Genomic DNA, 55,702 nt, shown 5'->3' on the forward strand with positions numbered 1-55,702 from the left:
GGTGCGAGTCCCGTCCAATTCTTCGCGAGACAGCAGCCTTGACTCAACCTCGAATAGCTTGGGATCGCGAGCCGAAATCTACGCGGGACGTAACACGGATCAGCCCGGCCTGCGCGCGCGTGGACGGTTCCGCCGAGCGATGCTCCATCAGCTCGGCAAAGCCGCGGATGCTCGTCAACGGCGTACGAAGCTCGTGGGAGATGGCGGCCAGGAACTCGGTCTTGGCCCGGTTCGCGGCCTCGGCGGCTTCGAGCGCTCGCGCCAACTCAGACGTCCGGGCGGCGACCTCGAACTCGAGCCGGCCGCGATGCAGGCTCATGCGATGGTCCCGCGCCGATATCAGCAGCGTCAGGAAGAGCAGCGCCAGCGTGGCGCCCGCGATCAGGGCGGCCAGCCCGTCGCCGCGCAGGCCGTCGACGCTGCGGCAGACACTGTCGGCCGGAACCTCTGCCGCGGCCATGCCGGTGTAATGCATGCCGGCGATCCCGCAGGCCATGACCAGCGCCGCGCCGGCCTGCCACCAGAACCCATGCCTGCCGGTGGCGTTGCGGATGCGGAAGAAGATCAGCAGGGCCAGCGCCGAGGCCACCACCGCTATGGCCGCCGACAGCGCCACGAGCCCGCCCGACCAGCGTATCGGCGGGTCCATGGACATGGCCAGCATGCCGATGTAGTGCATCGCGCAGATGCCCGCACCCATCGCCAGGGCCCCGCCGATCAGGCGCAGCCCGCCCAGCCTCTCGCCGGCCGCCAGGCCCAGCGCGATGGCCGACACGCCGACGGCAGCCAGCCAGGAGACCAGCGTGGCACCGTAGTCGTAGCCCAGTGGCACCGGCAGCGAATAGGCCAGCATGCCGACGAAGTGCATGGACCAGATGCCCGTTCCCATGGCCATGGCACCGGCCAGCCACCAGCCCAGGGCCGCCATGCGATCGGGCGTGCGAACCCGCCGGGTCAGGTCCAGCGCGGTGTAGGAGGCGACGGCGGCGATCAGGAAGGACAGCCCGACCAACCAGAGGTTGTAGGAAGCGATCATCGACAGGGAGCCCGCGCGGCGCGGTGCCGGCGATTATTCCCGAGCAATTCGGTGCCAGCCCGGTTCGCACGCGGGGCGCCCACAGGCTACGCGCAGGCCTGTGCCCGGCATGGCGCGCCACCGCGCCATGCCGGCATCAAGTCACGACGGCCAGGGGCCTCAGCGATCGTCGCTGCCCGCCCGCCAGACGAGGACCGGCAGCTCGGCGTGGGCCAGCACCCGCTGGGTCTCGCTGCCCAGCAGCAGGCCTGTCAGTCCGCGCCGGCCATGCGAGGCCATCACGATCAGGTCGCATTGCAGGCGCTTCGCGGCCTGGCAGATCGCGTCGTGCGGATGGTCGCTGCTCTCCATCAGGGTCTCGCAGGGGACCCGGGCCTCGGCAGCGGTCGTACGGACGAAGGCCAGGTAGCGCTCCGCGTGCGCCAGCACCTCGGCGGCGAACTGCTCCCGGGACTCCGAAAGCTCGGCCACCCGATAGCTGAGGACATGGAATTCGGGCGCCGCATGGATGCCCGTCACCTTGGCGCCGAACTGGCGCGCCATTTCGATGCCGCAGAAGACGGCGCGTTCCGAAAAACTCGATCCGTCGGTGGGAAGCAGGATGTGCTTGAACATGATGCACCTCCATGGTGGCCGGGTGCGCAGGCGGCACGGCTCAATCGGGCCCGTCCGAGCGGCCCGACCGGACCCGGCTCACAGGCGGGTCGCTTCGACGGAAATGCTACGCCGCTGCGAACCGGATAGAAAGCGGCGGCCCTGCCCTGTCGGCCGCCGCGGGCAGCGGCCGGGCAGGGTCTTGACCTGCATCAACCGCCGCTGGCCGCCCAGCCGCCGCCCAGCGCCTTCACGAGCTGGGCCGTGGCGGCCCATTGCGCGCCATGCAGCTGGGCCAGGGCCCGCTCCGTCGCCAGCGGCGTGCGCTCGGCCTCGGTCACGTCGAGGTAGCTGACCGCGCCCTTGTCGTAGCGGCTGCGGGCCACGGCCAGGGCCTGGCTGCTGGAGGCCAGCGTGCGGTTCTGGGCATCGACGACGGCGGCGCGGCCCTGCAGTTCGGCCAGCGCATCGTCCACCTCGCGCAGCGCCTGCAGCATGCGGCCGCGGAAGGTGGCGAGGGACTCGTCGACCTGGGCCTTGGCACCGGCCAGGTTGGCCTTGTTGCGGCCACCTTCGAAGACGGGCAGCGAGATGCTGGGGCCGACGCTGTACAGGCGCGCCGGCGCCGACATGAGGTCGCCGAGCGCCTTGCTCTGGTAGCCGAAGCTGCCGGTCAGGTGGATGGACGGGTAGAAGGCCGCCTCAGCGATGCCGACCTGGGCGGTGGCCGCGTGCAACTGCGCGAGGCTCTGGGCCAGGTCGGGGCGGCGCTGCAGCAGTTCGGACGGCAGGCCGGCGCGGATCTGCGGCGGCGTGGCCAGCGCCGCGGGCGCCTGCAGCTGCAGCTCGGCGGCGGCCTGGCCGGTCAGTGCGGCGATCTGATTGGTGACCAGTGCCTGGCGGCGCGGCAGGTCGGCCACGTCGGCGTCGGCCGAGGCGAGTTCGGCCCGCACGCGCTCCAGGTCCTGCATGGTCGACGAGCCGGCGTCGAAGCGGGTCTGCGCGACCTGGAAGGCCTTGGCGCGGCTGTCGCGCAGGCGCTGCAGGGCCGTGGCCTCGTCGGCCAGCGCGCGCCACTGCCAGTAGGCGGCGGCGACATCGGCGGTCAGCGCGACGCGCGCGGCGGCGGCGTCCAGCGTCGAGGCGTCGAGCTGGGCCTGGGCGCCCTCGGCCTCGCGCTTCACGCGGCCCCAGAGGTCGATCTCCCAGCCCAGCGACGCCTGCAGGCCGGCCTGCCAGCCTTCGAAGGTGATGGCCTTGCCGCCTAGCACGGGCGTCGTGACGGACTTGGCCGAGGTGCGCAGCCCGGTCTCGCTGGCACCGACCTCGACGCGCGGCAGTTCGTCGGCCTGCGTGGCGCCGAACACGGCGCGTGCTCTCCCGATGCGCGCGGCCGCGGCGGCCAGCGTGGGGCTGGCCTGCAGGGCCTGGGCTTCGAGCGCGTTGAGCTGCGCATCGCCAAACATCAGCCACCAGTCACGCTGCAGCTCGGCGCCGGCCACCGGCGCGGCGGCACGGTAGGCCGCGGGCGCGTTGGCGGCGGGGGCCTGGTAGTTGGGGCCCAGCGTCGTGCAGGCGGCGAGAGCGGCGGTGGCGACGAGGGTGAGGACGGTCTTGAGTTGGATCATGGTTGATCTCCCGGATTCAGTGGGCGGCTTCTGCGGCGGCAGCGCCACCCAGAACCTTCTTGCCGAGCCAGACGATGCCGATGCAGGCGCACAGCGAGATGCCCAGGACCAGGAAGGCGTCGTTGTAGGCCATCACGAAGCTGTCGCGGCGCACGACGCTGTCCAGCGCCCGCATGGCCATGTCCTGGGCTGCGGCGAGGTCCACGCCCTTGGACGCGAAGTTCTGCGCGAGCGCGTCCAGACGCGCTTGGGTGCTGGGATCGTAGAGGCTGATGGCCTCGCCGACGCGGTTGCTGTGCAGGTGCTCGCGGTTGGTCAGCAGCGTGGCCAGCGTGGCGATGCCGACCGAGCCGCCGAGGTTGCGCATCATGTTGAACATGCCCGAGGCGCTGGGCAGCAGCTGCGGCGGGATGCCGTTCACCGCGAAATTGGTCAGCGTGATCATGATCAGCGGCTGGCCCAGGGCGCGCACGATCTGCGCGGCGATCAGCTCGGGGCCGGCCGTGTCCGCGCTCATGTGGGTGTTCATGAAGCAGGAGGTCGCGAACAGCGCCAGGCCCAGACTCATCATGATGCGGTTGTCCAGCTTGGTGGACAGCTTGGCCGCGAAGGGCATGATGAAGAGCTGCGGCAGGCCCATCCACATGATCACCAGGCCGATCTGCATCGGCGTGTAGTTGGCGATCTGGCCGAGGTAGAGCGGCAGGATGAAGGCCGAGCCGTAGAGGCCCATGCCGGTCGTGAACGCGATGAAGCCGGCGATCAGGAAGCTCGGGCGGCCGAGGATGTGCAGGTCGATGAAGGTGTTCCTGCGCGTCAGGCCGCGCCAGGCCCAGCCATAGATGCCGCCGATGGCGAGCACGGCCGCCGCGACGATGAAATGGCTCTGGAACCAGTCCTTGGCATTGCCCTCCTCCAGCATCGCGGTCAGCGAGCCCAGGCCCACGGCCATGAACAGGATGCCCCACCAGTCCACGTCGCGCAGCAGCTTGAGGTTCATCGGCTCCTTGTCCAGACCGGCGCTGACGCCCAGCATCAGCAGCACGCCCGGCACCCAGTTGATGTAGAAGATGCTGGGCCAGCCGTAGAGCTCGGTCAGGTAGCCGCCCACCGTGGGGCCCAGGGTCGGCGCCAGCGTGGCGGTCATGCCGAACAGGGCCAGGCCGATGGGGCGCTTCTTCAGCGGCAGCTTGCGCGTGACCAGGGTCATCGCCATCGGGATCATCACGCCGCCCGTGAAGCCCTGGGCCGCGCGGAAGGCGATCATGCTCTCCAGGCTCCACGCCATGCCGCACAGCGTGCTGAAGACGAGGAAGAGCGCGACGTTGACGACCAGGTAGCGGCGCGTGGAGAACACCATCGCCAGGAAGCCGGCGAGCGGGATGACGACGATCTCGGCGACGAGGTAGGCGCTGGAGATCCAGGAGCCCTCTTCCTGCGTGGCCGACAGCGCGCCGAGGATGTCCTTCAACGAGGCGTTGGTGATGGCGATGTCCAGCACCGCCATGAAGGCGCCCAGCAGGCTGGACAGCACGGCCAGCCAGGTCCGCATCGGCACCTTGCTGCCGGGCGGCGGCGGGAGATAGTTTTCGTTGCCCATGTCAGTGGTCCGTCGAGCCGCGGTTCATGAATTTGCGGGCCGAGTGCCGGGCCGCTCCCAAGCCGGCCCGCGTTGGGCGATGTGCTTGCCGGTCGATACGGCAAGCATCGCCGTCCCCGCGGGGGACCGGCCAAGGTAATCCTTGGACGAGGGGCTCCATCTCACTCGCCCAGTTCGACTTCCACCTGCACCGACAGGCCCGGCACGATGCGCGCGGCCTGCTCGCCCAGGCCCTTCAGGCTGTCGGCGTCGAACACCAGCTTGACCGGCACGCGCTGCACGATCTTCGTGAAGTTGCCGGTCGCGTTGTCCGGCGGCAGCAGCGCGAAGCTGGCGCCCGAGGCGGGCGAGAAGCTGTCCACCTTGGCCAGCAGGTCCTGGCCGGGAAAGGCGTCGACCTTGACGTGCACCTTCTGGCCCGGCTTCATGCGGGCAAGCTGGGTTTCCTTGAAGTTGGCGACGATCCAGGTCTCGGGCTCGACGATGGCGGCGAGCTGCTGGCCCGGCTGCACGCGCTGGCCCACCTCGACCGTGCGCTTGCCGATGCGGCCGTCGGCCGCGGCGCGCACCTCGACATAGCCGAGCTGGTTCTGCGCATCCTTCAGCTGGGCCTGCGTGGCGCTCTTCTGCGCGTTGGCGGACTGGCGGGCGCTCTCGGCGGCGGCCACGGCCTCCCTGGCGGCATTGGCGCTGGCCTTGCGGGCGGCCAGGTCGGCACGGGCCACGTCGCGGGCGGCGAGCGCGGCGTCCAGCTCCTGCTTGGACGTGGCGCGCAGCTCGGCACCGAACAGCGCCTGGCTGCGCTTGGCGTCCAGCTCGGTGCGGGCCAGCACGGCCTCGGCCTGGGCCACCTGCGAGCCCGTAGCGGCGGCCTGCGCCTTGGCTTGGGCGATCTGCGCGGCGCTGGTCGCAATAGAAGCGTCGGCCTGGGCGATCTGGGCCTTCAGGCGCTCGACCTGCACGGCCGCGTCGGCCGGGTCCAGGCGCAGCAGCACGTCGCCGGCCTTCACGAGGACGTTGTCCTGCATGCGCATCTCGGTGACGACGCCGGCCACGCGCGTCGCGACCGGGTGCAGGCGGCCGGCGACAAAGGCGTTGTCCGTCTCGACCAGATGCTGGCTGCGCCACCACATGCGGCCGCCGAGGCCGAGGCCGCCAGCCAGCAGCAGAGCGCCGATGACCAGCAGCGGCACGGGCGGGCCGCTCTTTTTGTCGGCCTGGGCGGCAACGGGCGGCTTCAGCGCGGCGATGTCTTGCGGTGCGTTCATTTCGAGTTCCTTGTCGTCAAACGTGTGTGTGTTGCCGGGGGCAGAGGCGGCCCATGCCGCCGGACTGGAAGCGCTGCAGTGCCGCCACGACCTGGCCTTCGTCGCTCATGACGAAGGGGCCGTGGCGCACGATGGATTCGTACAGGGGACGGCCGGAAAAGCAGGCCAGGCGCAACGGCTCGTCCGCCGTCAACACGGCCCGACCGCCCAGCGGCAGGCACAGGGCGCGGCCGGCGGACAGCGGCAGCTCGCCGGCTTGCCCTCTGCCATGGATGACGACGGCGAAGCCCCGCTCGCCATCCGCCAGCGTGAAGTCGAAACTGGCCCCGGCCTTCACATCCACGATGGCCAGCGCCGTGGGCCAGGGCAGCGCCAGCTCCGCCGTGCCGCCGAAGACCTGCACGGCCTGCCAGCCGGGGCCCACGCGGCGCGGCATCTGCTCGGCAGCCAGGCGCATCACCGTCGGGGCGCGCAGCTTCTGCTCGGCCGGCAGGTTGACGAAGATCTGCAGGCCATGGGCCTCGCAGCCGGCCTCGGCCGGGAATTCGTCGTGCATGACGCCGCGGCCGGCCAGCGTCCAGTGCAGGCCGCCGGGCAGGATCTCGTGCTCGCCGCCCAGGGAATCGCGGCTGACCAGCCCGGTGGCCGAGTCGTCGAAGAGATAAGTCACCGCCGAGAAGCCGGCATGCGGATGCGGCGCGAAGGCCGCCTCGCTCATCCGGAAGTGGTCGACCAGGATGAAGGGGTCGAGCAGCGCCAACGGCTCGCGCCAGCCCTCGGCGTGAAAGCCAGCGCCGACGCGATGCGGCTGGGGCGGGAGCAGGCGAGGCGTTGACATGATGGCCGCGACTGTAGAGAGTTCCATTTACGGCGAATAGGCACAAAATTCAAACGCATCGTTCCAGAAACGAAACGAAATAAATCGAGATCATTCCCGCCATGAAGATCGATGACCTGCTGTTGCTGGCCCAGGTGCACAAGGCGGGGTCACTTTCGGCGGCCTCACGGCTGCTCGACTGCCCCAAGGCCACACTGAGCCGGCGCCTCACGGCGCTGGAGACATCGGTGGGCGCCCGCCTATTCGTGCCGGGCGCCAGCCGCCTGACCTTGACCGAGCTGGGCGAGCAGCTGGCCGAGCGCGCGGCGCGGCATGACGAGGACATCGCCGAGACGCGCCAGTGGCTGGCCTCGCGCGAAGCCACGCCGCAGGGCCGGCTACGCGTGTCGGTGCCGGCCGAATTCGCGATGCTGGTACTGGCCGAGAGCTTCTCGCGCTTCGTGCGCCGCTACCCCAAGGTGGAGCTGGAGATCGACACGTCGCCGCGCCGTGTCGATCTCTTCAACGAACCCTATGACGTGGCCGTGCGCATGGGCCCAGTGGACGAGCCCGAGCTGATCGCCCGCCAGTACATGCTGCTGGAGCGCGGCCTCTACGCCAGCCCCGTCTACTTGCAGGCCCGGCCCGCACCGCAGACGCCGGCCGACCTCGCCGAGCATGATTTCGTCGTGCTGAGCCAGGCCAGGGACGCCAGCAAGCGCAGGCTGCAGAACGGCGCACTGACCGCCGAGATCGACCTGCGCGGGCCGCTGGAGGCCAACTCCATCGGCGTGGTGCTGTCGCTGACGCGGGCGGGCGGCGGCATCGGCAGTTTTCCCTTCGGCATGGTGGCCTCCGATGTCGAGGCCGGCATGCTGGTGCCGGTGCTGCCGGGCTGGAGCTACGAGCCGCTGCCGGTCTATCTGCTGACGGCCAGCCGGCGCCTGATGCCGGCCAAGACCCGCGCCTTCATCGACCACCTGTTCGAGACCGTGCCCGAATGGGCCAGGACGGCCCTGCTCAGCCTGCCAGCAAAGTCCGCAGCCCCGCCTCGTCGAGCACCGTGACGCCCAGCGTGCGCGCCTTCTCGAGCTTGCTGCCGGCCTCCTCGCCGGCGACGACATAGCTCGTCTTCTTGGACACCGAGCCGCTGACCTTGCCGCCGGCCATTTCGATCAGAGCCTGGGCCTCGTCGCGGGACAGCGTGGGCAGCGTGCCGGTCAGCACCAGGGTCTTGCCCAGCAGCGGGCGCGGGCGGTCGTCGGCCTCGCCGGCGCTCTCCTTCGGCGCCACGCCGGCCGCCAGCAGTTGCTCGACGACCTCGACGTTGTGCGGCTGGGCGAAGAAGGTGTGGATGCTGGCCGCGACGATGGGGCCGACGTCGGCCACCTCCAGCAGCTGCTCGACGCTGGCGTGCATCAGCTTGTCCAGCGTGCCGAAGTGGCGCGCCAGCTCCTTGGCCGTGGTCTCGCCGACCTGGCGGATACCCAGCGAGAACAGGAAGCGGGCCAGCGTCGGCGCCTTGCTCTTCTCCAGCGCGTCGACGATGTTCTGAGCGCTCTTTTCGGCCATGCGGTCCAGCGCGGCCAGCCTGGCCACGCCGAGCTTGTAGAGGCCCGGCAGGCTTTGCACGATGCCGGCGTCGACGAGCTGCTCGACGAGCTTGTCGCCCAGGCCCTCGATGTCCATCGCGCGGCGGCCGGCGAAATGCAGCAGGGCCTGCCTGCGCTGGGCCGGGCAGAAGACGCCGCCGGTGCAGCGGTATTCGATGCTGCCCTTCTCGCGCTCGGCCGCGCTGCGGCAGACCGGGCATTCACGCGGCATGTGGAAGTTGGGCACATAGCCGGGCCGCTCGCCAGGCACGCGGCCGACGACCTCGGGGATCACGTCGCCGGCGCGGCGGATGATGACCTTGTCGCCGACGCGCACGCCCTTGCGGCGCATCTCGAACACGTTGTGCAGCGTCGCATTGCTGACCGTCGTGCCGCCGACAAAGACCGGCTCCAGGCGCGCCACCGGCGTCAGCTTGCCGGTGCGACCGACCTGCACGTCGATGGCCTGCAGCGTCGTCACCTGCTCCTGCGCCGGGTATTTGTGGGCCACGGCCCAGCGCGGTTCTCGGGTCTTGAAGCCGAGCTTGAGCTGCAGCTCGCGCGAGTTGACCTTGTAGACGACGCCGTCGATGTCAAAGGGCAAGGCATCGCGCCGGGCCGCCATCGCGCGGTGGAAATCGACCAGGCCACCGGGCCCCTGCGTGACGACGCGGTCGGCGTTGACCGGCAGGCCGAAGGCGGCCAACGCGTCCAGCAGGCCGGCATGGGTGGCCGGCTGCTCCCAGCCCTGCACCTCGCCCAGGCCATAGGCATAGAAGCACAGCGGGCGCTGGCGCACCAGCGCCGGGTCGAGCTGGCGGATGGCGCCGGCCGCCGTGTTGCGCGGGTTCACGAAGGTCTTCTCGCCGCGCTCGCGCTGGCGCTCGTTGAGGCGCTCGAAGTCGTCGCGGCGCATATAGACCTCGCCCCGCACCTCGAGCACGGCAGGTGCATCGCCGTGCAGCCGCAGCGGGATCTGGCCGATGGTGCGCACGTTCTGCGTGACGTCCTCGCCCGTCTCGCCGTCACCGCGCGTGGCCGCCTGCACCAGCACGCCGGCCTCGTAGCGCAGATTCATGGCCAGGCCGTCGAACTTCAGCTCGGCGGCGTATTCCACCGGGGGGTCGGCCTCGGTCAGCGCAAGCTCGCGGCGCACGCGCGCGTCGAAGGCGATGGCACCGCCCTCGGTCGTGTCGGTCTCGGTCGTGATGGACAGCATGGGCACGACATGGCGCACCGGCGCCAGGCCGTCCAGCACGGCGCCGATGACGCGCTGGGTGGGCGAGTCCGGCGCCAGCAGCTCGGGGTTGGCGGCCTCGATGGCCTGCAGCTCGGTGAAGAGCTTGTCGTACTCGGCGTCCGGCAGCTCGGGCGCGTCGAGCACGTAGTAGAGGTGGGCGTGGTGGTTGAGCTGGGCACGCAGCTCGGCGGCGCGCTGCTGCACTGCGGATTCATGGGCGGCGGTCATGGCGGCATTGTCGCGGGCACACAATGCCGCGCATGAGTTCGAAGATCGCCCTGCATGCCGGCCCCGCCGTCGGTTTCGACCAGCCCTTCGAGATGCTGGCCGCCTGCCACGAGCGCGTGCGCCGCAGTCTGGACCTGCTGCAACGCCTGCAGGCCCATGTAGCCCGGCATGGCGTGGACGGGCAGGCACGCAGCGCGGCGGCCGACGTGCTGCGCTATTTCGACCTGGCCGGCCCGGCCCATCACGAGGACGAGGAGCGCCATGTGCTGCCGCGGCTGCGCCGCGCCGGCCTGGCGGACCTTGCCGAGCGCCTGCAGACCCAGCACGACGAGATGGGCCGGCTCTGGGCCCTGCTGCGCCAGCCTCTGCAGGCCTGGGCGGCCGGCGAGCCTGCGGATTTACCGGATGAGCTGTTGCATAGCTACATAGATCTGTACGCAGTGCATATGCCACTTGAGGAAGGGCAGGCCTTCCCCGCCGCCGCGGCGAATCTGGAGGAGCCCGCCCTGGAATCCATGGGCAAGGAAATGGCCGAGCGCCGTCAAGGCGGCCAGCGCTGACACGCACTGAAACATCTTTCCCCATCTCAATCCAGGGGCGCCGCCCGCTGATTGGTAGTTTTACTACATATACATTGCCGAAAATTGCCTAGAGTCTGGCCACTTTCCCGGACCGGGAAAGGCGGCCGGGTCCTGCAGTCGATCGGCCGAAGCAGCCGCCCCACGACGAGGGCGGCGTCGAACCCAACGGAGACCGACCCATGCACAAGCTGCCGCCGAGCCGCCGGCTCTTCCACGCCCTGACGCTGGCCTCCAGCGTCGCCCTGGCCGCCTTCGCGCCCCCCGCCCTGGCCCTGAACCCGAACTCCGCCTCCGTGCAGATGTTCGAGTGGGCCTGGCCCGACATCGCCACCGAATGCACGCAATGGCTGGGTCCCAAGGGCTTCGGCGGCGTGCAGATCTCGCCCCCCGGCGCATCCAAGAACGCCAACGGCTGGTGGGGCGTCTACCAGCCCGTCAACTACGTGAACCTGAACAGCCGCATGGGCACGCCCGTGCAGCTGCAGAGCATGATCGGCAGCTGTCACGCGGCCGGCGTGCGTGTCTATGCGGACGTCGTCGTCAACCAGATGGCCGATGGCAGCGGCACCGCCACCGACGGCTCGACCTGGGATGCCGCCTCGCTGAGCTACCCCTACTTCAGCGCCAACGACTTCCATGCCAACTGCAGCATCGCCGACAGCGACTACAACTCGCCCGCCGGCCGCAGCAATGTGCAGAACTGCCGCCTCGGCGGCCTGCCCGACCTGGCCACCGAGAGCAGCTATGTGCAGGGCCAGATCGCCAACTATTTAAAGGCCCTGCTGGCCCTGGGCGTGGATGGCTTTCGCATCGACGCGGCCAAGCACATGCCGGCGAGCGCCTGGACCTCGATCATGAGCGCCGTCAAGGCCGCCTACCCGACGACGCTACAGGGCGAGCCCATCTGGGTCACGCAGGAGATCATCAACGACGGTGAGGTGGACCGGCCGAGCTATTTCCCGGTCGGCACGCTCAACGAATTCCAGTTCACGTCGGCCATGCGCGACGTCTTCCGCGGCAACAACGGCCTGAGCCTGTCCAGCATCCCCGGCGTCATGGGTACCTGGGGCAACTGGGGCGGCAGCTGGGGCTTCATCCAGCCCCAGAACGCGACCGTCTTCATCACCAACTGGGACACCGAGCGCAACGGCGGCTCGCTGAACATCAACAACGCCCTCAGCAACGACGCGGCCAATATGCGCTACACGCTGGCCAACATCTTCATGCTGGCCCAGGGCTATGGCGAAGCCCAGCTCTACTCGGGCTACAAGTTCAGCGACACCGGCGCCGACCGGCCCACCACCAGCCCCTACAGCGGCGGCATGGCGCAGATCAACGTCGTCTGGGACTTCGCCCACCGCTGGACGCCGCTGGCCAATATGGTGGCCTTCCGCAATGCCAGCATCGGCCAGGCCCAGCAGAACTGGATCGTCGGCGACAACGCCAACCAGGTGGCCTTCAGCCGCGGCAACGTCGGTTTCGCCGCGCTGAACAACAGCGGCAGCCCCTGGACGCGCACCTTCTCGACAGGGCTGCCGGCCGGCACCTATTGCAATGTCATCAACGGCACGAAGAACGCTACCGGCACCGGCTGCACGGCCGACTCGGTCACGGTGGACGCCAGCGGCAATGCCAGCTTCACGGTGCCGGCCAACAGCAGCGGCAGCACGCCGGCCGTGGCCTTCTACACCGGCCAGGTCGTGGGCGGTAACGGAGGTGGTGGCACCACCTGCGCCGTGAGCTTCACGATCGCCAACGCGAACACCAGCTACGGCCAGAACCTGCGCGTCGTCGGCAATGTCAGCGGCCTGGGTGCCTGGGCACCCGGCTCGGGCTTCGCCTTGACCATCCAGGGTTCAGGCGCCAACGTGCCGTGGACGGGCACCGTCAGCCTTCCTGCCGGCACCGCCATCCAGTACAAGTACGTAAAGTGGGACGGTTCGACCGCGGTCTGGGAAAGCAACCAGTCCACCGCCAGCGGCAACCGCGAGTTCACGAGTTGCACCGGCGGCGGCACGCAGTCGCGCAACGACGGCAACTTCAAGTTTTGAGCAGCGGTGCCGATGGCCCTGCCGGTGCGCCGGGCCTCGCTCAGCCGCGGTCGGCGAAGCGTTCGCGGATGAGCCGGCGCGCTTCGTCGTCGGCCAGCAGTGCGTCGACGCAGGGGCCGTCGATCAGGCCGCGCTCGACCTGGGCGCGAAGGCGGCGCGTTGGGTCGAGTCGAAGAACAGGAAGGCCGACAACTCGTCGCCGCGGAAGACGGGCAGCGTGTAGCTGCTGCGGTACTGCCGGGACTTGAGCCAGTCGCTGTGCGCGCTGGCGGCCTGGAAGCGCTCTTCGATGTCGTCCACGACCCGCGGCTGGCGGGTTTCGCGCAGCGCGCCCAGCGAGGGGACGTTGGCGAGCAGGGCCTCGTAGCGCACCAGTGTGGGCCCGCCCTGGTTGCTGCTGGTGAAGGTCTTCAGCAAGTCGGTCGCGGGGTCGTAGAGAGCCCGCGCGATCCGGTCGATGAAGGGGAAGCGCGCCAGCAGGATGCTGTGCAGGCTCTTCAGGCGCAGGCCCAGCCCCTACCGCTCGATCTCGACTTGGGTCAGGACATGTTCGGAGGAACTCATTGAGTGGGCAACGGCGGCGGGCCGCGGCATGTCATGCCCGTGCGGGGGCTGCATGCGCAGTTTCAGCTCGATACACGGGCAGTGCGGCATTTTTCCCCACCCCCGGCGTGTCGACCGGGGCGCCTCTTGACTGCGGTCAAGAAAGCGCGCCGGCCGCGCCCCTGGCCGGGGTGATCATCACCTGGTCCACCCGGTGGCTGTCGACGTCGACGACCTCGAAGCGCCAGCCTTCCCATTCGACGACATCGGTGCGCCGCGGGATGCGGCGCAGCATCACCATCAGGAAGCCGGCCAGCGTGTCGTAGGTGCCGGCATGCGGCCAGCCCTCGATGCCCAGCGCCCTCTCCACATCGGGGATGGGCGTGATGCCGTCGGCCAGGAAGGAGCCGTCCTCGCGGCGCACGATCTGCTCCTCGTCGTGCGGCGCCACCAGCGCACCCATCACCGTGCTCATCACGTCGTTGAGCGTGACGACGCCGACGACGCGGCTGTATTCGTTGACGACGACGGCGAAGTCCTCGTGGGCCTCGCGGAACTGGGTCAGCATCTCCGACAGCGTCAGGCGGTCCGGCACGATGAGCACCTTCTTGACGAGGCCGGCGGCCTCGTCGCGCAGGGCCAGGGGCTCCTCGCGCAGCACGCGCTGGAACAGGTCGGTCGCGTCCACATAGCCCACGACCTGGTCGACGTCGCCGTCGCAGACCAGGTAGGTGGAATGCGGCGCATCGGCGATGCGGTTGCGGATCAGCACGTCGTCGTCGTCGCGCGAGAAGAAGACGATGCGCTCGCGGGCCGTCATCACCGTCTCGACGGTGCGCGTGTCCAGCTCGAAGATGTTCTCGATGACCTGCTGCTCCTCGTCGGCGACGACGCCGGCCTGGTAGCCCGCCTCGGTCAGCGCCAGGATGTCGCGGTAGCTGATGGTCTCGTCGCGCTTGGCCGGCAGGCCCAGCACGCGGATCAGGCCCTCGGTGATGCTGCTGAAGAACCAGGCCAGCGGCCGCAGTAGCCGGCACAGCAGCAGCATGGGACCGACCAGGGTCATGGCCACGCGCTCGGGCTCGTTCATCGACAGGCGCTTGGGCACCAGGTCGGCCATCACAATGAAGAGGGCCGTGATGCTGGCGAAGGAGGCCGCGAAGCCCAGCGTGGCCGCCGGCTCGGGCGCGAAGGCCAGGCGCAGGGCCGCCTCGAAATGCGGCGTGAACGCGCCCTCGCCGACAATGCCGGCCAGGATGGCGACCGTGTTGACGCCGATCTGCACGACGGTGAAATAGTCGCCCGGGCGCTCCTGCACGGCCAGCACACGAGCGGCGCGGGCGTCGCCGGCATCGGCACGCTGCTGCAGGTTGAGCCGGCGCGACGCCGCCAGCGACAGCTCGGCCATCGAGAAGAACGCGCTGCCGAGGATCAGCAGGCCGATCAGCAGCAGCGACGGGGTCATCAGGAAAACAGCCTGCGTGCGGCCGGCGAACCCGCGGCCAGGTCGCGCCCAGCCAGCGCCTCGTAGAGCTTCTTCAGCTCCACGTCGATGGAGGCGAAGGCGTGCAGGCCCAGCACCTGGCCGCGGTCATCGCAGACCTCGGCCTCTAGGTCGCGGGCCAGCGCGCGGGCAGCCTCCTGCCAGGCGGCGAAGGGCTCGGCCTCGGCCGGCGTCTGCGGCACGTCCAGGGCCAGCGTCAGCTCGCGCAGGGACAGGGCCTCGGGGTCCTCGGCCAGCGCGGCCTGGGCGTCGAACTGCAGGGTCAACACCGGCGGCGCGCCCTCCTCGCCGGACGGCAGCACGAGGCGCCCCGGCAGCGCGCCGGCGACGAAACCGTGGCGGCCGGCGGACTGCTGAACGAAGCCCGGCGTCCAGGCGGCAGCCTTGGCGCGCAGCAGCAGCGCGAGCTGGGCATCGTGGCTGGCGGCGAACTGGTCCAGCTCACGGGCGCGGGCGACGACATCCAGCATGTCGGGAAACTGCACGAAGCCGCCGATGCCATCGGCAAAGGCCTGGATCTTCTGCACGAACTCGGAGTACTCGATCTCGTTGAGCGCCCCGCTGCGGCTGGCCATCTTCAACCCGGCCTGGAACTCGCCGTAGCGCTGGCCCGGCGCGGGCAGTTCCCAGTCACCGCTCGCGGCGTTCAGGCCTTCGATCTGCAGGGGCTTGGTGCCGGCGCGGCGGCTGCCGGGCTGGTGCTGCAGGGCCAGCTCACCGGAGACGGGCTGCTCGACGGTGATGGTGGCGATGGCGTCGATCAGCGCATCGATGCGCGCCGAGGGGCGGCGCAGCGGCCGGGCGATGGCAGGCAGGCCCACGTCGAGCGGCTCGGCCTCGGCCACTGCCTCGTCCGGGCCGGGCGGCAACTCGAAATGCGGCTCCTCCATCGGCGGCGGCGCCGCCCGCCGCGGGCCGGCCTTGCGCGCCGCCCAGGCGCCGTGGGCGACGACGCCGGCCAGTACCAGGCCGCCGGCCATTGCGAGAAGTTGAGTCAGGGTCACGCTCATTTACTTATCCATTTTGCATTCGGCCGAGCGCCGGACCGCTCCCAAGCCGCCCCTCGGGGGACCGCCCAAGGCAGTCCCTGGACGAAGGGCTCACATCTCGGCCATGGCCAGGGCCTTGTCCATGTCGACCGCGACGATGCGGGACACGCCCTGCTCCTGCATCGTCACGCCGATCAGCTGTTCCGCCATTTCCATCGCGATCTTGTTGTGCGAGATGAAGAGGAATTGCGTCACGCGGCTCATCTGCGACACCAGCTTGGCATAGCGCTCGGTGTTGGCGTCGTCCAGCGGCGCGTCCACCTCGTCCAGCAGGCAGAAGGGCGCGGGGTTGAGCTGGAAGATCGCGAACACGAGCGCGATGGCGGTGAGCGCCTTCTCGCCCCCCGACAGCAGGTGGATGGTGCTGTTCTTCTTGCCCGGCGGCTGGGCCATCACCTGCACGCCGGCATCGAGGATCTCGTCGCCCGTCATCACGAGCTTGGCCTGGCCGCCACCGAACAGCTCCGGGAACATGCGGCCGAAATGCTCGTTGACCTGGTTGAAGGTCGAGCCCAGCAGGTCACGCGTCTCCAGGTCGATCTTGTGGATCGCGTCTTCCAGTGTCTTGATGGCCGCATTCAGGTCGGCGCACTGCGAGTCGAGGAAGGTCTTGCGCTCGCGGGCGGCAGTCAGCTCGTCCAGGGCCGCGAGGTTGACGGCGCCCAGGGCGGCGATCTCCCGGTTGATGCGGTCGATCTCGCCCTGCAGGCCGTAGAGCTTGACGCCACCTTCTTCGACGGACTTGGCCAGCGCTTCGAGGTCGATGGCCGTCGCTTCGAGCTGCTCGCGGTACTGCGCACCGCCGAGCTGGGCGGCCTGTTCTTCCAGCTGCAGCTTGGTGATGGCCTCGCGCAGCGGGTCCAGGCTGCGCTCGAAGGTCAGGCGCTGCTCGTCGGCCTTGCGCAGGCGCAAGCTGAGGTCGTCATAGTTGGCGCGCACGGCGGAAAGCGCCTGTTCGCGCTCGACCTTCAGCGCCAGCGCGTCCTGCAGGCCGGCCTGGGCCGCGGCGTCGTTGAAGCCGTCCAGCTCGGTCTGCAGGCTGGTGGCGGAACTCGCAACGGTGGCGATCTGGGCCTGGGCCGTCTCGATGCCGCGCTGCAGTTCGCCGCGGCGGGCGGCCAGCGTCTGCGTGGCAAAGCGGGCTTCCTGCGCACGGCGCTCCAGCGTGCGCAGCTGCTCGCGGGCGTCGGCCAGCCTGCGTTCGGCGGCGATGACACCGTCGTCCAGCTCGGCATGGCGCTGCTGGGCATCGCCGAGCTGGATGTCCAGTTCCTCGAAGCGCGCCTCGCCGACCGCACGGCGCTCCTGCAGCGCCTCCTGCTGGGCGGCGATCTCGGCCAGCTCGGCGTCCAGCGCGCTGCGGCGCTGCTGGCTGGCCTCGGCTTGGCTGCTCAGGCGCAGCAGTTCGACATGGATCTGGTGGGCGCGGATCTGGGCCTCGCTGGCCTCGCGGCGCAATGCCGTCAGCCGCCCGTTCGCGTCGTTGAACTGATGCTCGACGCGGCTCAGGCCGAGGCGGGCCTCGTCGGCGATCAGGTTCTGGGCGCGCAGGGCCGTCGTCAGCTGCTCGATCTCCTGGGCGCGGGCCAGCAGGCCGGCCTGCTCGGAATCGGGAGCATAGAAGGTCACGGAGAACTGGCCCACCGCATGGCCGGCCGGCGTCAGGATCAGCTCGCCGTGCGTGAGCCTGCCGCGCGCGGCGAGTGCGGCATCGAGGTCGGGCGCCGTGTAGACGCCTTCCAGCCAGTCGTTGAGCAGCGCGACGAGGCCGGCATCGTCCAGCTTCAGCAGCGCGCTCAGCTTGGGCAGGGTCTCGTGGGTGTTCGCGATCGCAGCGGCCGGCGTCGAATAGAAGGCCAGGCGCGCCGGCGGCGCGTCGGCCTCGAAGGCGCGCACCGTGTCCAGCCGGCCCACGCTGAGCGCGCCCATGCGCTCGCGCAGCGCGGCTTCGAGCGCGTTCTCCCAACCTTGGCTGATGTGCAGGCGCGTCCACAGGCCCTGCAGGCCATCCAGGCCATGTCTGGCCAGCCAGGGCTTGAGCTTGCCTTCGGTCTGCACCTTTTCCTGCAAGGCCTTCAGCGCCTCCAGCCGCGCCGTCAGCTCGGACTGCTTGGCCAACTGGGCGTTGGCATCCTGCTGCGCGTTGCGGCGCTGCTCTTCGAAACGCGGCAGTTGCTCGGCCAGCTCGTGCAGGCGGGCGTCCGACAGGTCGCGCGCCTCGTCGGCCTCGGCGCTGCGGGCCTTCAGCGCTTCGAGCGCCTCGTGGTCGGGGGCGCCCAGCGCGCGTGACTCGGCCGTCAGCCGGTCCTCACGTTGGCGCAACGCCCTAGCCTGCTCGTCCACGCTGCGGCTCTCGGCGGCCAGCACCTGGATCTGCTGCTGCACCTGGGCGACCAGGCCGCGCTGCTCGTTGGCGCGGACCTGGGCGCTGCGCAGCGCCTCCTCGCTGTTCGGCAACTGGGCCTGTTGTTCCTCGGCCTGGGCGGCGAGGATCTCGCTCTGCTCGTCGGCGCCGGCGATCTGCTCGGCAATCCCTTCCAGCTCGGCCTCGGACTGCGTGACCCGTTCACGCCACTGGCTGTCCTGGGCATGCAGCTCGGCCAGCCGCTGCTGGGCCCGGTTGCGGCTCTCGACGACGAAGCGGATGCGTTCCTCCAGCCGGCTCACTTCCAGCTGGGCTTCGGCATAGCGGCCCTGCGAGGCATGCAACTCGTCGCCAGCGGCGTAGTGCTGCTGGCGCACCTCCTCGAGCGTGGCCTCTACGGCGCGCAGCTCGGCAGTGCGCGACTCCAGCGCGTTGACTGCTTCGGCATGCGCCAGCTTCACGCGCGTGGCCTCGTTGCCGGCGTCGCGCGCCTTCAGCCACCACAGCTGGTGCAGCTTCAACGTGCCGGCGTCCTGCAGGCTGCGATAGCTGGCCGCCACCTCGGCCTGGCGCTCCAGCTTTTCGAGATTGCTGTTGAGCTCGCGCAGGATGTCGTCGACGCGTGTCAGGTTCTCGCGCGTGTCCTTGAGCCGGTTCTCGGTCTCGCGGCGGCGCTCCTTGTACTTGGACACGCCGGCCGCTTCCTCCAGGAAGAGGCGCAGTTCCTCGGGCTTGCTCTCGATGATGCGCGAGATGGTGCCCTGGCCGATGATGGCGTAGGCGCGCGGCCCCAGGCCCGTGCCGAGGAAGACGTCCTGCACGTCGCGGCGGCGCACCGGCTGGTTGTTGATGAAGTAGCTGCTCGTGCCGTCGCGCGTCAGCACGCGCTTCACGGCGATCTCGGTGAACTGGTTCCAGGGCCCGCCGGCACGCGCCGATTGGTTGTCGAACACCAGCTCCACGCTGGAGCGCCCGGCCGGCTTGCGGTTGCCGCTGCCATTGAAGATGACGTCCTGCATGGACTCGCCACGCAGCTCGCTGGCCTTGCTCTCGCCCAGCACCCAGCGCACGGCATCCATGATGTTGGACTTGCCGCAACCATTGGGGCCGACGACACCCACCAGCTGCCCGGGCAGCTGGAAGGTGGTGGGTTCGGCAAAGGATTTGAAGCCGGCCAGCTTGATCGAGTTCAGCCGCATGTAGCTTGGACGTAAGCCCTTGATTTGGCTAAAGAAAAGCGCCTTCAACGGGCGCTTTGACGGGGCCGGATGATACCATTCGCACCCTCTCAGAAAGACCCAACGCCTAGACCGCCATGGCCACCAAGAAGTCCGCCACCGCCCCCGCCAAAAAGAGCAAGCCCAAGATGCGCGAGGTGCCGCCGAACCCGCCGAGCAAGCCCAGCAAGGACATCCTGGTCTTCCCGAACCCGAACCCGGAGCGCGACTACGTCATCCAGTTCCAGGTGCCCGAGTTCACCTGCCACTGCCCGCTGACCGGCCAGCCCGACTTCGCCCACTTCACGATCGACATGATCGCGGACGAGCTCTGCGTGGAGCTCAAGAGCCTGAAGATGTACTTCTGGAGCTACCGCAACGAGGGCGCCTTCCACGAGAAGGTCACGAACAAGATCCTGGACGACATCGTCAAGGTCACCGACCCGCGCTTCATCCGCATCACGGCCAAGTGGTATGTGCGCGGCGGCATCTACACCAATGTCGTCGCCGAACACCGCAAGCCGGGCTGGCTGCCCGCGCCGCGCGTGGAACTGCCGGCCCACGGCTTTGAGAGCGGGATGCTGGGCGCATGAATCCCTTGCTTGACCGGCTGCAGCCCTACCCCTTCGAGCGCCTGCGGGCGCTGACCGCCGGTATCACGCCCAACCCGGCGCTGGCTCCGATCTCGCTGGGCATCGGCGAACCCCGCCATGCCGCGCCGGCGCTGATCGAAGAGGCCATCAAGGGTGCGATGAAGGGCCTCTCCGGCTACCCGGCCACCGCCGGCACGCCGGCGTTGCGCGAGGCCATCACGGGCTGGATCGCGCGCCGCTACGGGTTGAGCCTGGACCCGGCGACGCAGATCCTGCCCGTCAACGGCTCGCGCGAGGCGCTGTTCGCGATCGCGCAGACGGTGGTCGATGCCAGTCGCGCGGGCGCCACGGTGGTCTGCCCCAACCCCTTCTACCAAATCTACGAAGGCGCCGCGCTGCTGGCCGGTGCCGACGTCGCCTTCGCCAACTCCGACCCGGCGCGCAATTTCGCGGTGGACTGGCGCCAGATCGATGAGGCGACCTGGGCGCGCACCCAGCTGATCTACGTCTGCTCGCCGGGCAACCCGAGCGGCGCGGTCATGCCGCTATCAGAATGGCAGGCCCTGTTCGAGCTGAGCGATCGCCACGGCTTCGTCATCGCGTCGGACGAGTGCTATTCGGAGATCTACTTCCGTGATGAAGCCCCGCTCGGCGGCCTGGAGGCTGCGGCCCGGCTGGGCCGCAGCGACTTCAAGAATCTGATCGCGTTCACATCGCTGTCCAAGCGCTCCAATGTGCCCGGCCTGCGCTCGGGTTTCGTCGCCGGCGACGCGGCGCTGCTGAAAAAGTTTCTGCTCTACCGCACCTACCATGGCAGCGCGATGAGCCCCCTCGTGCAGGCCGCCAGCCTCGCCGCCTGGGGCGACGAGGCCCATGTCGTCGAGAACCGTGCCCGCTACCGCCGCAAGTTCGCCGAGGTCACGCCGCTGCTGGCTTCAGCGCTGGACCTGGCCCTGCCCGACGCCGGCTTCTACCTTTGGGCCGGCGTACCGGGCGGCGACGACGTCGCCTTCGCTAAAGGCTTGCTCGCTCAATACAATCTCGCCGTCCTGCCGGGCAGCCTGCTGGCCCGGAGCGCCCACGGCGTCAACCCGGGTGCCGGGCGCATCCGGCTGGCCCTGGTAGCCGAAGAGGCCGAATGCCTCGAAGCCGCCCGCCGCATCGTCTCCTTCACGAAATCTCTCGCATGAACATCGTTGAACTGCAAAGCCTGATCGACCTCGCCTGGGACAACCGCGCCTCCCTGGACCCGACCAATGCGCCCGAGCTGCGCCAGGCTGTCGAGCATGTCATCGCCGAGCTGGATGCCGGCCGCCTGCGCGTGGCCAGCCGCGAGGGCGTGGGCCAGTGGACCGTGCACCAGTGGATCAAGAAGGCTGTGCTGCTGTCGTTCCGGCTGAACGACAACCGCGTGATGGGCGACAAGGACCTGACCTTCTTCGACAAGGTGCCGACCAAGTTCGCTGGTCTTAGCGAAGCCGAGCTGCGCGCCAGCGGCGTGCGCGTCGTGCCGCCGGCCGTCGCGCGCCGCGGCAGCTTCCAGGCCAAGAACGTCGTGCTGATGCCCAGCTACGTGAACATCGGCGCCTATGTGGACGAAGGCGCCATGGTCGACACCTGGGCCACCGTCGGCTCCTGCGCACAGATCGGCAAGAACGTGCACCTGAGCGGCGGCGTCGGCATCGGTGGCGTGCTGGAGCCACTGCAGGCCAACCCGACCATCATCGAGGACAACTGCTTCATCGGCGCCCGCTCCGAGGTCGTCGAGGGCGTCATCGTCGAGGAGAACTCGGTCATCTCGATGGGCGTCTACATCGGCCAGAGCACACCGATCTACGACCGCGCGACGGACACCGTCAGCTATGGCCGCATCCCGGCCGGCTCCGTCGTCATCTCGGGCTCGCTGCCCAAGGACGGCGGCCGCTACAGCCTGTATGCCGCCATCATCGTGAAGCGGGTGGACGCGCAAACACGCTCGAAGACGAGCATCAACGAACTGCTGCGCGCCTGATCATGGCGAGCAGCGGCAACATGGAGCGCATCCTGCGGCTGATGGCCGACAAGGGTGCTTCGGACTGCTATCTATCGGCCAATATGCCGGTGCTGATCCGCATCAACGGGCAGACTGTGCAGCTCTCCGACCAGCTCCTGACGCCGCCGCAGCCGCGCCAGCTGATCGCCGAGGTCATCGACCCGGCGTCGCTGGCCGAGCTGGACAACAGCGGTGAGCTGAACCTGGCGGTGGGCGTGTCCGGCGTCGGCAGCTTCCGGCTGTCGGGCTTTCGCCAGCGCGGCTCGATTGCCGGCGTGTTCCGCCACATCCCGCACGACATCCCGACGCTGGAGAGCCTGCAGCTCCCGCCCATCCTTGGCCAGATGGTCAAGGAAAAGCGCGGCCTCATCCTGATGGTGGGCGCCACCGGCACCGGCAAGAGCACGACGCTGGCGTCCATGCTGGAGCTGCGCAACCAGACCATGACCGGGCACATCCTCACCATCGAGGACCCGATCGAATACCTGTTCAGCAACAAGCGCTCGGTGGTCAACCAGCGCGAGATCGGCCGCGACACCGCCTCGCTGCAGATCGCGCTGAAGAACGCGCTGCGCCAGGCGCCGGACTGCATCCTGATCGGCGAGATCCGCGATCGCGACACGATGACGGCCGCCATCAGCTATGCGCTGTCGGGCCACCTCGTGCTGGCCACGCTGCACGGCAACAACACCTACCACGCGCTGAACCGCATCCTGTCCTTCTACACGCCGGAGTCCCGCCCGGCGCTGCTGAACGACCTGGCGGCCGGCCTCAAGGCCATCGTGTCGCAGCGCCTGGTGCGCGCGACGGCCGGCGGGCGCGTGCCGGTCATCGAGATCCTGATGAACACCAAGCTGACCGCCGAGCTTATCGAGCAGGGCGACTTCGCCGGTGTGAAGGAGGCGATGGAGAAATCCATCGCCGAGGGCTCGCAGACCTACGAAGAGCATTTCGCCAAGCTCATCACCGACGGCACCATCACCCGCGAGGAAGGCCTGGCCTTCGCCGACTCGCCGACCAACCTGCTGTGGCGCCTGCAGAACGAGGCCCCCGGCGCGCGCCTGACCAACGCGCCGCGCAAGGAAGAAAAGGCCGGCGACGAAGCCAGCTTCACCGAAATCACGCTCGACGTGCGCAACCCTTGAAACTGATCGCCTGCATCGAATCCCAAGCCGCCCGCCTTGCCCAGGCGGGTTTGTTTTTTGGCCATGGCACGACCAACGCCTTCGACGAGGCCATGTGGCTGGCGCTGTGGCGCCTGGGCCTGCCGCTGGATGCGCTGGACGAGCACGAGGACCGCGAGCTGACCCCGGCCGAGGAGGCCGCCATCGCGGCCCTGATGGACGAGCGCATCGCCACGCGCAAGCCCGCCGCCTACCTGGCCGGCGAGGCCTGGCTGCAGGGCGTGCCGTTCACGATCGACGAGCGCGCCATCGTGCCGCGCAGCTTCATCGCCGAGCTGATTGCCGATGCCAGCATCGACCCCTGGCTGAACCCGGCGAGCCGCCGCGTACTGGACCTGTGCACCGGCAACGGCAGCCTGGCCGTGCTGGCCGCGATGGCCTGGCCGGATGTCGAGGTCGACGCGCTGGACATCGACGTCAACGCGCTGGCGGTGGCCAAGCTGAATGTCGAACGCCACAACCTGGCGCTGCGCGTGCAGCTGCTGCAGGGCGACGGGTTGGCGGGTTGCAACCCGCCCTACGACCTGATCCTCTGCAACCCGCCCTACGTGAACAGCGCCAGCATGGCAGCCCTGCCCGCCGAATACCGCGCCGAGCCCGAACTGGCCCTGGCGGGCGGCAGCGACGGCATGGACTTCATCCGCGAGCTGCTGCGCGCCGCACCCGCTGCGCTGGCCGACGACGGCGTGCTGGTGCTGGAGATCGGCAACGAGCGCGAGCATTTCGAGGCGGCCTTCCCGACGCTGGAAGTCGTCTGGATGGAAACCTCCTCAGGCGCTGATCAAGTCCTCCTCGTCACGAAGGAGGCCCTGCTGTGATCACGATCCGCGACATCACGCTGCGCCGCGGCGTCAAGGTGGTGCTGGACGGCGCGTCTGCGACGCTTCAGCCCGGCGAGAAGATCGGCCTCGTCGGCCGCAACGGCGCCGGCAAGTCCAGCCTGTTCGCGCTGCTGACGAACCGCCTGTCCAACGACCGCGGTGAGGTCGAGGTGCCCAGGCACTGGCGCCGCTCCGAGGTGGCCCAGAACATGCCCGAGACCGACGACGGCGCGACCGACTTCGTGCTGCAGGGTGACCTGCCGCTGGTGGCGGCCCGCATCGCGCTGGCCGAGGCCGAAGCCGCCGAGGACGGCCATGCGATGGCCGACGCCCATGCCGCGCTGGCCGACGCCGGCGCCTTCGACGCGCGCTCGCGCGCCCAGGCGCTGCTGATGGGCCTGGGCTTCAAGACCGAGCAGCTCGACGCCCCCGTCAACAGCTTCTCCGGCGGCTGGCGCATGCGCCTGCAGCTGGCCCGCGCGCTGATGTGCCCGGCCGAGCTGATGCTGCTGGACGAGCCCACCAACCACCTGGACCTGGACGCCCTGGTCTGGCTGGAAGCCTGGCTGCAGCGCTACGACGGCACGCTGATCATCATCAGCCACGACCGCGAGTTCCTCGACGCGATCACCAAGGTCACGCTGCATCTGGACGAGGGCAAGCTGGTGCGCTACGGCGGCAACTACACCAGCTTCGAGAGCCAGCGCGCCGAGCGCATGGTGCTGCAGCAGGCGTCCTACGAGCGCCAGCAGGAGAAGGTCGCCCATCTGCAGAAATTCATCGACCGCTTCAAGGCCAAGGCCAGCAAGGCCAAGCAGGCGCAGAGCCGCGTGAAGGCGCTGGAGCGCATGGAGAAGCTGGCGCCGGTGCTGGCCTCGGCGGACTTCAACTTCGAGTTCCGCGAGCCGCTGAATCTGCCCAACCCGATGCTGATGTTCGACGATCTGTCGGCCGGCTATCGAACGGACGAGGGCGACAGGATCATCGTGCGCGGCGTGGACCGTTCCGTGCTCGCCGGCCAGCGCATCGGCATCCTGGGCGCCAACGGCCAGGGCAAGTCCACGCTGGTCAAGACCATCGCCCGCGCCCAGGCGCCGATGGGCGGCAAGCTGACCGAAGGCAAGGGGCTGTCCATCGGCTACTTCGCCCAGCAGGAGCTGGACGTGCTGCGCCTGGACGAAGGCCCGCTGGAGCACATGGTGCGCCTGGCCCGCGAGGTCGGCCCGCCCGGCCGGGAGCAGGAGCTGCGCGACTTTCTGGGCCAGTTCCGCTTCACCGGCGACATGGTCAACCAGCAGGTCGGCAGCCTGTCCGGCGGCGAGAAGGCGCGCCTGGTGCTGGCCATGCTGGTCTGGCAGCGCCCCAACCTGCTGCTGCTGGACGAGCCGACCAACCACCTGGACCTGAACACCCGCGAAGCGCTGTCGCTGGCGCTGAACGAGTTCGAGGGCACGGTCATGCTGGTCAGCCACGACCGCGCACTGCTGCGCGAGGTCTGCGACGAGTTCTGGCTGGTCGCGGACGGCGCCGTCAAGCCCTTCGACGGCGACCTGGACGACTACCAGCGCTGGCTGCTCGACCAGAGCAAGGAAGCCGCCCGTGCTGCCAAGAAACAGCCTGCCGCGGCGCCTGTGCCGGTGGCGGTGTCAGCGCCCGCCCCCGCACCGCGCGAGGACCGCAAGGCCTCCGGCCAGGCCCGCGCCAAGCTCGCCGAGCAGACCCGCCCGCTGCGCAAAGAGATGGAGGCCATCGACAAGCGCCTGCACACCCTGGCCGCCGAGCGCGGCGAGATCGAGGCCCAGCTCGCCGAAGGCGCCGCTGCCTCGGCCATCGCCGAGATGGGCCGACGGCTGAAGGCCATCGCCGACCAACTCGAAGCCGACGAGATGCGCTGGCTGGAGCTGGGCGAGCAGATCGAAGCACTATCCGCCTAGACGGCCAGTACGGCCGCCAGCGCCACGGCGCCCGGCAGCGCTTGCACGAACAGGATCTTGCGGGACGCCGTGGCCGCGCCGAACAGGCCGGCCACGACGACGCAGCCCAGAAAGAACACCAGCCAGGGCTTGCCAGCGCCCGCGGCGCCCAGCGCCAGCCCGTAGCCGAGACCGGCGACCAGGAAGCCGTTGTAGAGGCCCTGGTTGGCCGCGAGCGCCTTGCTCTGCTCGGCGAAGTCGGCCTTCAGCCCGAAGGCCTTGCGGCCCAGCGGCTTGGTCCAGAAGAACATCTCCAGCACCAAGAAGTACAGGTGCAGCAGCGCCACCAGCGCCGCCAGCGCGATTGCGACCATCTCCATCGTCTTTCTCCTCATTCCCTCGTGAATCGGGGTGGCGCATCGTCTCAGATCGACTCGGCTTGCTGTGTCGCCTGAAAGACCATTTCAATTGTGCGCAATTAAATTGCCAACTACATTAACAGCTATGGCACGCAGCAAGACACCCACCCCCAGCGCCGATCCCCGCGCGCAGTGGCTGCAGCTCGACCGCCAGCTCTGCTTCGCGCTCTACAGCAGCTCGCTGGCCATGACCAAGCTCTACAAGCCTCTGCTGCTGCCGCTGGGTCTGACCTATCCGCAATACCTCGTCATGCTGGTGCTGTGGGAAGCCGACGGCCTCAGCGTCGGCCAGCTCGGCCGGCGCCTGCTGCTGGACTCCGGTACGCTGACGCCCCTGCTGAAGCGGCTTGAGCAGCAGGGTCTCGTCGAACGGCGTCGCGCCGGCGACGACGAGCGCCGCGTCGACCTCTTCCTCACGCCGGCCGGCCGCAGGTTGCGCGCCCAGGCCCTGGACATTCCCGAGAAGCTCGCCTGCGCCAGCGCCTGCGAGCTGGACGAACTCGCGTCCCTCACGCAGCGCCTGCACGCGCTGCGCACCCGCCTCGCTGCGGCAAGCAGCGATTGAACCTCCCCCACCACCGACCGCCCTAAAAGGAGCCCACCATGGCCATCGAGAAAGCCCTCTACACCGCCACCGCCACCGCCACCGGCGGCCGCACCGGCACCGCCAAGTCGTCCGACGGCGTGCTGGACCTGGCCCTGTCCACGCCCAAGGAACTCGGCGGCGCCGGCGGCCCCGGCACCAACCCCGAGCAGCTGTTCGCGGCCGGCTATTCGGCCTGTTTCATCGGCGCGATGAAGGCCGTCTCGGCCCGCCAGAAGGTCGCCCTGCCCGCCGAGGTCTCGATCACCAGCGAGGTCGGCATCGGCCCCCACGCCAACAAGCCGGGCGCCTTCGGCATCCAGGTCGCGATGAAGATCTCGGTGCCCGGCATGGACCGCGCCCAGTTGGAAGCCCTGGTGGCCACGGCCCACGAGGTCTGCCCCTATTCCAACGCGACCCGCGGCAACATCGACGTGACGCTAACCATCGTCTGAATCCCGTTGGCCCGAGGGTGAATCAGCCCTCGGCCAGCAGGGCCAGGATCAGCTCGATCCTGGCCTTGACCGGGCTCAGCGCTCCCGCGCTGGGCAGCAGGCCCGGCAGGTCCATGACGGGCCCGGCATCGCAGCGCGTGCTGCGCCAGACCTTCACGCCGCCCGCGGCGGCATCGCGCAGCGCGGCATCCAGGCCAAGGCTCAGCGTGCCATTGCCCGTGCCGGCGGCGACCAGGCCGTCGATGCCGCCGCCCCAGAGCGCACGCACCAGGGCGCCATCCGAGCCCGCGTGGTTCATGACGACTTCCACGCGCGGCCAGCGCTGCACCGGTGCCGCGATGCGCGCCAGGCCCAGCGCCTCACCGGCCGGCCAGCGGCCGAGCAGGCGCACGACACCCTCCTCCACGCGCGCCACCAGCGCGCCATCGACCGACTCGAAGGCATCGACTCGATAGCTGTGGGTCTTGCGCACCTGGGTCGCGTCATGCACCCGCCCCGCAAACGCGACGACCACGCCCGAAGCGCCGTCAGAAGCCGCGACCCGCACGGCATCGAACAGGTTCTGCGGCCCGTCGGGCGCCAGCGCCGTTGCGGGGCGCATCGCCGCGGTCAGCACCACCGGCTTGGCAGGGGCCAGCACGCGGTGCAGGAAATAGGCCGTCTCCTCCAGCGTGTCCGTGCCGTGCGTGATGACCACGCCCGCGACCTCGGGCCGGGCGAGATGCTCGTCGACGGCAGTCGCCAGCCGCTGCCAGGTCGAAAAATCCATGTCCTTGCTGTCGAGCTGGGCGACCTGATGCGCCTCCAGCCGCTGCCCGGCCAGCGCCGGCACGGCGGCCAGCAGATCTTCGACGCTCAATTGCGCGGCGGTATAGCCCACGCCGTCGCTGGCGGTTTTGGCGGTACCGGCGATGGTGCCGCCGGTACCCAGAATGACGATCAACCGGTCGAGGGTTTGCAATTTGCTGGTTTCCTGGATGAAAATACAGTTGCTGGACAGATTTCCAGCTCCGCGATAAAGGCCGCCCCGTGCAAGACCGACCCAAGCTTACCGCCCGCCAGCAGCAGATCTTCGACCTGGTCCGCAACGCGATCGAAAGCACCGGCGCCCCGCCGACCCGCGCCGAGATCGCCGCCGAGCTGGGTTTCAAATCCGCCAACGCGGCCGAGGAACACCTGCAGGCATTGGCCCGCAAGGGCATGCTGGAACTCGTCGGCGGCACCTCGCGCGGCATCCGCCTCAAATCCGATGCATTGAGCGCCGTCAACCGCGCGCGCCAGTTCAGCCTGCCGATTCCCAATCTGGCCCAGCTCACGCTGCCGCTGATCGGCCGCGTCGCCGCCGGCGCACCCATCCTGGCTCAGGAGCATGTCGAGCAGACCTACAGCGTCGAGCCCGGCCTGTTCGCCAAGAAGCCCGACTATCTGCTCAAGGTCAAGGGCATGAGCATGAAGGACATCGGCATCCTCGATGGCGACCTGCTGGCCGTGCAGTCGGCGAAGGAAGCCCGCAATGGCCAGATCGTCGTCGCCCGCGTCGGCGACGAGGTGACGGTGAAGCGTTTCAGGCGCGGGCCCGAGGGCATCGAACTGCTGCCCGAGAACCCTGATTTCGAGCCCATCCGCATCGCGCCGGGCGGCGAGGATTTCAGCATCGAAGGCCTCGCCGTCGGCCTGATCCGCGGACAGGGCTTCAATTGACCCCGGCTCGATTGAAATGAAAAAGCCCGATCCGTCTGGATCGGGCTTTTGTTTTGGATGGTGGAGCCGGGGGGAATTGAACCCCCGTCCGCAAGCCATCACCGGGCAGATCTACATGCTTAGCCGGCTGATTTGAATCTCACGGTCAACTCGCGCAGTGGCACGCTAGTTTTCCCGCCAGTCACTAAATCTCGCGCCGTGCCGAGTGACCCGGTACGACGCCAGCCGATGTGAGTGACTTCTCAGCCTTGCCCCTTGCGGAACTCAGCCCGGCCCATCGGCCTGCCGTTGAGAAGCTCATCCGCAATTAAGCGGCGAGTGCGAACGTAGAGTCGTTTGCAGTTACTTTGTTTCCAGTGGTTTTACGAGCGGACTGGTGCTCGGCATGCCCTACTCCGGATCCGCACCCACGTCGAAACCAGGTCGGCCCCAGAACCTGCCATTTTAGGCCAGACCGAGATGTTTCAAGAGCACACCGGGAACGGCCAGTTCCAGGTCGGCCTGCCAATGCCTGAATTCGCCCTGCTGCCCCAGATAGCCCCAGGCGGCGACGGCGGTCGCCATGCCTGCGGCGCGGCCGGCCAGGATGTCGCGCTCGTCGTCACCGACATAGAGGCAGGCCGCTGGCGCCACGCCCAGGCGCCGTGCGGCCTCCAGCAACGGCGCGGGATGGGGCTTGGTGTGGGCGGTCGTGTCGCCGCCGACGACCGCGGCCGCCCGCAGCCCCAGCGCCGCGACCAACGGAAGCGCAAAGCGCTCGGCCTTGTTGGTAACGACGCCCCAGGCCAGGCCGGCTTCGGCAAGGGCGCCAAGCTCGGCCTCGATGCCATCGAAGAGGCGCGTGCTGTCGTGCATCAGCAATTCGTAGCGGTCGAGAAATTCCCGCCTGAGTTCGTCATACGTCGCATGCCCGGGGGCAACGCCGAAGGCCTGGGACAGCATGCCGCGCGCGCCCGAACCGCCGTGGGGCCGGTACTGGGTCAAGGGCAGCGCTTGCAGGCCGCGGTCCGCGCGCATCGCATTGGCCGCGGCGGCAAGGTCGGCGGCGCTGTCGATCAGCGTGCCGTCGAGATCGAAAAGAACAGCCTGCAGATGAGCCCAGCGACCGGAGAGTTTCACGGCGCGCGGCGGCAGGCCAGCAGGTAGTTCACGCCCGTGTCCGACCCGATGCTGTAGCGCTGCGTCAACGGGTTGTAGCCCAGGCCACGGCTCGATTGCAACTCCAGGCCGGCATCACGGCAGAACTGGGCCAGCTCGGAAGGTTTCAGGAAGCGTGCGTACTCGTGCGTCCCCTTGGGCAGCATCTTCAGTACATATTCGGCACCGACGATGGCCAGCAGGAAGGACTTGGCATTGCGGTTCAGCGTCGACAGGAAAACCCAGCCACCCGGCTTGACCAGCGTCGCGCAGGCACGCACGACCGACGCCGGGTCGGGCACATGCTCGAGCATCTCCATGCAGGTGACGACATCGAACCCCGCCGGTTGTTCAGCAGCCAGGTCTTCGACGGCGACCTCGCGGTATTCCACGCCTTCGGTGCCGGCTTCCATCGCATGCAGCTCTGCGACGCGCAGGGGCTTGGTGGACAGGTCGATGCCCAGCACCTGGGCGCCGGCGCGCGCCATCGAATCGCTCAGGATGCCGCCGCCACAGCCGACATCGACGACGCGCTTGCCCGCGAGCGGGCAGAGTTGCTGGATCCAGCCCAGACGCAGCGGGTTGATCTGGTGCAGGGGCTTGAAGTCGCTCTCGGGGTCCCACCAGCGATGGGCCAACTCGCCGAACTTGGCGAGCTCTTGTGGGTCGGCATTGATCGTCATGACGTCCTGAAAATGAAAAAGCCCCGACGGCGAGCCGGCGGGGCTTTGCGCAAAACGCCCGAGGGCGCTGTGCTTACTTGTTGCGCGTACCGACGACTTCGATCTCGGTGCGGCGGTTCTTGGCGCGGCCTTCCTTCGTCTTGTTGTCGGCGATGGGCTGCTTCTCGCCCTTGCCTTCGGTGTAGACGCGGTTCGGCTCGACGCCCTTGCTCACCAGATAGGCCTTGACGGCTTCCGAGCGGCGGATCGACAGCTTCTGGTTGTAAGCATCGCTACCGACCGAGTCGGTGTGACCGACGGCAATGATGACTTCCAGGTTGATGCTCTTGGTCTTGCTGACCAGATCATCCAGCTTGGCCTTGGCCTCGGGCTTCAGGGTCGACTTGTCGAAGTCGAAGAAGGCGTCAGCCGCGAAGGTCACCTTCTCGCTGACCGGAGCCGGGGGAGGCGTCACGGGCTTCGGAGGAACCGGAGCGGGAGCCGGGGGCGGGGGAGCGACCGGCTTCGGAGCCTCGACCTTGGGTGCCGGCTTGATTTCGCCGTCGCAGCCCTTGGCGGCGGTGGCGGGCGTCCAGAAGTTGTCGCGCCAGCAGTATTCGTTGGTGCCGTTCTTCCAGACGGTGCCGTCGGTGGCGCGCCAGTTGTCAACAGATTGGGCCAGCGCGGCCGACGAAGCCGCAGCGGCGACCGCAGCCACCGCAAACAGCGACGCCACGCGATTCAGTTTCTTCATGATTCTCCTCTCAAGGAATGCCGCAGTTGCCCTGCGAGAGTCAGTACTCAACCTCTAACCTTAGGAAAGACCGAGGGTTTTTCCTAGGGACTCGACGATTGTGCCATGGGGGCACCGGGACGAACGCATTGTGGCGGCCTACGTTCGTAGGCACGGTGACGATGTTGCGCTGCTGCTACAGGGGCGCGGCCGCTTAGAATCCGCGCCTTTCGCCACCCATCCGTCGCGCCCATGTAGCGCACGCGAGAGCCAGCCCGCATGACCCAGTTCGCCAAGGAAACCCTGCCGATCAGCCTCGAGGAGGAGATGCGTCGCTCCTACCTCGATTACGCGATGAGCGTGATCGTGGGGCGCGCCCTGCCCGATGCCCGCGATGGCTTGAAGCCCGTGCATCGCCGCGTGCTGTACGCGATGAACGAGATGGGCAACACCTACAACGCCAAGTACCGCAAGAGTGCTCAGGCCGTGGGTGAAACCATGGGTAAATATCACCCGCACGGCGACTCGGCCATTTACGACACCATCGTGCGCATGGCCCAGCCCTTCAGCCTGCGCCACATGCTGATCGACGGCCAGGGCAACTTCGGCTCCATCGATGGCGATAACGCCGCGGCGATGCGATACACCGAGATTCGTCTCGACAAAATCGCTCACGAAATGCTGGCCGACATCGACAAGGAAACCGTCGATTTCGGACCCAACTACGACGGCAGCCACAAGGAACCGCTGGTACTGCCCACCCGATTGCCGAATCTGCTGGTGAACGGCTCGGCGGGTATTGCCGTCGGCATGGCTACGAATATCCCGCCGCACAACCTCAACGAGGTCATCGATGCCTGCCTGCTGGCGCTGCGCAACCCCGAGGTCACCGTCGACGATCTGATGGAGATCATCCCGGCGCCGGACTTCCCCACCGCGGGCATCATCTACGGCTTGGCCGGTGTGCGCGACGGCTATCGCACCGGCCGCGGCCGCGTCGTGATGCGCGCCAAGGTGCACTTCGAGGACATCGACAAGGGCAACCGCCAGGCGATCATCGTTGACGAGATCCCCTATCAGGTCAACAAGAAGACCCTGCTCGAGCGCATCGCCGAGCTGGTGCAGGAAAAGAAGATCGAGGGCATCAGCCACATTCAGGACGAGTCCGACAAGTCGGGCATGCGGGTCGTCATCGAGCTCAAGCGCGGCGAAGTCCCCGAGGTGGTGCTGAACAACCTCTACAAGCAGACCCAGCTGCAGGACAGCTTCGGCATGAACATGGTCGCCCTCGTCGACGGCCAGCCCAAGCTCTGCAATCTGCGCGACATGATCGTCGTGTTTCTGGAGCACCGCCGCGAGGTGGTGACCCGCCGCACGATCTACGAACTGCGCAAGGCGCGCGAGCGTGGCCATGTGCTGGAAGGCCTGGCCGTCGCCCTGGCCAACATCGACGAGTTCATCGAGACCATCAAGACCTCGCCGACGCCGCCCGTCGCCAAGGCCGCGCTGATGTCCAAGAGCTGGGACTCGTCGCTGGTGCGCGAGATGCTGGCGCGCGCCGAGGGTGGCGGCCAGTCCTACCGCCCTGAGGGCCTGGAGGCCCAGTTCGGCATGCAGGCCGACGGCCTCTACCGCCTGTCCGAAGCGCAGGCCGGCGAGATCCTGCAGATGCGCCTGCAGCGCCTGACCGGCCTGGAGCAGGACAAGATCGTCGGCGAATACAAGGACGTGATGGCTGAGATCGCCGACCTGCTCGACATCCTGGCCACGCCCTCGCGCGTGACGACCATCATCGGCGACGAGCTGGTGCAGCTGAAGACCGAATTCGGCCAGACCAAGCTGGGCGCGCGCCGCAGCGTCATCGAGCACAACGCGCAGGAGCTGGGCACCGAGGACCTGATCACGCCGACCGACATGGTCGTGACGCTCTCGCACACCGGCTACATCAAGAGCCAGGCACTGAGCGAATACCGCGCCCAGCGCCGCGGCGGCCGCGGCAAGCAGGCCACGGCGACCAAGGATGACGACTGGATCGACCAGCTCTTCATCGCCAACACCCACGACTGGATCCTGTGCTTCTCTGACCGCGGCCGCGTCTACTGGCTCAAGGTCTGGGAGGTGCCGCAGGGCTCGCGCAACTCGCGCGGCAAGCCCATCGTCAACATGTTCCCGCTGCAGGCCGGCGAGAAGATCACCGTCGTGCTGCCGCTGACCGGCGAGTTCCGCAGCTTCCCTGAAGATCACTTCATCTTCATGTCCACGGCCATGGGCACGGTCAAGAAGACCTCGCTGAAGGACTTCAGCAACCCGCGCAAGGCCGGCATCATCGCCGTCGACCTCGACGAGGGCGACCACCTGATCGGCGCCGCGCTGACCGACGGCCACCACGACGTGATGCTGTTCAGCGATGGCGGCAAGGCCGTGCGCTTCGACGAGGACGATGTGCGCCCGATGGGCCGCACCGCCCGCGGCGTGCGCGGCATGATGCTCGAGCCCGACCAGCGCCTGATCGCGATGCTGGTCGCCGAGGACGAGAACCAGTCCGTGCTGACCGCCACCGAGAACGGCTATGGCAAGCGCACCGCCATCACCGAGTACACCCGCCACGGCCGCGGCACCAAGGGCATGATCGCCATCCAGCAGAGCGAGCGCAACGGCCGCGTCGTCGCGGCGACGCTGGTGCGCCCCGAGGACGAGATCATGCTAATCACCGACAAGGGCGTGCTGGTGCGCACCCGCGTCGCCGAGATCCGCGAGCTCGGCCGCGCCACCCAGGGCGTCACGCTGATCGCGCTGGACGACGGCGCCAAGCTGTCGGGCCTGCAACGCATCGTCGAGAACGACGCCAACGAGGCGGATGCCTCCGCCGAGCCTGAAGAATCCGGCGACAACCCCGAAGCCCCCAAGGACTGACATGATGTCTCGCAAGCTGGGCCTGGCCCTGGCGGTGTCCCTAGCACTGGCCGCGGGCACCGCGCTGGCCGAACCCTCGCCCGCCAAGAAGGCCCTGATCGACAAGCTGGTGCAGCTGCAGCAGCCGCAGGCCGAACTGCTGGCTCGCAACATCGTGCAGCAGCCCATCGGCCCGCTGATGCAGAGCGCCGGCCAGGCCCTGCAACAGGTCCCCGCCGAGAAGCGCGAGGCCACGGCCAAGGCGATGGAGGCCGAGATCAAGAAATTCGTCGACGACAACGTGGCCTATGTGAAGGACAAGGCCGCCCGGATGGCGCCGACCACCACGGCCGCCTTCCTCGACGAGCGCTTCACCGAAGACGAACTCAAGCAGGTCCTGGCCTGGTTCGAGTCGCCGGTCAGCAAGAAGTTCGGCCAGACCCAGATGGAGCTGAACAAGGCGCTGCTCGACAAGGTCCTCGGCGAGGCCGGCCCCACGCTGCAGGATCGCTTCAAGGCCCTGCACGCCTCGCTGGCCAAGCAGCTGGGCATCCCCGCGCCCACCGCCTCGGCCCCCAAGCCCGCCGCGCCCGCTCCCACAAAGAAGTAAACCCGCCCCTCGATGACCTCGCCCCGCCCGTTCAACTTCTCCGCCGGCCCTGCCACCCTGCCCGAACCCGTGCTGCACCAGGTGGCAGCCGAGATGCTGGACTGGCAAGGCAGCGGCATGAGCGTCATGGAGATGAGCCACCGCGGCAAGGAGTTCATCTCGATCTACGAGCGGGCCGAGGCCGACCTGCGCGAGCTGCTCGCCGTGCCGGCCAACTTCCGCATCCTCTTCATGCAGGGTGGCGGCCTGGGCGAGAACGCCTTCCTGCCAATGAACCTGAGCCGTGGCGGCAAGGTCGACGTCGTCGTGACCGGCTCCTGGTCGCGCAAGAGTGCCGCCGAGGCACGCCGCTATGCCGACGTGCAGATTGCCGCCGAGGGCAATGGCCGCGAGATTCCGCGCGACTGGCGGCTGCGCGATGACGCCGCCTATGTGCATGTCTGCACCAACGAAACCATCGACGGCGTCGAGTTCCACGAACTACCGCAGCTGACCCACGGCGTGCCGCTGGTCATCGACTGTTCCTCGCACCTGCTTTCCCGCCCCATAGCCTGGGACCGTGTCGGCCTGGCCTTCGGCGGCGCACAGAAGAACATCGGTCCGGCCGGCCTGACCCTGGTCTTCGTCCGCGACGATCTGCTCGGCCACGCCCTCGACATCTGCCCCTCGGCCTTCAACTACCAGACCGTGGCCGCCGCCCAGTCCATGTACAACACGCCGCCGACCTTCGCGATCTACGTCGCCGGCCTCGTGTTCCAGTGGGTCAAGGGTTTCGAATACGCCGGCAAGCAAGGTCTTGCCGCCATCGAGCAGCGCAACATCGACAAGGCTGCTCTGCTCTATTCGGCGTTCGACGCCTCCGGCCTCTACGAGAACCGGGTCGACGCCTCCTGCCGCTCGCGCATGAACGTGCCGTTCTTCCTGCGCGACGAAAAACTCAACGATGCCTTCCTCGCCGCGGCCAAAGCCGCCGGCCTGCTGCAGCTCAAGGGCCACAAGTCCGTCGGCGGCATGCGCGCGTCCATCTACAACGCCATGCCCTTGGAGGGTGTCAAAACCCTGGTCGACTTCCTGAAGGACTTCGAGGCCCGATATGGCTGAGCCCGTTTCCACCCCCGCCCTGCTGGCCCTGCGCGACCAGATCGATGGCCTGGACAAGCAACTGCTGGAGCTGCTGAACCAGCGCGCCCGCGTCGCCGAGCAGGTCGGCGAGATCAAGCGCGCCGAGGGCACGCCCTTCTTCCGCCCGGATCGCGTGGCCCAGGTCATCGACAAGATCCGCGCCGCCAACCCCGGCCCGCTGAAGGCCGAGCATGTGGCCGCCATCTGGCGCGAGATCATGTCCGCCTGCCTGGCGCTCGAATCGCCGCAGCGCGTGGCCGTGCTTGGCCCCGTCGGCACCTTCTGCGAACAGGCCGCCATCGAATACTTCGGCGGCGCCGCCGACATGATCTATTGCGCCAGCTTCGACGAGGTCTTCCACGCGACGGCCTCCGGCAGTGCGCAGTTCGGCGTCGTCGGTGTCGAGAACATGACCGAGGGCGTCGTCACGCGCTCGCTGGACCTCTTCCTGCACACGCCCTGCCATGTGGTCGGCGAGGTCAGCCTGCTGATCCGGCACCACCTGATGCGCAAGGAACCGTCCATGCACGGCATCGAGGCGGTGCTGGCCCACCCCCAGGCCCTGGCCCAGTGCCAGAACTGGCTGAACAAGCACCTGCCCGACGTCGAGCGCCGGGCGGTGTCCAGCAATGCCGAGGGCTCGCGGCTGGCCGCCACCAACCCGGCCTGGGCAGCGCTGGGCAGCGAGCGCGCCTCCACGCTGTTCGGCCTGCACATCACGGCCCACGCCATCCAGGACGAGGCCTACAACCGCACCCGCTTCGCCGTCATCTGCCTGCCGCAGACCATGGCCGCGCCGCCCGCCACCAGCCGCGACTGCACCAGCCTCGTCGTCTCCGTGCCCAACCGCCCTGGCGCGATGCACGACCTGCTCGTGCCGCTGAAGAAGCACGGCGTGTCCATGACCCGCCTGGAGTCCCGCCCGGCTCGCACCGGCCAGTGGGAGTACTACTTCTACATCGACCTCGACGGCCATCCCAGCCAGCCCCATGTCGCCGCGGCGCTGGCGGAGTTGCGCGAGCTCTGCGCCTTCTTCAAGATGTTGGGTGCCTACCCGGTAAAGGCCTGAGACGATGTTCAACCAGCTTGGCGTGATCGGCTGCGGCCTGATGGGCGGCAGCTTTGCGCTGGCGATGAAGCGCGCCGGCCTGGTCAAGCGCGTCATCGGCTACAGCAAGTCGCCCTCCACCACCGAGCAGGCCAAGAAGCTCGGCGTCATCGACGTCGCTGCCGAATCGGCCCTGCTGGCCGTGTCGGGCTCGGACATCGTGCTGATCGCCGTGCCGGTGTCGGCCACCGAAATCACGCTGAAGGCCATCCGCCATCTCGTGAACCCGGGCGTACTCTTCATGGACGTGGGCTCGACCAAGTGCGACGTCATCGAGTCGGCCCGCCGCGCGCTGGGCGACCGCGCCGCCAGCTTCGTGCCCTGCCACCCCATCGCCGGCAAGGAGTCAGGCGGCGTGCAACACGCCGAGGCGACGCTCTACGAAGGCCGCCAGGTCATCCTGACGCCCCAGCCCTTCACCAACCCGCAACTGGTGCAGAAGGCGACCGACGTCTGGTCGGCCCTGGGCTCGACGGTGCTGAAGATGCGGCCCCACAACCACGACGCCGCCTTCGCCGCCGTCAGCCACCTGCCGCACCTGCTGGCCTTCGCTTTCTTCCAGGCCATCGCCGAGCAGCCCGCCGCGCGCGACTACCTCAGCCTCGCCGGCCCCGGCTTCCGCGACTTCACGCGCATTGCCGCGGGCGAGCCGGCCGTCTGGCGCGACATCTTCCTGGCCAACAAGCATGAAGTGCTGGCGCAGTCCAAGCGTTTCCGCACCATGCTGGACCAGCTCGAAGCCCTGATCGAAGCCGGCGACGCGGCCGCGCTGGAAGCGGCGCTGCGCCCCATCTCCGAAGGCCGCTCGGCCTGGAGCCTTCCCACGATCCCTCCCGGCCGCCCTGCGGCTAAGTGATGTTCAAGATCCCCTTCCTCGACCTGCCGCCGCTGCGCGGCGCCGCGGGCACGGTGCGCCTGCCCGGCTCAAAGAGCATCTCCAACCGCGTGCTGCTGCTGGCCGCGCTTAGCGAAGGCCGCACGGTCGTGCGCGACCTGCTGGCCTCCGACGACACCGCCGTCATGCTGGACGCGCTGCGCGCTCTAGGCTGCGGTGTGGCGCAGGACGACGACACCGTCAGCATCGTCGGCCTCGGCGGCAAGCTGCTGGCCAAGCACGCCAAGCTCTTCCTCGGCAATGCCGGCACGGCCATGCGCCCCCTGACCGCGGCCCTCGCGCTGTTGGCCGCGACCCAGGGCGGCAGCTTCGAGGTCTCGGGCGTCGCGCGCATGCACGAGCGGCCCATCGGCGACCTCGTCGACGCGCTGCGCGGCCTGGGCTGCGCCATCGACGACCTCGGCAACCCCGGCTACCCGCCGCTGCGCTTGAACGGGCCGACCGCACTCGCGCTGGCTACCCCGGTACGCGTGCGCGGCGACGTGTCCAGCCAGTTCCTGACCGCGCTGCTGCTGGCGCTGCCGCTGGTGGCCGAACGAGACATCCGCATCGAGGTCATCGGCGAGCTGATCTCCAAGCCCTATATCGAGATCACGCTTGCTCTGCTGGCGCGCTTCGGCATCGATGTGCGGCGCGAGGGCTGGCAGGCCTTCGTCATTCCGGCCGGCAGCCGCTACCGTTCGCCGGGCGAGGTCTTCGTCGAGGGTGATGCGTCGTCGGCGTCCTACTTCGTCGGCCTGGGCGCCATCGCCGCGACGGACACACCCATCCGCATCGAAGGCGTCGGCAGCGAGTCCCTGCAGGGCGACGTGCGCTTCATCGAGGCCGCCGCCGCGATGGGCGCGGACGTCAAGGCCGGCCCGAACTGGCTGGAAGTACGCCGCGGTGCCTGGCCGCTGAAGGGCCTGACGCTGGACTGCAACCACATCCCCGACGCGGCGATGACGCTGGCCGTCATGGCGCTGTATGCCGACGGCCCGACGACGCTAACCAACATCGCCAGCTGGCGCGTCAAGGAGACCGACCGCATCGCCGCGATGGCGACCGAGCTGCGCAAGCTCGGCGCGACTGTCGACGAAGGCCCGGACTGGATCCGGGTGCAGCCACTGCAGGACTGGAAGGCCGCCGCCATCCACACCTATGACGACCACCGCGTCGCGATGTGCTTCTCGCTGGCGGCCTTCAACGGCCTCGTGACCGACGCCGCCGTGCCGGTGCGCATCCTCGAGCCGCAGTGCGTCGCCAAGACCTTCCCGGACTATTTCGAGACGCTGTTCGGCGTGGTCACCGCCAACGCCGCCGACATCCCCGTCATCACCATCGACGGCCCCACCGCCTCCGGCAAGGGCACGCTGGCAGACGAAGTGGGCAAGGCCCTGGGATTCGGCGTGCTGGACTCGGGGGCGCTCTACCGCGTGACCGGCCTGGCCGCGCGCCGTGCCGGCCTGGACCTGGACGACGGTGCGGCCGTCGCGGCCATCGTGCCTTCGCTGAGACTGCGCTTCAGCGAAGGCCATGTCTTCCTTGGCACCGAGGACGTCAGCGCCCGGCTGCGCGCCGAGGCGACCGGCCTGCTGGCCTCCCAGGTGGCCGTGCATCCCCAGGTGCGGGCCGCCCTGCATCAGCTGCAGCTGGACTTCCGTCGCCTGCCCGGCCTCGTCGCCGACGGCCGCGACATGGGCACCGCCCTCTTCCCCGCCGCACCGCTCAAGGTCTTCCTGACCGCCAGCGCCGCCACGCGCGCCGAGCGCCGGTATAAGCAATTGATTTCCAAAGGAATTTCCGCTAATATCGAAAGCTTGCGCGAAGATCTAGAGGCTCGGGACGAGAGGGACAAGAACCGCTCGGCCTCGCCGCTGGAGCCCGCGCAAGACGCGCTGCTGCTGGACAACTCGGCGCTGGGTATCGAGGAATCGGTCACCCAGGTGCTGGGCTGGTGGCAACGGCGCCGGCCGTTCTGACCTCCGTCGGGGCGGCCCAGGCCTGAGAAGCCACGGCCCGCCGCACTCCCCTCCCGAGCGTCAGCTCACCGGGTGCGGCGATGTCAACAACTTAACCCGCAGCTCGTCTGCAAGCAGCGCCGGGGCTCCCTGGTGCTATCCAAGGTCAATCAACATGTCCCAAACCCAAACCGCCCAAGCCTCCGGCATGGAATCCTTTGCCGCGATGTTCGAGGAGTCGCTGCAGCGCTCCGACATGCGCGCCGGTGAAGTGATCTCGGCCGAAGTCGTTCGTGTCGAACACAACTTCGTCGTCGTCAACGCCGGCCTCAAGTCCGAAGCGTATGTGCCCATCGACGAATTCAAGAACGACCAGGGCGAACTGGAAGTCCAGGTCGGCGACTTCGTCTCCGTCGCCATCGACGCCATCGAGAACGGCTACGGCGACACCATCCTGTCGCGCGACAAGGCCAAGCGCCTGGCCTCGTGGCTGAGCCTGGAAACGGCCCTGGAGTCCGGCGACTTCGTGACCGGCACCGTCTCCGGCAAGGTCAAGGGCGGCCTGACCGTCCTGGTCAACGGCATCCGCGCCTTCCTGCCCGGCTCGCTGCTGGACACCCGCCCGGTGAAGGACATGAGCCCCTTCGAGGGCAAGACCATGGAATTCAAGGTCATCAAGCTCGACCGCAAGCGCAACAACGTTGTGCTGTCGCGTCGCGCGGTGGTCGAGGCCTCCATGGGTGAAGAGCGCGCCAAGCTGCTCGAGACGCTGTCCGAAGGCGCCATCGTCAACGGCGTGGTCAAGAACATCACCGAATACGGTGCGTTCGTGGACCTGGGCGGCATCGATGGCCTGCTGCACATCACCGACATGGCCTGGCGCCGTGTCCGTCACCCGAGCGAAGTGGTGACTGTCGGCCAGGAACTGACCGCCAAGGTCCTGAAGTTCGACGCCGAGAAGAACCGCGTCTCGCTGGGTATCAAGCAGCTGGGCGACGACCCCTGGTTCGGCGTGGCCCGCCGCTACCCGACCGGCACGCGCCTGTTCGGCAAGGTCACGAACATCGCCGACTACGGCGCGTTCGTCGAGATCGAGCCGGGCATCGAAGGCCTGGTGCACGTCTCCGAAATGGACTGGACCAACAAGAACATCGCCCCCAGCAAGCTGGTCTCGCTGGGCGACGAAGTCGAAGTCATGGTCCTGGAAATCGACGAAGACAAGCGCCGCATCAGCCTGGGCATGAAGCAGTGCAAGGCCAACCCGTGGGAAGAGTTCGCCGAGAACGTCAAGCGCGGCGACAAGGTCAAGGGTCCGGTCAAGTCCATCACCGACTTCGGCGTGTTCGTGGGCCTGGCCCAGGGCATCGACGGCCTGGTGCACTTGTCCGACCTGTCCTGGGACGAGTCCGGCGAGACCGCCGTTCGCAACTTCAAGAAGGGCCAGGAAGTCGAAGCCGTCGTGCTGGCCGTGGACGTCGAGCGCGAGCGCATCTCCCTGGGCATCAAGCAGCTGGACAGCGACCCCTTCACCGCCTACACCACGATCAACGACCGTGGCGCCTCGGTGACCGGCAAGGTCAAGACCGTCGACCCGCGCGGCGCTGAAGTCGAGCTGGCCGATGGCGTGATGGCCTATCTGCGCGCTTCGGAAATCTCCCGCGATCGCGTGGAAGACGCCCGCAACGTGCTGAAGGAAGGCGACGAAGTCACCGCCGTCATCGTCAACATCGACCGCAAGACCCGCAACATCCAGCTGTCGATCAAGGCCAAGGACAACGCCGACCAGCAGGAAGCCATGCAGCGCATCAGCCAGTCGAACGAGCGTGAGAACGCCGGCACGACCAGCCTGGGCGCCCTGCTGCGCGCCAAGCTGGACAACCAGGGCAACTAAGCCCTCGTTGACCGCCCGGCCTGCTTGCAGGCCGGGTATGCTCCCCACAGGCTCGCCGGCCTCGCCAGCGGGCCTGTTTCAATTCCGAATTCAGCAAAACTTCGTCATGACCCGCTCCGACCTCGTCGCCGTGCTCGCCGAACGATTTGGCCAATTGACCCAGCGCGACACCGAGTTCGCGGTCAAGACCATCCTCGACGCGATGAGCGATGCGCTGGCGCGTGGCCACCGCATCGAGATCCGCGGCTTCGGCAGCTTCTCCATCAGCCGCCGCCCACCCCGCGTGGGCCGCAACCCGCGCAGCGGCGAGCAGGTCATGATCCCCGAGAAGCTGGCGCCTCATTTCAAGCCCGGCAAGGCGTTGCGCGAGGCCGTCGACGAGCATCTGCCGGTCACCGACTGACGCAAAATCCGGGGCCATGCGCACCCTCGTCTGGCTCCTGCGAGCCCTGCTCTTCTTCACGCTGTTCGCCTTCGCGCTGAACAACAGCCACGAGGCCGTCGTGCGCTGGTTCTTCGGCCACGAATGGCGCGCGCCCCAGGTCATCATCGTGCTCCTGGCCTTCGGCCTGGGCGCCGCCTTCGGCGTGCTGGCCATGGTGCCGGCCTGGTGGCGCCACCGCCGCGCCGCCCAGCGCATCGAGCCCCAGCCCGCCGCCGCCCCCACTCCCGCGCCCGAGGCGCCTGCCGTTCCCTACGCCGCCCACCAAGATGGAGTTTGATCCGCGCTGGCTGCTCTTCGTCCTGCCCGTCGTCTTCGTTCTCGGATGGCTGGCCTCCAAGCTCGATTCGCGGCAATGGAAGCTCGAACAGCGTGAATCGCCCAAGGCCTATTTCAAAGGGCTCAACCTGCTGCTGAACGAGCAGCAGGACAAGGCCATCGACGCTTTCATCGAGGCCGTCCAGAACGACCCCGACACCTCTGAGCTGCACTTCGCACTGGGCAGCCTGTTCCGCCGCCGTGGCGAGACCGAGCGCGCCGTGCGCGTGCACGAGCACCTGCTGCGCCGCGGCGACCTGCCCAAGGCCGACCGCGACCGCGCCCAGCACGAGCTGGCCCAGGACTTCTTCAAGGCCGGCCTGTTCGACCGTGCCGAGGACGCCTACGCCGAGCTGCGCGGCACCGCCTTCGAGCGCGAGGCCCGCCTGGCCCTGCTGTCGCTGTACGAGCGTTCACGCGACTGGGCCAAGGCTGCCGAGGTCGCCGCGGAGCTGGAGGCCGCGGGGACCGGCTCCTTCTCCAACCGCATTGCGCACTACCTCTGCGAACAGGCGCTGGTGGCTCAGGCCCAGGGCCATGCCGATCTGGCCCAGGAACTCCTCGGCCAGGCCCAGCGTCGCGCCCCCGAAGCCGCGCGCGCCTATGTGCTGCAGGGCCAGATGCTGCTGAAGGCCGGCCAGCCCGAAGCCGCACTGGCCGCCTTCACGCAGCTGCTCGCCGCCAACCCGCCGGCCTTCAACCTCGTCGCCGCCGACTGCGCCGCGGCGGCCAAGGCCCTGGGCCAGCCCGAGCGCGCCGTCGCGCTGCTGGAGGAGCAATACCAGCGCAGCCCCAGCATGTCCCTGCTGCGTGCGCTGGCCGGCCTGCAGCCCGGCCCCGACGCCAGCATCCAACGCGAGCGCCTCGCCGCCCATCTGCGCGAACAGCCGGTGCTGTCCGCCGCCACCGACCTGCTCAAGCTCAACGCGCAGTCCCTGCCCGCTGACGAAGCCGGCCCCATGATCCAGGCGCTGGAGAAGGCCGCCAAGCCGCTGCAGCGCTACCGCTGCGCCGCCTGCGGCTTCGAGGCCGCCCACTATTTCTGGCAATGTCCTGGCTGCCTGAACTGGGACAGCTACCCGCCACAATCCATCGAGGAACTCGCGTGATGAACGCAGCCGAAGACCGCTTCGTCATCTGCATGAAGTGGGGCAGCAAATACGGCCCCGAATACGTCAACCGCCTCTACGGCATGACGGCCCGCCATCTGCGCGGACCCTTCCGTTTCGTCTGCTTCACCGACGACAGCCAGGGCATCCGTCCCGAGGTCGAATGCCTGCCCCTGCCCGAGACGCACGCCGCCCAGGGCAAGCGCGACGGCGGCTGGAAGAAGCTCGGCACCTACCAGGCCGACCTGTTCGGGCTGAAGGGCACGGCCCTCTTCCTGGACCTGGACGTCGTCATCGTCGGCGACATGACCGAGTTCTTCGAGCGGCCCGGCGAATTCCTCATCATCAAGGACTGGAAGCGCCCCTGGCGCGTGACCGGCAACTCCTCGGTCTACCGCTTCCGCATCGGCGCCCACGCCGACGTGCTGGCGCACTTCATCGCCCACCAGGACGAGGTGCGCGCCAAATACCGCAACGAGCAGGAATACCTCAGCCACTTCCTGGCCGACCAGGGCAAGCTCGGCTACTGGCCCAGGGACTGGTGTGCCAGCTACAAATACCACTGCCTGCCGCTGTGGCCCACCAGCTTCTGGCGCGACCCCTTCATCCCCCAGGGCGCCCGCGTGCTCGTCTTCCACGGCGTGATGAACCCGCCGGACGCGCTGGTCGGCCGCTCCGAGGGCAACTGGCGCCACGCCCGTCCTGCAAGCTGGATCGCCGACCATTGGCGGGAGTGAACATGAATGACCGCATCGTCACCGTCGATAGCCGCGACTGGGCCAGGCCCATCGCCGGCCTCGTGCCCGAACTCGAAGCCGGCAAGCTGCTGCGCGCCGACGTGCGCGACGAGAAATCCCGCAACATCAGCCTGCGCAACGACGGCGTGCTCGCCGGCGCGGCCGTGCAGGGCGAGGAGAAGGAGCGCCTGGCCGCGATGATCGGGCGCTTCCGCACCCAGGCCTGCGCCCTCATCGACGCCATCGCGCCGGCCTACAAGCCCGCGCTGCGCCTGGCGCCGACCAGCTACCGCCCCACCCAGGTCGAGTCGCGCAGGCAGTCCTGGCGCGCCGACGACCGCCGCCTGCATGTCGATGCCTTCCCGTCGCGCCCCAACCGCGGCGAGCGCATCCTGCGCGTGTTCACCAATCTGAACCCCAATGGCGAGCCGCGCGTCTGGCGCGTTGGCGAAGCCTTCGAGGACATCGCCCGCCGCTTCGTGCCGCGCGCCAAGCCCTACTCCGCCTGGCAGGCCAAGGTCTTGCGCGCCCTGCACGTCACCAAGTCGCTGCGCACCGAGTACGACCACCTGATGCTGCAGCTGCACGACGGCATGAAGGGTGACCTCGACTATCAGCGCGACTGCCCCCAGGTCACGATGCCCTTCCCGCCCGGCTCGACCTGGGTCTGCTACTCCGACCAAACCGCCCACGCCGTCATGTCGGGCCAGTTCATGATGGAGCAGACCCTGCACCTCGCGGCCGAGGCCCAGACCGTCCCCGAGGCCAGCCCCTTGGGCATCCTGCGCCGCGTCACCGGCCGGCCGCTGCTCTGATAATTCGCCGCTCGCCAAGGCCCGGTATGAGTTCCCTGTTTCTACGCAATCTCGACGAACACCTGCAGCTGATGCAGATCCTGGGCGCCCTCGACCCGCAAGTGCAGAAGGCGGGCCAGCGCCTCGCCGCCGTGCTGGCGGCGGGCGGCAAGATCATGTTCTGCGGCAATGGCGGCTCGGCGGCCGACTGCCAGCACCTGGCCTCCGAACTGACCGGCCGCTTCATCAAGGACCGCCGGCCGCTCGCCGGCTTGGCACTGACGACCGACAGCTCGGCGCTGACCTGCATCGGCAACGACTACAGCTTCGACGACGTCTTCACGCGTCAGGTCCAGGGCCTGGGCCGCGCCGGCGACGCGCTGATCGGCATCTCGACCTCGGGCAACTCGGCCAATGTGCTGCGCGCCGTCGAAGCCGCCAAGACCATGGGCATCTACACGCTGGGCCTGCTGGGCCGCGATGGCGGCAGGCTGGGCGCGCTGTGCGACGACGGCATCGTCGTGCCGCATGGCGTGACCGCGCGCATCCAGGAAGCCCACCTGCTGATCGGCCACACACTGTGCGGCCTGATCGAGGCCGAAATGGGGCTGGGTCAATGACCACGCTGCCAAGCCGCGAACGGCTTGCCGCGCAGCGCGTGCTCGTCGTCGGCGACGTGATGCTGGACCGCTACTGGCACGGCGCCGTCGAGCGCATCTCACCCGAGGCGCCGGTGCCCGTCGTGCGCATCGAACGCGAGGAGGAGCGCCTGGGCGGCGCGGCCAATGTGGCGCTCAATGTGCGCACGCTGGGTGCACGCGTCACGCTGCTGACCGTCGTCGGCAATGACGAGCCCGCGCGCCGCCTGCGCGAGCTGCTGCATGAGCGCGACATCGCGACCGCGCTGCGCGAGGACAAGCAGCTCTACACCATCGTGAAGCTGCGCGTCATCGGCCGGGCCCAGCAACTGCTGCGCGTCGACTTCGAGAACGAACCCGATCACGAGGCCCTGGGCGAGATGCTGGACGACTTCGCCGCCCAGCTGCCGCAGCACGACGTCGTGCTGTTCTCCGACTACGGCAAGGGTGGCCTCACCCATATTCCGCGCATGATCGAGCTGGCCCGCGCCGCGGGCAAGCCGGTGCTGGTCGACCCCAAGGGCAGCGACTACCAGCGCTATGCCGGCGCCAGCATCATCACGCCCAACCGCGGCGAGCTGGCCCAGGTGGCCGGCGCCTGGAAGGGCGAGGCCGAGCTGCTGAAGAAGGTCGACGCGCTGCGTGCCGACATAGCCGTCGGCGCCGTGCTACTGACGCGCTCCGAGGAAGGCATGACCCTGTTCGACGCCAGCGGCGTCACGCACGAGCCGGCGCGCGCCCGCGAAGTGTTCGACGTGACCGGGGCGGGCGACACCGTCATCGCCACGCTGGCCGTGCTGACCGGCGCCGGCATGCCGCTGCCCGAGGCCATGCGCCTGGCCAACAAGGCCGGCGGCATCGTCGTCGGCAAGTTCGGCACGGCCACGGTCAGCTACGACGAGCTGGCGGCATGAGCGCCGCGCCGGGCCGCCCCAAGCAAGCTCGCTCCCGCCTGGCGGGACAGGCCGCAGGCCGAAGGGTGCACCAATGAATTCGCTGGAAGACAAGCTCATCGACGCAGCAGCGCTGGACGACGCGGCGCTGGCCGCACGCCTGGCCACGCTGGGCCGGCCCATGGTGTTCACGAATGGCGTGTTCGACGTGCTGCACCGCGGCCACGTCGCCTATCTGCATGCGGCGCGCGCGCATGGCGCCAGCCTCGTCGTGGCCGTCAACTCCGACGCGTCCGCCCGCGGCCTCGGCAAGGGGCCTGACCGGCCGCTGAACCGCGACGTCGACCGCGCGTTGGTACTGGCCGGGCTGGCATCCGTCGACGCCGTGCTGTTCTTCGACGAAGCCACGCCCTGCGAGCTGCTGAAGCGCGTGCGCCCGCAGCTCTATGTGAAGGGCGGCGACTACGACATGGAAAAGCTGGAGGAGACCCGCCTGGTGCGCTCCTGGGGCGGCGACGCACTGGCCATTCCCTTCGTCGACGGTTATTCGACGACCGCGCTGGTCAGGCGCATCCGCGCGACCCCATGAAGACCCTGTTGTTCTGCACCAGCTACGTTGGCGACCAGGCGGCCTGGACCAGCCGCTATGCGCGCTGGGTCGACTTCTATCTGCGCCACGACATGGGCGCCGAGCAGTTGTTCCTGATCGACGACGCATCGCCGCAAGTTGCTCAGGCCTCGGGCCTGCCCTGCCTGAACGCGCAAACAGAGCTGGCCCAGGCCCGCCACCGCGTGCAGGTGCTGCGCTTCCAGGATCGGCTGGGGCGTTCTGCGAGAGCCGTCTACCCCGGCTGGTGGCGCAGTTTCACGCACGCGGCCAAGCTGGCTCGCACCTTGGGCGCAGGCAAGCTCATCCATGTGGAGTCGGATGCCTTCATCCTCTCTCCCCGGCTGCGCGACCGGCTCCAGTCCCTGGAAGAGGGATGGAGCGTCCTGTGGAGTGCCCACCATCAGATGCCCGAGACGGCCATCCAGGTGATCTGCGAAGACCAATTCGAAGCGCTCGCCGCATTCGGCGATGGCCGCTGGGCCGCCCACGACGGTCGCCTTGCCGAGCATGTGCTGCCATTCACGCAGGTCTTGAAGGAATTCCGAGGCGACAGGTATTCCGAGATGAAACGGCACCGGGGCATCTTCCGTTCCAAGAAGTTCGACAGGGTGCCGATGTTCCAAAGGAACTTCTTCTGGCAGCCCATCCCCACCGATGCCGACTTCGTGACCCAGACGGTCGAGCGGCAATGGCAGCGCTGCGAAACCCTGCAGTCATGTTTCCGAGCCTGAACGCCACGCCCGGCGCCAGACGGAAGGCGGCCTTCCTCGACCGAGACGGTGTCATCAACATCGACCACGGCTATGTCTACCGCTGGGAAGACTTCGCCTACGTGCCCGGTGTCGTGCAGGCGCTGCTGCGGCTGCAGGCGGCGGGCTATGCACTGGTCATCGTGACCAATCAGTCCGGCATCGCGCGCGGCTACTACGACGAGGCCGCACTGCAAAGCCTGCACGACGCGCTGCGCACCGACCTCGTCCAGCAGGGCGTGACGCTGGACGCCATCGAGTATTGCCCTCACCTGCCCGATGGCTCGGTGGCCCGCTACGCCGTCGACTGCGACTGCCGCAAGCCGGCACCCGGCATGCTGCTGCGCAGCGCCAAGGCGCTGGGCATAGCCCTGGCCGATTCACTGATGTTCGGCGACAAGTTCTCCGACATCGAGGCCGGCCGGGCTGCCGGCGTGGGCCGCTGCCTGCGGCTTGCGAAGAACGGCGAGCCGGGCAGGTCAGGCGTGGATCACCCGGACTTGCCACAGGCGCTGGACGCGCTGGGAATCCCATGAGCCACCCGCCCGTCTTCGCCATCGAAGCCACCAACCTGACCGACGAGACCAGCACCGGCATCGGCCGCTACACGCGCCAGCTCATCGAAGCCCTGTCCGCACTGGATGTGCCGCCGGAGCAGGAATTCGGGCTGCTGCAGATGTGCAAGCGCTCGCGCTGGAAGCTGCGCGCGCGCCTCGCCCATGGCCCGCGCCTGTCGAGCGGCTGCTGGTTCGGCTCGCTCTGGCCGCTGCCACGGCCGGCCTGCACACTGCTGCATGTACCGGATCATCGCCAGCCACCCTGGCGCGTCCCGGTCGTGGCCACCGTGCACGACCTCTACGCCGCGCTGAACATCAACTACACCGACCCAAAAAAGCGCCAACGCACGCTGCGGCACTACGAACATCTGCGCGACAGCTGCGCACGCCTGGTCTGCGTCAGCGAGAACACGCGGCAGGACTTCCTGCGCCTGGTCGGCGGGGACCCGGCGCGGCTCAAGGTCGTCCACCTGGGCGTGTCGCCGGAGTTCCGCCCGCACGAGCCGGCCGAGGTCGACGCCGTGCGCGCGCGCCACGGGCTGGGCGGGCCCTATCTGATGTTCGTCGGCTCCACGCCCAACAAGAACCTCACGCGCACGGTCGAGGCCTTCGCCGCGGGTGGCTTCGGCAAGGACTACACGCTGCTAGTCTGCGGCGAACGCGCGCGCGCGCAGGGCGAGACGCTGGCCTCCCGCCTCGCCGAGCTGGGCATCACGTCGCGCGTGCGCTTCGCCGGCTATGTCAGCGACGCCGACCTGCCCCTGCTGTATGCCGGTGCGGCGGCCTATCTGTTCCCGTCGCTGTACGAGGGCTATGGCCTGCCCATCCTGGAGGCCATGGCCTGCGGCACGCCGGTGCTGACCAGCAACCGCGGCAGCTGCCCCGAGGCTGCGGCGGGCCATGCCGTCATCGCCGATCCCGAGGATGTCGATGCGCTGTCCGCCGGCATCGGTGCGGCACTGAGCATGACCGGGGCGCAGCGCGCGGCTGCACTGGCCTACGCCCGCACGCGCACCTGGGAAGCCACCGCACGCGGCACGCTGGCCGTCTGGCGGGAAGTGCTAGCCGAGCAGGGCTAGTACGCTGGCCTCGACATCGGCCGCACTGATGTCCACCAACCGCGCGGCCTGGAGCATGTGCACATGCTCGGGGTCGTGTTCCAGCGGCGGGCGCGGGCCCAGTACGACGAAGGCACGCGTGCCCACCGCGGCCGCGAACTGCACGGCGCCGGTGTCGTTGCCGATGCAGCTCCGCGCCAGCGACACGGCCGCGATGCTGTCGGCCACGCTGCCGTCGGTCAGCGTCGCGACGCGCTCGCGCAGCGCCGGCTCGATGCGCGCGAGGATGTCCTGCGCCAGCGCCTTCTCGGCCGGCCCGCCCAGCAGCAGCACGCCGTGGCCACGCGCGACCAGCCGGCTGGCCAGCTCGACGAAATTGCCCTCGCCCCATTGCTTGTAGGGCTCGGATGCGCCGATGGCCAGCGCGTGCAGCGGCCGCGGCAGCGTGGCCAGGCGCTGCTGCATGCGGGCCAGCGCGTCGGGGCGCACGCTGATGCGCGGCACGATCGGCGCGCTGCAGAAGCCTTGCGCGATGGCAAAAGCCGTCGCGTCCTTGTAGCCCGCCACGGCGGGGCCGCGGTAGCGCTGTATCCACGGCGACTTCGTCAGCAGCAGCCGCTGCAGCCAGGTGTCGCCGAAGCCGAGGATGGTGCGGATGCCGGCCCGCCAGCAGACCATGATGGCGCGGCCCGGGTGGTCGGAGAACAGCACCATGCGCTCAAAGCGCTTGGGCGCCAGCTCCGCGCCGAAGCGCCACAGCCCGTCCAGCCCGCTGTGACGGCCGCGGCGGCGTTCGCTCTTGCGCGGGCGGCGGTCGAAGTCGATGACCTCGCGCAACCAGGGCTCGTGGCCGATGATCTCGCGCGCCATCGTCGTCGGTGCGGCGATGAGGCTGATCTGGCCACCCTGGCTCTGCTCGGCCACGCAGCGCAGGTACTGCGCATGCCAGACCAGGTCGCCCATGCCGTTGAGCTGCAGTTGCACCGCGGTGCGCGGGCGGGTGTCCACGGCACTCATGCGGCCAGCGCGATGCGGGCCACGTCGCCCGGCCTGATGTCGGCCAGGCCGGGCGCCGTCAGGTTGTGCAGCTTCTGCGGGTCGTGGTTCAGCAGGGGCCGCGGACCCAGCATGACCCAGGTCGGCGTGCCGACCGCGGCGGCGATCTGCACGCCGCCGGTGTCGTTGCCCAGGCAGGTGCGCATCAGCGACATCGTGGCCACCGTGTCGGCCACCGTGCCGTCGGTGGCGTCGAGGACGCGTGTGCGCAATGCCGGCTCCACGCGCTGCAGGATGGCCTGGGCCATCTCGCGCTCGGCCGGGCCGGCGACCAGCAGCACGCCATGGCCTGCCCCGGCCAGCTCGGCGGCCAGCTCGGTGAAGTTGTCCATGCCCCATTGCTTGTAGGGCTCGGACGAGCCGATGCACAGGGCGTGCAAGGTCCCGGGCAGGGCTTGCACGCGCGCCTTCGCACGCTGCAGCGCCTCGGGGCGCACCAGGAGGCTGGGCGCGATGGGCGCATCGCACCAGCCCTGCGCGATGGCAAAGCTCGTCGCGTCCTCATAGGTGCCGACGGCCGGGCCGGCGTAGCGCCGGATCCACGGCCCGTGCGACAGCAGCCGGCGCTGCAGCCAGGTCGTGCCATAGCCCAGGCGCTCGGGAATCCTGGCGGTGACGGCGACCAGCGAGCGGTTCGTGTGGTTCGTGAACAGCACGATGCGGTCGAACTGCCGCTCGCGCAGCTCGATGCCCATGCGGAACAGCCCCATCACGCCGCGATGCCGCCCCTGGCGGCCCTCGTGGCGGCGCGGGTGGCGGTCGAAGTCGATGATGTCGGCCACCCAGGGCTCGTGCCCCACCAGCTGGCCGGCGAAGACGGTCGGCGAGGCGATCAGCGACACCTGGCCGCCCAAGCTGGTCTCGGCGACGCGGCGGAAATACGGCACATGCCAGACCAGATCGCCCATGCCGACCCACTGGAGCATGACCGCGGTGCGCGGGCGGGAATCGACAGTGGCGGGCAACGGGGTTGGAGGCATCGAAACGGAAGCGCCAAGGAGGCCGGGGGCGCGGCATTCTAGGTGGCAGCTTCCGGCACCATGCCTGCGCAGCACAGGGCGAAGGCAATGTTTCGTGAAGCAGGCCGCACCCCGACACCGACGACAATCGCGCCCCATGTCTCCCGACAATGTCTCTCCCGCCCGGCGCCTCGGTCAGTTCGTCTACCCGCACCGCTGGGGCGCCGTGCTGACGGTGCTGGCCTACATCGGCCTGGCCACCACCGAGCCCGCCATCCCCAAACTCATCAAGTACGCCTTCGGCGAGGGCTTTGCGAAGAACGCCTTCGAGCTGTGGATGGTGCCGGTCGTGCTGATCGGGCTCTATGTCATCCGCGGCCTGTTCGGCTTCGCGGGCCAGTACCTCTTCAACTGGACGGTCACGCGCTGCGTGATGGACTTCCGCGGCGCACTGGTCAACGCGCTGCTGCGGCTGGACGCCCAGGTCTACACGCGCATGCAGCCCGGCACGGCCGTCAGCAAGGTCGTCAACGACCCGCAGCAGATCCTGCAGCTCGTCGGCGAGGTCGGCATCAACGTGCTGCGCGACGGCCTGCCCGCCATCGCGATGCTGATCTACCTCTTCTACGTGAACTGGAAGCTGACGGTGCTGAGCCTGGTCATCACGCCGCTGATGGCCCTCGTCATGAAGAAGGTCAACCAGCGCGTGCGGCTGATGGCCTCGCGCTCCTACGACACCCAGCTGGCGCTGGTGAACCATGTCGACGACATCACGCGCGCCTGGCGCGTCGTGCGGCAGTTCGGCGCGGCGCCGCATGAGCTGCGGCGCTTTGCCGAGGTGTCGCAGGAGGTCCGCCGCGCCAACCTGAAGACGGTGACGGCGGGCGCGCTGTCGCAGCCGCTGTCGCAGCTGGTGGCCTCCGTGGGGCTGTCGGCCATCATCTGCATCGCACTCTGGCAGGCCCGCCACGCGGGCACCGGCGTGGGCGACTTCGCCGAGTTCGTCGCCGCGCTGCTGCTGCTCACGTCGCGGCTGCGCCATCTCTCCGACCTGGCCGCGCCCGTCACGCGCGCGCTGATCATCGCCGACGGCTGCTTCGAACTGCTGGACGCCCCCAAGGAAGTCGACGCCGGCACGCAGGAGCTGGAAGGCCCGGCGCGCGGCGAGATCCAGCTCGACGCGGTGCGGCTGACCTACCCCGGCGCGGCCCAGCCCGCACTGGATGGGCTGAGCCTGCTGTTCCCCGCCGGCAAGACCTCGGCACTCGTCGGCGCCTCCGGTGCCGGCAAGAGTTCCATCGTCAATCTGCTGCTCGGCTTCGGCGTGCCCGACGGCGGCCGAGTGCTGCTGGACGGCGCCGACATCGAGACGCTGACCCGCGCATCGCTGCGCCGCCAGTTCGCCGTCGTGTCGCAGGACATTGTGCTGTTCGACGATTCGGTGGCCAACAACGTCGCCTACGCCCAGCCACGCGACGAAGCCCGCCTCGAGGCGGCGCTGCGGGCCGCCCATCTGTGGGACTTCGTGCAGACCCTGCCCGAGGGCGCAGAGACCTTCGTCGGCGCCAACGGCAGCAAGCTGTCGGGCGGCCAGCGCCAGCGCCTGGCCATCGCACGCGCGCTGTACAAGGACGCGCCGATCTGGATCTTCGACGAGGCCACGTCCGCGCTGGACACCGAGAGCGAGCGCGCCGTGCAGCAGGCGCTGGCGCAATGGTCGGGCCGCAAGACGCTGATCGTCATCGCGCACCGGCTCTCCACCATCCGCGACGCCGACGCCATCCAGGTGCTGCGCGGCGGCCGGCTGGTCGAAGCCGGCACGCATGCCGAGCTGATCGCGCGCGATGGCGCCTATGCGGCGATGGTGCGCGCGCAGGCCGGCGAGGTCTGATGCGGCGCCGGGCCTGGCTGCTGTGGGCCGCCGCCCTGCCGGCGCTCGCCCAGGCCGAGGTCGAAGCCAACACGGCCAGCCGCGCCCAGCTCGAATCCCTGCCCGGCCTCGGTCCGGCGCTCGTGCAGCGCCTGCTGGCCGCACGGCCGTTCACGGACTGAGCGGACCTTACGCGGCGCGTGCCGGGCATCAAGGCCGCCAAAGCGCGCAAGCTCTCGGCGGCGGGGCTGCGCGTGGCCGCCGAGGCCTTCTCCCAAGGAAACGCCGGGCCGCCCCAAGTTTCCTTGACCCCCACGGGGGGCGGGCTGGGCGCGGCCCAGCCCTGGGGGGCACTCAGCAGCCGGCGGCGAAGCCGGCTGAGCGGCTGCGCCGCAGCGACGCCGGATCGATCTGCGGCGCACGCGCCGGCCAGCCGAAGAAGCGCTGCACCTCCGCGCGCTTGGCCAGCGTGTCGCTCATGCCCAGGTGGATGAGCTCGCCGACAAAGCTGGGCTCGAACAGCAGATAGCTGACCAGGGCCGAGCCGCTCATTGCCTTGCCCTTGCCGCTGGCGCCGAAGGCCCGCAGCAGCGCGCGCACCGAGGGCGGCAGGCTGGCCTGGTGCTCGCCGGCCAGGTCGTCCAGGCGTCGGCTGGGCGCGATGACGAGCAGCTCGATGGGCCGCAGCGCCGTGGCCGAGCGGTTCTCGCGCGGCAGCAGGGCCAGCGTGCGGTTGATGCGGCGCAGCCGCTCCACATCCACGGCCAGGGCGTCCAGGAAAATGTTGGACAGCGCATGGCCGGCGATCTGGGCCATGCTGGGATGCTCGTCCGTCACGCCGACGCGCCGGCCCTCGGGCTCCTTCATGCGGCCCGCGCCGATGACGAGCACGCGCTCGGCGCCCAGGTGCACGGCCGGCGAGATCGGTGCGCTCTGGCGCATCGAGCCGTCGCCGAACCACTCGGCCATGCCGTCCAGCTCCACCGACTCGGCCGGAAAGATGAAGGGAATGGCCGACGAGGCCATCAGGTGGCTCAGCGTCAGCCGCGCCTGCACGGCCATGCGCTGCTCGCGCAGCCAGGGCACGATGTGATGATGGGTCTGGTAGAAGGTGACGTGCTGGCCCGTGGTGTAGCTGGACCCGGTCAGCGCCAGCGCGCGCAGGTGGCCGCCGCTGAGCATGCCCTCGATGCGGTCCATCGGAAGGTAGCGGCCCAGCAGTTCTCGCAGTGGCTGGTTGTCGAGCAGGCTGCGCGGGTGGCTGCGCGTCCAGCGCGCGATGGCCCAGCCCAGGCTCAGCATGCTGAGCCAGCGCGCCCCGCTCTTCACGGCCTCGAAGGCGTCGGCGCGATAGATGTTCTCGACATGCAGGCCCTGCCAGAGATGCACCAGGCCGTCGACGGCGGCGTCGAAGTCATCGGCATGGCAGGCCAGCGTGGACGCGTTGATCGCGCCGGCCGACGTGCCGCTGATGATGGGAAAGGGGTTCTCCTGGGTCGCGCCGGCATCGCGGCGCAGCTGCGCGATGGCCGCCAGCACGCCTACCTGGTAGGCCGCACGGGCGCCACCACCGGTCAGGATCAGGCCCGTGACCGGCTGCGGACGGATCAGCCCCGCGACGGGCTTGGGCACGGCATGCAGCATCGGGCGAAATCATCGCCGATACCAGGCTTCATCCGGCCTCGTAGATGACCTCAGCCGCCGTGCCCAATTTGGCTAAAGCCTCGTCGGCGGGCCAGAAGCGGCTGGCCTCGCCCAGCTCCACCAGCCAGCGCGCGCCGACGCGCCCGCCCTCGGGCTCGGCCCGCATGGCGACGCGCACGGCCAGGCCCTGCTGCCGGGTCTGGCCGTCCTCGGTCTCGACCTGGCGTGGCGGGAAGCGCTCCACCAGGTCCTTGATCAGCCCCG

At 68.9% G+C, this 55,702-nt stretch carries 52 protein-coding genes and 1 other RNA gene (1 of these 53 cut by a window edge); 32 read left to right on the plus strand and 21 right to left on the minus strand.

Going from position 1 to position 55,702, the window contains the following annotated elements:
• Positions 1–43: 43 nt before the first annotated feature.
• The 6 genes from EV671_RS27725 to EV671_RS08655 form a co-directional block, all read right to left on the minus strand.
• Positions 44–1,036 carry an MHYT domain-containing protein gene (locus EV671_RS27725; RefSeq protein WP_132570907.1) on the minus strand — a complete coding sequence of 331 codons (993 nt, stop codon included), beginning with the start codon at positions 1,034–1,036 and terminating at the stop codon, positions 44–46.
• A gap of 159 nt (positions 1,037–1,195) precedes the next feature.
• Entirely contained in the window at positions 1,196–1,651 is a 456-nt protein-coding gene (locus EV671_RS08635; protein ID WP_132570908.1) for a universal stress protein, read from the minus strand.
• A gap of 191 nt (positions 1,652–1,842) precedes the next feature.
• Positions 1,843–3,258: an efflux transporter outer membrane subunit gene (locus tag EV671_RS08640; protein ID WP_132570909.1), complete on the minus strand. Its 1,416-nt coding sequence runs from the start codon at positions 3,256–3,258 to the stop codon at positions 1,843–1,845.
• A 16-nt stretch (positions 3,259–3,274) separates the two neighbouring features.
• Positions 3,275–4,858, minus strand: coding sequence for a DHA2 family efflux MFS transporter permease subunit (locus EV671_RS08645; protein WP_132570910.1), 1,584 nt, complete (start codon positions 4,856–4,858; stop codon positions 3,275–3,277).
• 161 nt (positions 4,859–5,019) lie between these two features.
• Positions 5,020–6,126, minus strand: a complete 1,107-nt coding sequence (locus EV671_RS08650; RefSeq protein ID WP_132570911.1) for an HlyD family secretion protein — start codon at positions 6,124–6,126, stop codon at positions 5,020–5,022.
• Positions 6,127–6,142: 16 nt separating this feature from the next.
• Positions 6,143–6,991 carry a pirin family protein gene (locus tag EV671_RS08655; RefSeq protein WP_132570912.1) on the minus strand — a complete coding sequence of 283 codons (849 nt, stop codon included), beginning with the start codon at positions 6,989–6,991 and terminating at the stop codon, positions 6,143–6,145.
• Between the two features lie 74 nt (positions 6,992–7,065).
• On the opposite strand from EV671_RS08655, the gene EV671_RS08660 reads away from it, so the two are divergent.
• On the plus strand, positions 7,066–8,010 hold the full coding sequence (locus tag EV671_RS08660; RefSeq protein WP_132570913.1) for a LysR family transcriptional regulator: 945 nt from the start codon (positions 7,066–7,068) through the stop codon (positions 8,008–8,010).
• Here the strand turns inward: EV671_RS08660 and ligA are convergent.
• Positions 7,964–10,003 (minus strand): NAD-dependent DNA ligase LigA, encoded by a 2,040-nt coding sequence (ligA, locus tag EV671_RS08665; protein ID WP_132570914.1) that lies wholly within the window; start codon positions 10,001–10,003, stop codon positions 7,964–7,966. The genes EV671_RS08660 and ligA overlap by 47 nt on opposite strands.
• A 32-nt stretch (positions 10,004–10,035) precedes the next feature.
• Between ligA and EV671_RS08670 the strand changes: the two genes are divergently transcribed.
• The gene (locus tag EV671_RS08670) at positions 10,036–10,563 is read left to right on the plus strand and encodes a hemerythrin domain-containing protein (protein WP_132570915.1); all 528 of its coding nucleotides are present in this window, start codon (positions 10,036–10,038) and stop codon (positions 10,561–10,563) included.
• A gap of 200 nt (positions 10,564–10,763) precedes the next feature.
• Positions 10,764–12,635: a carbohydrate-binding module family 20 domain-containing protein gene (locus tag EV671_RS08675; protein ID WP_132570916.1), complete on the plus strand. Its 1,872-nt coding sequence runs from the start codon at positions 10,764–10,766 to the stop codon at positions 12,633–12,635.
• Between the two features lie 123 nt (positions 12,636–12,758).
• On the opposite strand, the gene EV671_RS08680 is transcribed toward EV671_RS08675, so the two are convergent.
• The 4 genes from EV671_RS08680 to smc form a co-directional block, all read right to left on the minus strand.
• Positions 12,759–13,052 (minus strand): GAF domain-containing protein, encoded by a 294-nt coding sequence (locus tag EV671_RS08680; protein WP_132570917.1) that lies wholly within the window; start codon positions 13,050–13,052, stop codon positions 12,759–12,761.
• Between the two features lie 283 nt (positions 13,053–13,335).
• Entirely contained in the window at positions 13,336–14,643 is a 1,308-nt protein-coding gene (gene paeA, locus EV671_RS08685; protein WP_132570918.1) for a polyamine export protein PaeA, read from the minus strand.
• Positions 14,643–15,692 (minus strand): cell division protein ZipA C-terminal FtsZ-binding domain-containing protein, encoded by a 1,050-nt coding sequence (locus EV671_RS08690; RefSeq protein ID WP_132570919.1) that lies wholly within the window; start codon positions 15,690–15,692, stop codon positions 14,643–14,645. Before EV671_RS08690 ends, paeA begins: the two co-directional genes overlap by 1 nt.
• A gap of 90 nt (positions 15,693–15,782) precedes the next feature.
• Positions 15,783–19,295, minus strand: coding sequence for a chromosome segregation protein SMC (smc, locus tag EV671_RS08695; RefSeq protein WP_132570920.1), 3,513 nt, complete (start codon positions 19,293–19,295; stop codon positions 15,783–15,785).
• Positions 19,296–19,462: 167 nt separating this feature from the next.
• Here smc and queF point away from each other — a divergent pair, with 167 nt between their 5' ends.
• The 6 genes from queF to EV671_RS08725 are packed head-to-tail and all read left to right on the plus strand — an operon-like array spanning position 19,463 to position 25,877.
• The gene (gene queF / locus EV671_RS08700) at positions 19,463–19,906 is read left to right on the plus strand and encodes a preQ(1) synthase (protein WP_132571067.1); all 444 of its coding nucleotides are present in this window, start codon (positions 19,463–19,465) and stop codon (positions 19,904–19,906) included.
• Positions 19,903–21,096 carry a succinyldiaminopimelate transaminase gene (gene dapC / locus EV671_RS08705; RefSeq protein ID WP_132570921.1) on the plus strand — a complete coding sequence of 398 codons (1,194 nt, stop codon included), beginning with the start codon at positions 19,903–19,905 and terminating at the stop codon, positions 21,094–21,096. The genes queF and dapC overlap by 4 nt, the downstream gene beginning before the upstream one ends.
• Positions 21,093–21,917: a 2,3,4,5-tetrahydropyridine-2,6-dicarboxylate N-succinyltransferase gene (dapD, locus tag EV671_RS08710; RefSeq protein ID WP_132570922.1), complete on the plus strand. Its 825-nt coding sequence runs from the start codon at positions 21,093–21,095 to the stop codon at positions 21,915–21,917. The genes dapC and dapD overlap by 4 nt, the downstream gene beginning before the upstream one ends.
• Before the next feature lie 2 nt (positions 21,918–21,919).
• Positions 21,920–23,083 carry a PilT/PilU family type 4a pilus ATPase gene (locus EV671_RS08715; RefSeq protein WP_243655656.1) on the plus strand — a complete coding sequence of 388 codons (1,164 nt, stop codon included), beginning with the start codon at positions 21,920–21,922 and terminating at the stop codon, positions 23,081–23,083.
• On the plus strand, positions 23,080–23,940 hold the full coding sequence (gene prmB, locus EV671_RS08720; RefSeq protein WP_132570923.1) for a 50S ribosomal protein L3 N(5)-glutamine methyltransferase: 861 nt from the start codon (positions 23,080–23,082) through the stop codon (positions 23,938–23,940). The genes EV671_RS08715 and prmB overlap by 4 nt, the downstream gene beginning before the upstream one ends.
• Positions 23,937–25,877, plus strand: coding sequence for an ATP-binding cassette domain-containing protein (locus EV671_RS08725; protein ID WP_132570924.1), 1,941 nt, complete (start codon positions 23,937–23,939; stop codon positions 25,875–25,877). Before prmB ends, EV671_RS08725 begins: the two co-directional genes overlap by 4 nt.
• Here EV671_RS08725 and EV671_RS08730 read toward each other — a convergent pair.
• A complete protein-coding gene (locus EV671_RS08730; RefSeq protein ID WP_207911123.1) occupies positions 25,874–26,236 on the minus strand; it encodes a DUF1304 domain-containing protein in 363 nt (120 codons plus the stop codon). The genes EV671_RS08725 and EV671_RS08730 overlap by 4 nt on opposite strands.
• A gap of 124 nt (positions 26,237–26,360) precedes the next feature.
• On the opposite strand from EV671_RS08730, the gene EV671_RS08735 reads away from it, so the two are divergent.
• Positions 26,361–26,840, plus strand: coding sequence for a MarR family winged helix-turn-helix transcriptional regulator (locus EV671_RS08735; RefSeq protein ID WP_132570925.1), 480 nt, complete (start codon positions 26,361–26,363; stop codon positions 26,838–26,840).
• 38 nt (positions 26,841–26,878) lie between these two features.
• Complete coding sequence (locus EV671_RS08740; protein ID WP_132570926.1) at positions 26,879–27,313, plus strand: organic hydroperoxide resistance protein; 435 nt, start codon at positions 26,879–26,881, stop codon at positions 27,311–27,313.
• 22 nt (positions 27,314–27,335) lie between these two features.
• Here the strand turns inward: EV671_RS08740 and EV671_RS08745 are convergent, their stop codons facing one another.
• Positions 27,336–28,274, minus strand: coding sequence for an asparaginase (locus EV671_RS08745; protein WP_132570927.1), 939 nt, complete (start codon positions 28,272–28,274; stop codon positions 27,336–27,338).
• A gap of 68 nt (positions 28,275–28,342) precedes the next feature.
• On the opposite strand from EV671_RS08745, the gene lexA reads away from it, so the two are divergent.
• Positions 28,343–29,014, plus strand: a complete 672-nt coding sequence (gene lexA / locus EV671_RS08750) for a transcriptional repressor LexA (RefSeq protein ID WP_132570928.1) — start codon at positions 28,343–28,345, stop codon at positions 29,012–29,014.
• A gap of 58 nt (positions 29,015–29,072) precedes the next feature.
• Here the strand turns inward: lexA and ssrA are convergent.
• The 4 genes from ssrA to ompA all read right to left on the minus strand — a co-directional run bounded on the left by ssrA (position 29,073) and on the right by ompA (position 31,567).
• Positions 29,073–29,445: a transfer-messenger RNA gene (ssrA, locus tag EV671_RS08755) on the minus strand.
• A 13-nt stretch (positions 29,446–29,458) separates the two neighbouring features.
• Positions 29,459–30,133: a phosphoglycolate phosphatase gene (gene gph / locus EV671_RS08760; protein WP_132570929.1), complete on the minus strand. Its 675-nt coding sequence runs from the start codon at positions 30,131–30,133 to the stop codon at positions 29,459–29,461.
• Positions 30,130–30,834 carry a bifunctional 2-polyprenyl-6-hydroxyphenol methylase/3-demethylubiquinol 3-O-methyltransferase UbiG gene (gene ubiG / locus EV671_RS08765; protein WP_132570930.1) on the minus strand — a complete coding sequence of 235 codons (705 nt, stop codon included), beginning with the start codon at positions 30,832–30,834 and terminating at the stop codon, positions 30,130–30,132. The genes gph and ubiG overlap by 4 nt, the downstream gene beginning before the upstream one ends.
• A gap of 73 nt (positions 30,835–30,907) precedes the next feature.
• Positions 30,908–31,567, minus strand: coding sequence for an outer membrane protein OmpA (gene ompA, locus EV671_RS08770; RefSeq protein WP_132570931.1), 660 nt, complete (start codon positions 31,565–31,567; stop codon positions 30,908–30,910).
• Positions 31,568–31,825: 258 nt separating this feature from the next.
• Here ompA and gyrA point away from each other — a divergent pair, with 258 nt between their 5' ends.
• The 18 genes from gyrA (at position 31,826) to EV671_RS08860 (ending at position 49,930) form a co-directional block, all read left to right on the plus strand.
• Positions 31,826–34,459 (plus strand): DNA gyrase subunit A, encoded by a 2,634-nt coding sequence (gyrA, locus tag EV671_RS08775; RefSeq protein WP_132570932.1) that lies wholly within the window; start codon positions 31,826–31,828, stop codon positions 34,457–34,459.
• Between the two features lie 4 nt (positions 34,460–34,463).
• The gene (locus tag EV671_RS08780) at positions 34,464–35,048 is read left to right on the plus strand and encodes a DUF2059 domain-containing protein (protein WP_165917509.1); all 585 of its coding nucleotides are present in this window, start codon (positions 34,464–34,466) and stop codon (positions 35,046–35,048) included.
• Positions 35,049–35,060: 12 nt separating this feature from the next.
• Positions 35,061–36,149, plus strand: coding sequence for a 3-phosphoserine/phosphohydroxythreonine transaminase (gene serC / locus EV671_RS08785; protein ID WP_132570934.1), 1,089 nt, complete (start codon positions 35,061–35,063; stop codon positions 36,147–36,149).
• Positions 36,142–37,239 carry a prephenate dehydratase gene (gene pheA, locus EV671_RS08790; protein ID WP_132570935.1) on the plus strand — a complete coding sequence of 366 codons (1,098 nt, stop codon included), beginning with the start codon at positions 36,142–36,144 and terminating at the stop codon, positions 37,237–37,239. The genes serC and pheA overlap by 8 nt, the downstream gene beginning before the upstream one ends.
• Before the next feature lie 4 nt (positions 37,240–37,243).
• A complete protein-coding gene (locus EV671_RS08795; protein ID WP_132570936.1) occupies positions 37,244–38,134 on the plus strand; it encodes a prephenate dehydrogenase in 891 nt (296 codons plus the stop codon).
• Entirely contained in the window at positions 38,134–40,134 is a 2,001-nt protein-coding gene (locus tag EV671_RS08800) for a bifunctional 3-phosphoshikimate 1-carboxyvinyltransferase/cytidylate kinase (RefSeq protein ID WP_132570937.1), read from the plus strand. Before EV671_RS08795 ends, EV671_RS08800 begins: the two co-directional genes overlap by 1 nt.
• Before the next feature lie 154 nt (positions 40,135–40,288).
• Positions 40,289–42,004 carry a 30S ribosomal protein S1 gene (rpsA, locus tag EV671_RS08805; protein ID WP_132570938.1) on the plus strand — a complete coding sequence of 572 codons (1,716 nt, stop codon included), beginning with the start codon at positions 40,289–40,291 and terminating at the stop codon, positions 42,002–42,004.
• A 106-nt stretch (positions 42,005–42,110) separates the two neighbouring features.
• Positions 42,111–42,407 carry an integration host factor subunit beta gene (locus tag EV671_RS08810; protein WP_132570939.1) on the plus strand — a complete coding sequence of 99 codons (297 nt, stop codon included), beginning with the start codon at positions 42,111–42,113 and terminating at the stop codon, positions 42,405–42,407.
• A gap of 16 nt (positions 42,408–42,423) precedes the next feature.
• Positions 42,424–42,726, plus strand: a complete 303-nt coding sequence (locus EV671_RS08815; RefSeq protein WP_132570940.1) for a LapA family protein — start codon at positions 42,424–42,426, stop codon at positions 42,724–42,726.
• Positions 42,716–43,873: a lipopolysaccharide assembly protein LapB gene (gene lapB / locus EV671_RS08820; RefSeq protein ID WP_132570941.1), complete on the plus strand. Its 1,158-nt coding sequence runs from the start codon at positions 42,716–42,718 to the stop codon at positions 43,871–43,873. Before EV671_RS08815 ends, lapB begins: the two co-directional genes overlap by 11 nt.
• Positions 43,873–44,610: a glycosyltransferase gene (locus EV671_RS08825; RefSeq protein WP_132570942.1), complete on the plus strand. Its 738-nt coding sequence runs from the start codon at positions 43,873–43,875 to the stop codon at positions 44,608–44,610. The genes lapB and EV671_RS08825 overlap by 1 nt, the downstream gene beginning before the upstream one ends.
• Positions 44,611–44,612: 2 nt before the next feature.
• A complete protein-coding gene (gene kdoO / locus EV671_RS08830) occupies positions 44,613–45,425 on the plus strand; it encodes a Kdo hydroxylase KdoO (protein WP_132570943.1) in 813 nt (270 codons plus the stop codon).
• A 26-nt stretch (positions 45,426–45,451) separates the two neighbouring features.
• Positions 45,452–46,024, plus strand: coding sequence for a D-sedoheptulose-7-phosphate isomerase (locus EV671_RS08835; protein ID WP_132570944.1), 573 nt, complete (start codon positions 45,452–45,454; stop codon positions 46,022–46,024).
• A complete protein-coding gene (gene rfaE1 / locus EV671_RS08840; RefSeq protein ID WP_132570945.1) occupies positions 46,021–46,956 on the plus strand; it encodes a D-glycero-beta-D-manno-heptose-7-phosphate kinase in 936 nt (311 codons plus the stop codon). Before EV671_RS08835 ends, rfaE1 begins: the two co-directional genes overlap by 4 nt.
• 73 nt (positions 46,957–47,029) lie before the next feature.
• Positions 47,030–47,524 carry an adenylyltransferase/cytidyltransferase family protein gene (locus EV671_RS08845; protein WP_132570946.1) on the plus strand — a complete coding sequence of 165 codons (495 nt, stop codon included), beginning with the start codon at positions 47,030–47,032 and terminating at the stop codon, positions 47,522–47,524.
• Positions 47,521–48,276 (plus strand): hypothetical protein, encoded by a 756-nt coding sequence (locus EV671_RS08850; protein WP_132570947.1) that lies wholly within the window; start codon positions 47,521–47,523, stop codon positions 48,274–48,276. Before EV671_RS08845 ends, EV671_RS08850 begins: the two co-directional genes overlap by 4 nt.
• Entirely contained in the window at positions 48,261–48,830 is a 570-nt protein-coding gene (gmhB, locus tag EV671_RS08855) for a D-glycero-beta-D-manno-heptose 1,7-bisphosphate 7-phosphatase (protein WP_132570948.1), read from the plus strand. Before EV671_RS08850 ends, gmhB begins: the two co-directional genes overlap by 16 nt.
• On the plus strand, positions 48,827–49,930 hold the full coding sequence (locus tag EV671_RS08860) for a glycosyltransferase family 4 protein (RefSeq protein WP_132570949.1): 1,104 nt from the start codon (positions 48,827–48,829) through the stop codon (positions 49,928–49,930). The genes gmhB and EV671_RS08860 overlap by 4 nt, the downstream gene beginning before the upstream one ends.
• On the opposite strand, the gene EV671_RS08865 is transcribed toward EV671_RS08860, so the two are convergent.
• Positions 49,913–50,926 carry a glycosyltransferase family 9 protein gene (locus EV671_RS08865; protein WP_132570950.1) on the minus strand — a complete coding sequence of 338 codons (1,014 nt, stop codon included), beginning with the start codon at positions 50,924–50,926 and terminating at the stop codon, positions 49,913–49,915. The genes EV671_RS08860 and EV671_RS08865 overlap by 18 nt on opposite strands.
• Entirely contained in the window at positions 50,923–51,891 is a 969-nt protein-coding gene (locus EV671_RS08870) for a glycosyltransferase family 9 protein (RefSeq protein ID WP_165917510.1), read from the minus strand. Before EV671_RS08870 ends, EV671_RS08865 begins: the two co-directional genes overlap by 4 nt.
• Positions 51,892–52,081: 190 nt before the next feature.
• Here EV671_RS08870 and EV671_RS08875 point away from each other — a divergent pair, with 190 nt between their 5' ends.
• Positions 52,082–53,815, plus strand: a complete 1,734-nt coding sequence (locus EV671_RS08875; RefSeq protein ID WP_132570952.1) for an ABC transporter transmembrane domain-containing protein — start codon at positions 52,082–52,084, stop codon at positions 53,813–53,815.
• Positions 53,815–53,976, plus strand: a complete 162-nt coding sequence (locus tag EV671_RS26700; RefSeq protein ID WP_165917511.1) for a ComEA family DNA-binding protein — start codon at positions 53,815–53,817, stop codon at positions 53,974–53,976. The genes EV671_RS08875 and EV671_RS26700 overlap by 1 nt, the downstream gene beginning before the upstream one ends.
• A gap of 172 nt (positions 53,977–54,148) precedes the next feature.
• Here the strand turns inward: EV671_RS26700 and EV671_RS08880 are convergent, their stop codons facing one another.
• Both EV671_RS08880 and dnaE read right to left on the minus strand, forming a co-directional pair.
• Positions 54,149–55,438 carry a patatin-like phospholipase family protein gene (locus EV671_RS08880; RefSeq protein ID WP_132570953.1) on the minus strand — a complete coding sequence of 430 codons (1,290 nt, stop codon included), beginning with the start codon at positions 55,436–55,438 and terminating at the stop codon, positions 54,149–54,151.
• Positions 55,439–55,466: 28 nt separating this feature from the next.
• A protein-coding gene (gene dnaE / locus EV671_RS08885; protein ID WP_132570954.1) for a DNA polymerase III subunit alpha crosses the window boundary here: on the minus strand, positions 55,467–55,702 show its end. 3,313 nt of this gene lie beyond the right edge of the window; only the last 236 of its 3,549 coding nucleotides appear in the window; its start codon lies beyond the right edge, outside the window — the gene reads right to left on this strand; it ends in the stop codon at positions 55,467–55,469.

The sequence above is a fragment of the Roseateles saccharophilus genome (genome assembly GCF_004342485.1).
Classification (GTDB): domain Bacteria; phylum Pseudomonadota; class Gammaproteobacteria; order Burkholderiales; family Burkholderiaceae_C; genus Pelomonas; species Pelomonas saccharophila.

What these genes read in the sequence shown, in the direction of transcription:
- EV671_RS08860 (WP_132570949.1), top strand. Translation starts at nt 48,827, where the DNA reads ATGAGCCACCCGCCCGTCTTCGCCATCGAAGCCACCAACCTGACCGAC.
- EV671_RS08640 (WP_132570909.1), bottom strand. Translation starts at nt 3,258, where the DNA reads ATGATCCAACTCAAGACCGTCCTCACCCTCGTCGCCACCGCCGCTCTC.
- EV671_RS08635 (WP_132570908.1), bottom strand. Translation starts at nt 1,651, where the DNA reads ATGTTCAAGCACATCCTGCTTCCCACCGACGGATCGAGTTTTTCGGAA.
- smc (WP_132570920.1), bottom strand. Translation starts at nt 19,295, where the DNA reads ATGCGGCTGAACTCGATCAAGCTGGCCGGCTTCAAATCCTTTGCCGAA.
- gyrA (WP_132570932.1), top strand. Translation starts at nt 31,826, where the DNA reads ATGACCCAGTTCGCCAAGGAAACCCTGCCGATCAGCCTCGAGGAGGAG.
- EV671_RS08660 (WP_132570913.1), top strand. Translation starts at nt 7,066, where the DNA reads ATGAAGATCGATGACCTGCTGTTGCTGGCCCAGGTGCACAAGGCGGGG.
- EV671_RS08675 (WP_132570916.1), top strand. Translation starts at nt 10,764, where the DNA reads ATGCACAAGCTGCCGCCGAGCCGCCGGCTCTTCCACGCCCTGACGCTG.
- dapC (WP_132570921.1), top strand. Translation starts at nt 19,903, where the DNA reads ATGAATCCCTTGCTTGACCGGCTGCAGCCCTACCCCTTCGAGCGCCTG.
- dapD (WP_132570922.1), top strand. Translation starts at nt 21,093, where the DNA reads ATGAACATCGTTGAACTGCAAAGCCTGATCGACCTCGCCTGGGACAAC.
- EV671_RS08845 (WP_132570946.1), top strand. Translation starts at nt 47,030, where the DNA reads ATGAATTCGCTGGAAGACAAGCTCATCGACGCAGCAGCGCTGGACGAC.
- EV671_RS08800 (WP_132570937.1), top strand. Translation starts at nt 38,134, where the DNA reads ATGTTCAAGATCCCCTTCCTCGACCTGCCGCCGCTGCGCGGCGCCGCG.
- EV671_RS08880 (WP_132570953.1), bottom strand. Translation starts at nt 55,438, where the DNA reads ATGCTGCATGCCGTGCCCAAGCCCGTCGCGGGGCTGATCCGTCCGCAG.
- EV671_RS08655 (WP_132570912.1), bottom strand. Translation starts at nt 6,991, where the DNA reads ATGGAACTCTCTACAGTCGCGGCCATCATGTCAACGCCTCGCCTGCTC.
- EV671_RS08690 (WP_132570919.1), bottom strand. Translation starts at nt 15,692, where the DNA reads ATGAGCGTGACCCTGACTCAACTTCTCGCAATGGCCGGCGGCCTGGTA.
- serC (WP_132570934.1), top strand. Translation starts at nt 35,061, where the DNA reads ATGACCTCGCCCCGCCCGTTCAACTTCTCCGCCGGCCCTGCCACCCTG.
- EV671_RS08810 (WP_132570939.1), top strand. Translation starts at nt 42,111, where the DNA reads ATGACCCGCTCCGACCTCGTCGCCGTGCTCGCCGAACGATTTGGCCAA.
- paeA (WP_132570918.1), bottom strand. Translation starts at nt 14,643, where the DNA reads ATGACCCCGTCGCTGCTGCTGATCGGCCTGCTGATCCTCGGCAGCGCG.
- EV671_RS08715 (WP_243655656.1), top strand. Translation starts at nt 21,920, where the DNA reads ATGGCGAGCAGCGGCAACATGGAGCGCATCCTGCGGCTGATGGCCGAC.
- EV671_RS08870 (WP_165917510.1), bottom strand. Translation starts at nt 51,891, where the DNA reads ATGCTCCAGTGGGTCGGCATGGGCGATCTGGTCTGGCATGTGCCGTAT.
- rpsA (WP_132570938.1), top strand. Translation starts at nt 40,289, where the DNA reads ATGTCCCAAACCCAAACCGCCCAAGCCTCCGGCATGGAATCCTTTGCC.
- EV671_RS08730 (WP_207911123.1), bottom strand. Translation starts at nt 26,236, where the DNA reads ATGGAGATGGTCGCAATCGCGCTGGCGGCGCTGGTGGCGCTGCTGCAC.
- queF (WP_132571067.1), top strand. Translation starts at nt 19,463, where the DNA reads ATGCGCGAGGTGCCGCCGAACCCGCCGAGCAAGCCCAGCAAGGACATC.
- ubiG (WP_132570930.1), bottom strand. Translation starts at nt 30,834, where the DNA reads ATGACGATCAATGCCGACCCACAAGAGCTCGCCAAGTTCGGCGAGTTG.
- EV671_RS08780 (WP_165917509.1), top strand. Translation starts at nt 34,464, where the DNA reads ATGTCTCGCAAGCTGGGCCTGGCCCTGGCGGTGTCCCTAGCACTGGCC.
- EV671_RS08735 (WP_132570925.1), top strand. Translation starts at nt 26,361, where the DNA reads ATGGCACGCAGCAAGACACCCACCCCCAGCGCCGATCCCCGCGCGCAG.
- EV671_RS08815 (WP_132570940.1), top strand. Translation starts at nt 42,424, where the DNA reads ATGCGCACCCTCGTCTGGCTCCTGCGAGCCCTGCTCTTCTTCACGCTG.
- ligA (WP_132570914.1), bottom strand. Translation starts at nt 10,003, where the DNA reads ATGACCGCCGCCCATGAATCCGCAGTGCAGCAGCGCGCCGCCGAGCTG.
- EV671_RS08875 (WP_132570952.1), top strand. Translation starts at nt 52,082, where the DNA reads ATGTCTCCCGACAATGTCTCTCCCGCCCGGCGCCTCGGTCAGTTCGTC.
- EV671_RS08795 (WP_132570936.1), top strand. Translation starts at nt 37,244, where the DNA reads ATGTTCAACCAGCTTGGCGTGATCGGCTGCGGCCTGATGGGCGGCAGC.
- EV671_RS26700 (WP_165917511.1), top strand. Translation starts at nt 53,815, where the DNA reads ATGCGGCGCCGGGCCTGGCTGCTGTGGGCCGCCGCCCTGCCGGCGCTC.
- EV671_RS08670 (WP_132570915.1), top strand. Translation starts at nt 10,036, where the DNA reads ATGAGTTCGAAGATCGCCCTGCATGCCGGCCCCGCCGTCGGTTTCGAC.
- EV671_RS27725 (WP_132570907.1), bottom strand. Translation starts at nt 1,036, where the DNA reads ATGATCGCTTCCTACAACCTCTGGTTGGTCGGGCTGTCCTTCCTGATC.
- rfaE1 (WP_132570945.1), top strand. Translation starts at nt 46,021, where the DNA reads ATGACCACGCTGCCAAGCCGCGAACGGCTTGCCGCGCAGCGCGTGCTC.
- pheA (WP_132570935.1), top strand. Translation starts at nt 36,142, where the DNA reads ATGGCTGAGCCCGTTTCCACCCCCGCCCTGCTGGCCCTGCGCGACCAG.
- lapB (WP_132570941.1), top strand. Translation starts at nt 42,716, where the DNA reads ATGGAGTTTGATCCGCGCTGGCTGCTCTTCGTCCTGCCCGTCGTCTTC.
- gmhB (WP_132570948.1), top strand. Translation starts at nt 48,261, where the DNA reads ATGTTTCCGAGCCTGAACGCCACGCCCGGCGCCAGACGGAAGGCGGCC.
- EV671_RS08740 (WP_132570926.1), top strand. Translation starts at nt 26,879, where the DNA reads ATGGCCATCGAGAAAGCCCTCTACACCGCCACCGCCACCGCCACCGGC.
- EV671_RS08650 (WP_132570911.1), bottom strand. Translation starts at nt 6,126, where the DNA reads ATGAACGCACCGCAAGACATCGCCGCGCTGAAGCCGCCCGTTGCCGCC.
- ompA (WP_132570931.1), bottom strand. Translation starts at nt 31,567, where the DNA reads ATGAAGAAACTGAATCGCGTGGCGTCGCTGTTTGCGGTGGCTGCGGTC.
- EV671_RS08825 (WP_132570942.1), top strand. Translation starts at nt 43,873, where the DNA reads ATGAACGCAGCCGAAGACCGCTTCGTCATCTGCATGAAGTGGGGCAGC.
- EV671_RS08645 (WP_132570910.1), bottom strand. Translation starts at nt 4,858, where the DNA reads ATGGGCAACGAAAACTATCTCCCGCCGCCGCCCGGCAGCAAGGTGCCG.
- EV671_RS08850 (WP_132570947.1), top strand. Translation starts at nt 47,521, where the DNA reads ATGAAGACCCTGTTGTTCTGCACCAGCTACGTTGGCGACCAGGCGGCC.
- EV671_RS08865 (WP_132570950.1), bottom strand. Translation starts at nt 50,926, where the DNA reads ATGAGTGCCGTGGACACCCGCCCGCGCACCGCGGTGCAACTGCAGCTC.
- EV671_RS08835 (WP_132570944.1), top strand. Translation starts at nt 45,452, where the DNA reads ATGAGTTCCCTGTTTCTACGCAATCTCGACGAACACCTGCAGCTGATG.
- kdoO (WP_132570943.1), top strand. Translation starts at nt 44,613, where the DNA reads ATGAATGACCGCATCGTCACCGTCGATAGCCGCGACTGGGCCAGGCCC.